A 57,295-nucleotide genomic window follows, 5' to 3' on the forward strand; every position below is an offset into this window, starting at 1 on the left:
GGTCTGGGCGGCTCGGCCTGGGACAACTCGCTTGCTTCCGACAAGCCGCAATATAATGACGATTTCACCCAGATGACGGTGAAACTGCGCAAGGGCCTCTATTGGAGTGACGGCGTCGAATTCACCGCCGATGACGTTGTCTACACCGTCAAGACCCAGATGGACCATCCGGGCATGAACTGGAGCGCGGCCTTCTCGGTTCAGGTTGCCAGCGTCGAGGCGCCGGATCCCTATACGGTCGTCTTCAAGCTGAAGAAGCCGAATTCGCGTTTCCACGCCATCTTCACTGTTCGCTGGAACGGCGCGTGGATCATGCCCAAGCATGTCTTCGAGAAGGTCGCCGATCCCGTTCGTTATGATAATGCCAATCCCGTCTCGCTCGGCGCCTATAAGCTAAAGGCCTACGATCCGCAGGGCAAATGGTACACCTGGGAGAAGCGCGACGACTGGCAGCGCACATCGCTTGGCCGTTTCGGTGAGCCGGCCCCGAAATATGTCACCTATGTCGATCCAGGCCCGCCGGATAAGCGCACGATCGCGCAGCTCGAGCACAATCTCGATATCATTCACGACAATACGCCGGAAGGCATGTTCACGCTGAAGGAAAAGTCGAAGACCGTCGAAAGCTGGTTCCCAGGATTCCCCTTCGCGCATCCGGATCCGACGCTGCCCGCCGTGATCTTCAACAATCAGGACCCGCTGTTCCAGAATCCCGATGTCCGTTGGGCTCTTGCATTGCTCATCGATATCAAGGCCGTCGATATGGCGAGCTATCGCGGCGCCGCCACGCTCTCCGCACTCGGCGTTCCGCCGACGGCGGTCGCCATGACGGATTATCAGGCGCCGATGCAGGATTGGCTGAAGAATTTCGAGATCGATACCGGCAAGCGCAAGATCAAGCCATACGATCCGACGATCGGTCAGCAGATTGCCGATATCCTGCGCAAGCAGCCGAAATACAAGGATCAGATCCCGACCGATCCGGCCGCGATCAGCAGTGCCTTCGGCTATGGCTGGTGGAAGCCCGATCCGCAGGCCGCCGGCGAGCTATTGGAAAAGGCCGGCTTCAAGAAGGTCGGCGGCAAATGGATGACGCCTGACGGGCAGCCGTTCAAGATCCGTCTGACGGTCGAAGGCGACACTCGCTCCGTCTTTACCCGTGCGGGCACTCTCATCGCTCAGCAATGGGCAGCCTTCGGGATCGATTCCAAAGCTGCTCCATCCACCAGCGTCTGGCAGGCGGGATTGCAGCCCGGCAACTATCAGGTCGCGATTGCGTGGAGTGTCGAGACCTGGGGCGGCGATCCCGATCTGTCCTTCTTCCTCGACAGCTGGCATTCGCAGTTTGTCGCCAAGAAGGGTGAGAACCAGGCGCCGCGCAATTGGCAGCGCTGGTCCAATCCGGATCTCGACAAGATCATCGAAAACATCCGCCGCATCAGCGCCGATGATCCGAAGGGCATCGAACTTGGCAAGGACTATCTGAAGCTGGTCGCCCAGCAGATGCCGACCATTCCGCTGATGTCCTATAACGTCTTCACTTCGATGGATACCACCTATTGGAAAGGCTATCCGACCATTGCCGACCCCTATACGGACCCCGTTCCCAATTGGGCGAACTCCCGGTTGATGATGGTCAAGCTGAAGCCGGCACAGCCCTGATTTCTCCCGACCCTGATGCGGCAATCGCCGCATCAGGCACCTTTCGCCGGACACTAGGCACGTCCGGCGAATCTTTTGAATTGATGATGAAGCGCAAGCAGCGAGGAAGACGGCGGCATGACGTCCTATCCAGTTTTCGTATTGAGACGATTTGGCCAATTCCTGCTCGTTGTCTTCCTCGGCATTTCCGCGACGTTCTTCATCACTCACATGACGCCGATCGATCCTGTCGAGGAAAGCATCGGGACCATCCAGCAGATGGGCCAATCCGATCCCCGCGCTGTCGAGTTGATGCGTCAGTCGTTACGTGAGCTCTATGGCCTCGAGGGCTCTATCTGGCAGCAATATCTACATTTCTGGGGGCGTCTTGCGACCGGTGATCTCGGGCCGTCGCTGTCGGCATTCCCTACGCCGGTTTCCGCCATCATCGCGAGGGCGCTGCCCTGGACGATTGGTCTGATGACGGTTTCCGTCATCCTCACCTTCATTCTCGGCAACATGATCGGCGCGCTCGCAGGATATTATCGCAAGAGCTCGGTGCTGAAGGCCGTCAGCCTGGTTTTCATCGCCATGCAGCCGATCCCTTATTACATCCTCGCCTTCGTTCTCATCATTCTCTTCGGCTATGTCTGGCCGATTCTGCCCATCAATGGCGGCTATGAGATGAACACCAACCTGCAGCTGTCCTTTACGCTGGTGCTCGATATTCTCCGCCACTCCATCCTGCCGGCGCTGTCGCTGATCCTTGTCGGGACAGGCGGTTGGCTGATCGGCATGCGGGCGCTCGTCTCCAATATCATCACCGAGGATTATGTTGTTTTCGCCGAGCTCGGCGGCGTGCCGAAGCGCAAGATCCTGCGCTCCTACATCGCCCGCAATGCCATGGTGCCGCAATTTACCGGCCTTGCCATGTCCCTTGGCGCCGTCTTCAACGGCACGGTCATCACCGAAATCGTCTTTGGCTATCCCGGTATCGGCAATCTCCTGATTTCGGCCGTGCACGCGGGCGATTACAGTCTCGTCCTCGGGCTTAGCGCACTGTCGATCGTCGGCGTCGCCGCGGCCGTCTTCATCATCGACATATTGGGTCCGCTGATCGACCCGCGCATCAAGGTGGAGTAGGCCATGCTGACGATCGTTCGCGACCTCGCACGCCAGAATATGGAATTCCTTTGCGGCCTTCTGCTGCTTGCCGTCATCGTCGGGCTGGTGATCCTGTCCTATTTCTCGCCCTATGGCCCGGCCGATCTTTATCTGCTGCCGCCCGACATGCCGCCGGATGGGCAATACTGGCTGGGCACGACATCGCGCGGCCAGGATGTTTTCTGGCAGCTGACGACAGCGCTCCGCAACACACTCTATTTCGGCATCGGCGTCGCAATTCTCTCGCGCATCATCTCGCTTGTCGTGGGGCTGGTGGCCGGCTATGCCGGAGGTGCCGTCGATCGCGTGCTGATGGCGATCAATGACAGCATCATGGTCATTCCGCAGTTTCCGCTGCTGATCCTGTTCTACTTCGTACTCAAGGATGAAATGACCTGGACGGTGCTCATCATCGTCATGGCCTCGCTCGGCTGGTCGTACGACGCGCGCCTGATCCGCTCGGTGGCGATCAGCCTGAAGACGCGGCCTTTCACCACGCAGAGCGTCTATTCCGGCATGAGCATGCGCAAGATCCTCGTCGAGGAGCATCTGCCCTATGTACTGCCGATCGTCTTCGCCACCACGATGAACAATATGATCTGGTCGATCGGCATGGAGATTACGCTTGCGGTGCTCGGCTTTACCGATATCGAGACGCCGACCATGGGCATGATGATCTACTGGGCCAATGCGCATTCGGCGCTGATCGCCGGAACATGGTGGTGGGTTGCAGCGCCGGTTGCCGCCATCGTGGTGCTGTTCATGGCGCTCTTCCTGCTGTCGATGTCGATGAATGAATATAACGACCCCCGCAGTCGTTTGAACCGGATGGGAGGCTGAGGCATGGAGGCTGTCGTCGAGGTCAACAACCTCAAGGCCTATTACCGGGCCTTTCTTTACGGCGTCGATCGTGAAGTGCGGGCGGTTGACGATGTCAGCCTGTCGATCGGCCGCGGCGAGATCTATGGCGTTGCAGGTGAATCGAGCAGCGGCAAGACGACGCTGATCAAGACGATCGCCGGCGCCATCCGGCCGCCGCTGCGCGTCGTCTCCGGTGCCGTCAAATTCCATTTCAACAATGGGACGCAGGATATCTACGCCATGACGGCAGAGCAGCGGTCATCGCTTCGCTGGCGGCATCTCTCCTATGTCATGCAGGGATCGATGAATGTGCTCAATCCGGTGCGCCGTATCCGGCATTCGTTCACGGATTTCGCCTTCCGCCATATGAAGGCCGATCGCGCCACCTTCTTCGATCGGGTTGGCGCTCACCTTCAGCGGCTGAAGCTCGATGCGAATCTTCTTGATGCCTATCCGCACGAATTGTCGGGCGGCATGCGTCAGCGCATGACGATCGCGCTGGCGACCATCCTGACGCCGGAGTTCATTATCGCCGATGAGCCGACGACCGCGCTCGATGTCATCGTCCAGCGCGACGTGCTGCAGATGATCCGGGAGATACAGCGCGAGATGGGCTCGTCCTTCCTGTTCGTGACCCACGATATGGGCGTTCACGCCGCTGTCTCCGATCGTATCGGCATCGTCTATGCCGGCCGGCTGGTGGAGGAGGCGCCGACGCGGAAGCTTTTTCACCTGCCGCTTCATCCTTATACGCAGCATCTGGTCGCAAGCCTGCCGCGGATCGGCGATGCCTCGACGCGCCCCTCGCTCGAGGGCAGGCCGCCCAATCTGGCCATGCCGCCGGAGGGATGCCGTTTTCATCCGCGCTGCCCGAAGCGCATGGACATTTGCAGCCGCGAAGTGCCGCCTATGGTGAACGTCGAGCCGGACCGGCGCGTCGCCTGCTTCGCAGTAACGGGAGGGGCGCGATGAGCGATCTTCTTTCACTCTCGCATGTCAGCAAGATCTATCGCCAAGGGGGCATGCTCAGCCGTCGTCATATCACGGCGGTTCGCGATGTCAGTCTGAGCCTCGGAGAGGAGCCGGAAATCCTTTCGATCGTCGGCGAGTCGGGCTCTGGCAAATCCACCATCGCGTCGATGATCCTCGGCCAGACGGCGCCGACATCCGGCAGCCTGAATTTTCGCGGCAGAGCCGTCGCCGTTCATGGCCGGTCCGAGCGGCGCGCCTTCATGCGGGAGGTGCAGCCGGTCCTTCAGAATCCGTTCGAAGCGTTCAACCCACTCAAGAGGGTTGATCGATATCTTTTTGAAACGGCAAGGAATTTCGCGCCGATGGGTCCAAAGCCAAGCCGAGCCGATGTCGAGCGTATTGCCGATGAGGCGCTTGCCCATATCGGACTGACACTTGCCGAGGTGAAGGGACGGTTTCCGCATGAGCTTTCGGGCGGCCAGCTGCAGCGCACCGCCATTGCCCGCGCGCTCATACCGCAGCCCCGCCTGCTGGTGGCCGATGAGCCGGTTTCAATGGTCGATGCTTCGCTGAGAATGGCGATCGTCAATCTTTTCGGTCAGCTGAAGAAGGAGCTAGGGCTGTCGATCATCTACATCACCCATGATCTGGCGACTGCCTATTACATCAGTGATCGCATCATCATCATGAAGAAGGGCGAGATCGTCGAGCAGGGCGGGGCGCGTGCCGTTCTCGACAATCCGCAGCATCCCTATTCGCAGGCTTTGAAGGAAGCGGTCTTGTCCACCACGCCCGAGATGGAGCCGGCGCTTGGCTGAACCTTGTTTTTAGCGCGAGATTCGCGTCGAAAGGATGATGGACGACAATGTGCGTTCGACGCCATCGATTGTGCCGATGCCGTCGATCAGCTGATCCAGTTCGGAGATCGAGGGTGCTGCGATGATGGCGATCAGATCGAATGTGCCGCTGACGGAATGGAGCGTCGTTACCTCGGGGATAGCATTCAGCGAGGCGGTCACGGCTGACAATGCCTTCGGCGCGATCGTGATCAGCACATGCGCCCGAATAAGGCCGGACAGATAGGTCTCGGACAGCCGCACGCCATAGCCCGCAATCACGCCCTCCCGCTCCAGCCGCTCGAGTCTCGCCTGAACGGTGGTGCGCGACAGCGACAGCTTTTTAGCGAGTGTCGCAACAGGCATTCGGGCATTCTGGCCGAGCAAGGCGATCAGTTCGCGGTCCTTATCGGTGACCTGCATGGTGTTTCCTGCATTTTGTAAATTCTATTCGTCAATTTGTATAGTTTTGTACAACGAAATGCATTTTTCGTCGCTATGAATCGTTCAACTCCTACCTACACTTATAAAAATCTTATCAATGAAATGCAGGGGAGTCATATGAAAGACATAGTGGTCATCGGTGCAGGCAAGATCGGTGGGGCGATCGCTCTGATGCTGGCCGAAACGGGCGACTACAAGGTCGTCGTCGCCGACCGCAGCCAGGAGCAGCTCGACAAGATCGATCGTCACCCTGCGATTTCCACCGCCGCCGTCGATATTGCCGACCGCGCCGGGCTCGTCGGCATTCTGAAGGGCAAGTTCGCCGTCCTGTCGGCAGCACCGTTCCATCTCACCGGCTTCGTCGCGGAAGCGGCACTTGAAGCCGGCGTCCATTATCTCGACCTCACCGAAGACGTCGCGACGACCAAGAAGGTCGAGGAACTGGCTCAGGGAGCAAACACCGCCTTCATCCCGCAATGCGGACTTGCGCCGGGCTTCATCTCGATCGTCGCCAACGATCTCGCCAAGCGGTTCGACAGCCTCGACAGCGTGCGCATGCGCGTCGGCGCGCTGCCGCAATATCCCTCCAATGCTCTGAACTACAATCTAACCTGGAGCACGGACGGCCTCATCAACGAATATATCGAGCCCTGCGAAGCGATCGTCGAAGGCAAGCTCGTCACCGTTCCGGCGATGGAAGAGCGTGAGGAATTCTCGCTCGACGGTGTCACCTATGAAGCCTTCAACACGTCAGGTGGCCTCGGCACGCTCGCCAAGACGCTTGCTGGCCGCGTGCGGACGATGAACTACCGCACCATCCGCTATCCCGGCCATCAGGCCATCATCAAGGCGCTGCTCAACGACCTCAACCTCAAGAACCGTCGCGATGTGCTGAAGGATCTCTTCGAAAATGCGCTGCCCGCCACCATGCAGGACGTGGTCGTCGTTTTCGTCACCGTCTGCGGTTGGCGCGAGGGCCGCTACATGCAGGAAACCTATGCCAACAAGGTCTATGCAGGCATTGTTGCCGGCAAGAAGATGAGCGCCATCCAGATCACCACGGCCGCCGGCATTACCACCGTGCTTGATCTTCTCGCTCAAGGCAAGCTGCCCTCCAAGGGCTTCGTTTGCCAGGAAGAAATCGATCTCGGCGATTTCCTCGCCAATCGCTTCGGACAGGTTTACAGCCTTGAGAAAATCAGGATGAAAGAAGCCGTCTAAGCGGCTATTCCTATTGCTGTTTTGAAATGTGGCGCCTTCGGGCGCCACATGCGTTTGGCCCTTGGAAACGGCGCTGCTGAGACTAACCGATCAGTCGTTCGAGGATCTCGACGGGATGCGGGATGGCTTGATGATCAATTTTGGCGACCTGCGAACGACAAGAAAATCCAGTCGCCATGACGACGGCCCGATTGCCGTTCTCGGCGATCCTGTCCTGCCAACTCATCGCGTAAAGCTTTTCCGAGATGGCGCGATTGCGCACTTCATGCCCGAAGGTGCCGGCCATGCCGCAGCAGCCGACCTCGGCCATATCGAGCTTGATTCCCAACTTCCCGAAGAGCACGGACCATTGCTTGAGGGCAGCAGGAGCGTTCGTTTTCTCCGTGCAATGGGCAAGCAGCGTGAAACGCTCTTGCAGTGAAGTCTGCGCCGGCGGCAATCGGTCGAGGTTTGCGGCGAGCCACTCCTGAGGCAGCAGCACCGACGCCTGCAGCTTAGCTGAGGGCAGGGCGGCATATTCGCTGCGATAGGTCAGTGTCATCGATGGGTCGATGCCGACAAGTGGGATGCCCATCCGAGAGATGCAATCGAGATAATCTCGCGATTTCGCCGCCGCCTTCTCGAAGCGACCGAGATAGCCATGCACATACAGGGCTTTGCCGTTGTTCTGTGATCCGGCGAGCCACGGCTTGAAACCCATTTTCAGGGCGAGCTTGAGCGCTGCGATGACGACGGCTGGATCGAAATAGGTGGAGAAGACATCAGCAACGATGACGACCGCCTGGACTCGCTCCTCTGCGGAGAGCTTTCCCAACAGTTCCGGAGTAGCAACCTGCACGCGGAGACGAGCGGCTTCCCGTTCGAGCGATACTGCAGGCATGGCGGGAAGCGCGGTGAGACCAGCGAACCGCATCAAGGCTTGGCCGGCGGCCGATCCGGTGAGCAGATTGTAGCCTGGCTTGAAGCGCGCCATCAGCGGCAGAGTCGTCTCGATAGCAGCGACGATTGGGTCCTTTAGCGGCCTAAGGTATCGACCGTAATAGAGCTCCAGGAATTTCGAACGGAAGGCTGGGACGCTGACCTTGACGGGACATTGGCCGGCGCAGGCCTTGCAGGCGAGGCAGGTGTCCATTGCCGCCCGCACCTCATGGGAAAAGTCGTCGCGATTGGCCGGATTGAGCGAGTTGACCGCTCGCCGCAAGAGATTGCCGAAAGGATTGGCGCGGCGCAGCTCTTGCGCCTCACGTCGCGGATCGACCTGCCGCTCCGCCAGCAGGCGCAGCCATTCGCGCATCAGCGCCGCGCGGCCCTTCGGCGAATAGCGCCGGTCACCCGTCGCCTTGAAGGAGGGGCACATCGGGCTTGTCGCGTCGAAATCGAAACAGGCGCCGTTACCGTTGCAATAGGCTGCATTGTCGAAGGCGGCGCGGATATCATTGCCGATGATACGATCGAAGTCGCCGCGCAGTGACACTTCGTCGATCTTCAGCAACGGGCGGGATGAGCCGGATGCGATCTTGCCGGGATTGAGGCGATCGCCGGGGTCGAATGCGCGCTTAATGTCCTGCAGGCTCGGATAAAGCTCGCCAAAATATTCAGGGACATATTCCGAGCGAACGCCCTTGCCATGTTCGCCCCAGAGCACCCCGCCATATTTGCGGGTGAGGGCAACGACGCCGTCGCTGATCTTGCGGACGAGCGGCTGATGGTCGGTGCGGGTAAGATCAAGCGCCGGGCGGACATGCAGCACGCCGGCATCGACATGGCCGAACATGCCGTAATCCAGCCCCTCGGCATCGAGAAGGGCACGGAATTCCCTTATATAGGCGGCCAGATGTTCGGGTGGAACGGCGGTGTCCTCGACAAAGGGCACCGGCCGCACCGGCCCCTCGACATTGCCCAGCAGGCCGACGGCGCGCTTGCGCATCGACCAGATCGCCTCGACCTCTGCCTTTTTGCGAGCGATCGTATAGCCCTTATGGCGAGCTGAGGAGCCGTCATCAAGGGCGGCGGTCACGTCCGCCAGCTTGCGTTCCAACTCGTCGCTATCGTCGGCCAGCACCTCGACGATATTGATGCCGTTGGCGGCGCCAGATGCATCCTCGGGGAAGAAGCAGGCGATGCCGCTCCAGACGATATCGCCCTTGGCGAGACCCAGCACCTTCTCGTCGACCGTTTCGACCGAGGCCACCTTCAATGCCACTAGCCGCCTGGCATCTTCGAGCGCCGTGTTGAAATCATCGTAGCGGATGTTGATGAGGGCCGATCGCGCCGGGATCGGCAGCACGTTGAGTTCGGCCTCGGCGATCATGGCCAGCGTGCCTTCAGAACCGCACAGCATCGCATTGAGATCGAAGCGGCCGTCATCGCGCCAGATATGGGCGAGATCGTAGCCGGTCATGTAACGGTTGAGCTTGGGGAAGGTCGCCGCGATCAGCTCGCTTTTGTCCCGGGCGATCGCATCAACGACACGATGAATCTCACCGATCCGATCGTCACGCGCCTTGATCTCGTCCAGCTCGCTATTGCCAAGCGGACGCGACCACCAGTCGCTGCCATCGGAAAGCACCACGCGAAGGCCGAGAACGTGGTTGCTGGTCTTGCCGTAAAGACACGAGCCCTGGCCGCAGGCATCAGTGGAGATCATGCCGCCGATAGTGGCGCGGTTGGAGGTGGAAAGCTCAGGCGCGAAGAACAACCCGTATGTTTTCAGCGCCTTGTTCAATTGATCCTTGACGACACCAGCTTCGACACGGGCGATCTTTCGAACCGGATCGATCTCCAGGATTCGGTTCATGTGCCTGGAGCAGTCGACGACGACCCCAGAGGTTAGCGATTGACCGTTCGTTCCGGTGCCACCGCCGCGCGGGGCGATGACAAGATCGGAAAAGGCAGGTTCGGATATGGCTTTGGCGATGATTTTCAGATCATCCGCGCCGCGCGGATAGAGGATTGCCGTCGGCTTGACCTGATAGATGGAATTGTCGGTCGAGGCGACCGTCCTGGCACCGTCGTCCATCTCCACGTCGCCGCCAAAGCCGAGTGCTGACAGCCGACGGGTGAAGGCGCCGGTCTGATGTAGCGAACTGTCTTTCGCCGAAACTAGGCGTGGTATCATGATGCGAAGACTTCCGGCGTTTTACGCGGTGATTGGAGCACTCCCGCTTTTAAACAGAATTACGGGAATGCTCTATCTCTTTGTTTTCACGCAGTTCCGGATGGATAGCCGTTTTGTGCGTCGGCCGCAGTTGCTCTAGCGCCGGAGCGCCGCGCAGGCCCTTTCGATGCGATCAAGGGCTTCGATGAGATCGGCTTCCGATGTCGCATAGGAAATGCGGAAATAGGGCGACAATCCGAAGGCTGAGCCGGGCACGACGGCGACATGCGCTTCGTCGAGGAGATAGGCGCAAAAATCCGCATCCGTCTCGATCTTCTTTCCGGACGGTGTCGTCGTTCCAAGCACGCCGGCGCAGCCCGAGAATGTGTAGAAGGCACCTTCCGGCTTAAGGCAATCCAGGCCATCGATGGCGTTCAGCCTGTTGACCACCAGATCGCGCCGTCGCTGGAAGCTTGCCTTGCGGCCCTCGAGAAAATCCTGCGGGCCATTGAGCGCGGCAACGGCCGCCGCCTGGCTGACGGAGGAAGGGCAGGAGGTCGCCTGGCTCTGGATAACGGCCATGGCCTTGATGAGGTCCCTCGGACCACCGGCATAGCCGATGCGCCAGCCGGTCATGGCATAGGCTTTGGAAACGCCGTTGACCGTCAACGTCCGGCTTTTGAGGCTCGGCTCGAGGGCGACAGGCGTGGTGAAATGAAAGCCCTCATAGACGATATGCTCATACATATCGTCGACCATCAGCCAGACATGCGGATGGCGCTGCAGCACCTCGATCAGCGGCCGATAATCGCCCTCGGAATAAGCCGCACCTGATGGATTGGACGGCGAGTTGAGCAGCAGCCAGCGCGTCTTGGGCGTGATCGCTTGTTCGAGCTGATCGGCCCTCAGGCGAAAACCGGCCTTGGCATCGCAGGGGATCAGAACCGGCACGCCGCCGCAGATCTCGACGATATCGGAATAGGAGGTCCAATAGGGCGTCGGGATGATGACTTCATCGCCCGGATTGATCGACGTCATGAAGGCGTTGAACAGGATCTGCTTGGCACCCGTCGCCACGGTAATTTCATCGAGTGCGTAGTCGATGCCGTTCTCACGCTGAAACTTCCCGGCAATCGCCTTCTTCAGCTCCGGCGTGCCGTCGAGCGCGGTATATTTCGTTTCGCCACGATCGATGGCGGCCTTGGCGGCTTCCTTGACATTGTCGGGCGTGTCGAAATCCGGTTCGCCTGCACCGAGAATGATGACAGGCAAGCCTTCCCGCTTCATCGCATTGGCGCGCGCACCGATCTGAAGAATGGTGGAAACGCCGATGGAGGCGATCCTCGAAGCGGGCTTGAAGCCCGCCTCTTCGATTTTCGTGGCGATCGTCATGGAACTACTCGATGTCGAAGGAGACACCCTGCGCCAGCGGCAGGGCCTTGGAGTAGTTCACCGTGTTGGTCGCCCGGCGCATATAGGCCTTCCAGGCGTCCGAGCCGGATTCGCGGCCGCCGCCGGTTTCCTTCTCGCCGCCGAATGCGCCGCCGATTTCAGCGCCAGAGGTGCCGATATTGACGTTGGCGATGCCGCAATCGGAGCCGTCAGCTGCGAGGAAGCGCTCGGATTCCTGCATGTCGCGCGTGAAGATCGACGACGACAGACCGGCAGCAACGGCATTGTGCTCATCGATGACAGCGTCGAAATCGTCATAGGGCATGACATAGAGGATGGGTGCGAAGGTTTCTTCCATGACCGGGCCTGCCTGCTTCGGCATTTCCACCAGCGCCGGCTTTGCGTAGTAGCCATCGGCATGGCCGACATCGACGCGCTCGCCACCAGTGACGGAGCCGCCATGAGCCTTCGCCTCGGCAATCGCCTTCTGCATGTTGTCGAATGCGGCCTTGTCGATCAGCGGGCCGACGAGAGCGGAGGAGTGTAGAGGATCGCCGACCGAGACACTCTGATAGGCCTTCTTCAACCGCGGAACGAGCTGATCGTAGACGCTTTTGTGGACGAAGAGACGGCGCAGGGTCGTGCAGCGCTGGCCGGCCGTGCCCATGGCGCCGAAAGCGATGGCGCGCAGTGCCATGTCGAGATCGGCCGACGGGCAGACGATGCCGGCATTGTTGCCGCCGAGTTCGAGAATGGCGCGGGCAAAGCGCTTGGCAAGCCGCGGCCCGACTTCACGGCCCATGCGGGTCGAGCCGGTTGCGGAAACGAGCGGCACCTTCGGATGATCGACGAGGACTTCGCCGATCGCGCGATCGCCGATCAGCACTTGCGACAAGCCTTCCGGCGCGTCGCCGAAGCGGGCGAGCGCGTGATCAAGGATCGCCTGCGAGGCAAGAGCGGTCAGCGGCGTCTTTTCCGAGGGTTTCCAGACGACGGCGTCGCCGCAGATCAGTGCCAGCGCCGCGTTCCACGACCAGACCGCGACCGGGAAGTTGAAGGCGGAGATGATGCCGACGACGCCAAGCGGATGCCAGGTTTCCATCATGCGATGGCCCGGACGTTCCGTCGCAATCGTCAGGCCGTACAGCTGGCGGGAAAGGCCGACGGCGAAGTCGCAGATGTCGATCATTTCCTGCACTTCGCCGAGGCCTTCGGAGCGGATCTTGCCGGCTTCGATGGAAACCAGACGACCGAGATCGTCCTTGGCGGCGCGCAGCTCTTCGCCGAGCAGACGCACCAGTTCGCCGCGCTTCGGTGCCGGAACAAGGCGCCAGGCGCGGAATGCGGCATGCGCCTTCTCGATTTTCTTCGCCGCTTCCTCGGCCGAAACGGTCTTGAGGCTGCCGATCTTCTCGCCGGTGACCGGGGAGTAGGAGGGCATGTCGCCCTCAGTATAAAGCGCCTTGTCGACGCCGAGCTTTTCGAGAATGGCGGCAGCTTCGGCTGCAACGGAAGGGGTCTTGGCTGCGATATTCATCTTGTGAAACTCCACTTGTCTTGATCCGGGTGGCGCGCGGCGATATCGCCGCATCACTTCACTCGGCGGCGTCTTGTTTGGAAAGGGCTCGTAGGCAAGCATCGATCGATGCCTGTTCGATGCCGGCGTAATGGTCGAATTCGTTCAGCACCTTCATGCCGAGATCGGCTTCGAAGCGTTGCTGGTTCGGGCTGGCAACGAAGTCCTGCCGCGCGCCATCGCCGAGATTGGACTGGAAGATGCCGGCGGCGCTGACGGGAAGAAAATCCTCATAGACGATCGGATCAAACTGCACGAAGCCCTGGTCGATCAGTGCTTCGATATCCCCGTGGCTCGTTGCGGCGGTCTTGCCCTTGGCCGTCAGCGAATAGGTGAAATAGCCGAGGCCTTCGGCGCGGATTGCCGCCCAGTCATCCGGGAATTCGGCAAAGCTCTCGGCAAGTGCGGCTTCATAATCGCGGGCGTTCGATCCATCGGCTGCCGGACGTACGATCTTGCGGGAGTCGTCTAACAGCTTGTCGTAAAGCGCGCGGCCCTTCGGCGTCAGCGCAATGCCGCGTTGCTCGATCTCTCCGAAGCGGGCGGTGTGCGAGCCTGCTTCCCAGATGCCGTCGGCATTGCGGAATGAGACAGGTTCCTCGAGCGCCTTGAACGAGGTCTGGCGCAGCAGGATCGGGCAGATGCGCGTCGGTGGTCCCTCGACAACGGCTTTCGGTGCAATGTCATAGTCGGGCATCAGCGCCTGCACCCGGTCGATATCCAGCGTGCGGGGGGTCAGATGATTGATGTGCGGGCCTTTGAACGACACGACATCGGCAATCAGACGATGGGCGTCATGAAGCCGATGATACATGCCGGCATCGACATTGGCCTCGTCATGCCAGCGGAAGGTCTCCAAAACCTCGTCGACGAAGCGCCGGGCGTCCTCCTTGTTCAGGCCACCTTCGCGCTCGGCCTTTTCGGTGAGCGCGATGGCGCCTTCCGTGAAGATACGGCGCTTCGCGAGAATGTCTGCGGCCGCCTTGCGAAGATCCTCATCGGCGATGAGATCGAGCCGCAGCAGTGAGGTGAAGACGCGGAAGGGATTGCGCTTCAATTCGGCGTCGCCGATCGGCCGGAAGGCGGTCGAATGAACCGGCACGCCGGCGGTCGACAGATCGTAATAGCCGACCGGATACATGCCCATGACGGCAAAGACGCGCGCCATCATCGCAAGCTCGGCTGCGGTGCCGAGCCGGATGGCGCCGTGACGTTCCTCGGAGATGCGATCGAGATAATCCGTCGCCTCCAGCCGCTCCTTCAGCTTGGGCTGTGTCGCCAACGTTTCGTCGTTGACGCGAGCGACCAGCTCCATGAGCGTGCCGTAGGCGGGAACCTCTTCGCGATACATTGCCGACATGGCGGCCGAAAAAGCGCTGCGAATATCGCTGGTCGAGATGTGATCAGGCTTCATGTGCGATCTCTTCCTGAAAGGCTATGTCATTCCTATCCAGCAGAATATCTCTTGTTCAGCGGCCGGTGTTGTGAGAGTGAATTCTAACTTGATGCGAAAATGGAATGACTATGCGCCGACGCCTCATCCCTGACATCGTCAATCTTCAGGCATTTGAATGCGCGGCGCGCCATCAGAATTTCTCGCGTGCCGCCGAAGAACTCAATCTGACGCAAAGCGCCGTCAGTCGCCAGATCAGCGATCTCGAGCAGCAGACGGGCCTGAAGCTGTTCGAGCGTGTCCGCCAACGCGTCGTGCTGTCCGAGGCCGGACTTCGGCTGTTGCCGGAGGTGAAGGATCTGCTCCTGCGTTCGGAGCGGCTGATGATCGGCGCCGTCGCCGCCGGCCAGATGAAATTATCTCTGAAGGTCGCGACCTTGCCGACCTTCGGCACACGCTGGCTCGTGCCGCGCCTCGGCCGATTTCTTGATAAACATCGCGATGTCGCCGTCACAGTGGAATCGCGCTCCAAGCCCTTCAATTTTGAGGAGGATAATTTCGATCTTGCCATTCACTACGGCCTGCCGGCATGGGCGGGAGCCGTCGCGACTTTTCTTTGCAATGAGACCGTGCTGCCCGTTGCCAGCCGCGAGCTTGCCGGTCGGCTGGGTCTGATCTCGCCGGACGAGTTGGCAGGAGCGCCACTGCTGCACCTGACGACGCGTCCGAAGCTCTGGGCGCAGTGGTTCGACCTGCAGGAGCTGCCGACGGAGAATGCCTATCCCGGTGCGCGCTTTGACCAGTTTTCCATGATCATCGCAGCCGCTATTGCCGGGCTGGGTGTGGCGCTCCTGCCGACCTATCTGATCGAGGACGAGCTCAAGGCCGGCACGCTTCTGCCGCTGTTTAATCTGCCGATGCCGACCGAGAACAGCTATTACGTGGTCATGCCGGAAAAGAAGCAGACGAACGAGACGGCGACATTGTTCCAGGACTGGCTGTTGAGCGAGGTGACGCCGCAATGATCCTCCGAAATTAATCTGCATGGACCACAAGTGCCTATCGCTCTTTTGAGTTCGCATGGCGAACCGGGCCACCTGCTACGGCTTGCAAATGACAGCGCATGCAGACAGCGCTGATACGCTAGCCTTGTCTACATTCGAGGCCGAGAATCGTGCTTAAATACAGGGAGGCAAGGCCATACACCATGGCCGCAAGGTCGTTTCCGGTCGGGTGGGGGCAATGACGACAAGCGAACAGACGGAACTAGAGGATATAGTCTTCAGAAGTCCATTGCTCATCTCGCTTCTCCGGCGCTGGGATGAGATTGCGCTGCCAGATTGCTGGCTGGTGGCGGGAGCCATTGCCCAGACCGTTTGGAATCATGCCTTCGGGCTGCCCCTGTCTCATGGGATCAATGACCTCGACATCGTTTATTTCGATGCCGATGATCTCTCTGAACAAGCGGAGGCCAGTCATGCCGCACGGGTCCGCGCGATGTTTCCCGATTTGCCGGTCTGGATCGATGTGAAGAACGAAGCCCGGGTTCATTGCTGGTACGAAGCGAAGTTCGGATACCGGATCCCGCCTTACAAATCGACCCTGGACGCCATCACCACTTTTCCGACTACGGCAACCGCCGTGGGATTGCGCTCCAATAGTCACGGTCGTCTGGATTATTGTGCTCCGTTCGGTCTTTCCGATCTGCTGAATGGCGTCGTGCGCCCCAATAAGAAGCAGATCACGCAGGCGATCTACGAGCAGAAAGTCAATCGCTGGATTGCAGTCTGGCCGAGGTTGACGATTGTTGGCTGGGACGGCTGAGGCGTTTCGAGGCTCAGCCGCGCGATTTCCGAGCCGATGTCAGATCATGTCGAATATGGCCGATGCTACGACGACTTCCGTGCCCGCGAGGCCGACCGAACAGAAGAGCGTGGTGTCGAGAGGAGATGTTCTGCCGGCAGCATGGCCGGCGACTATGGCTGCAAGGTCGAGCATTCGCTCGTCGTGTATGGTTTCGGAAAGGAAAAATGGGGACGCATAGGCGCGCGTTTGCTCAGGAGAATCCGTGGCGATGATGCTGGCCATGTTCGCGACGTCCAGGCCGAGTTCATGTCCCTTGAGCGTCTTTGGGCCGATCGTATTGATGTGGACGCCGGCTTTTAAATCCGAAGCATCGATCACCGGCATGTCGCTGCTTGTTGCGCATAACACGATATCGGCATCGGCCACCGCTTCTGCGGCACTTGAAACCGGTTCAACGGCAATGCCGAGTTGCAATTGCATCTCCTCAGCGAAGGCGGCGCAGTTTCTTGGGTTTCGGCTAAAGACGCGGGCAGAGCCTATGTCGCGAACGGCGGCAGCGGCAATGAGCTGCGTTCGCGCCTGCGCACCGCTGCCAATGATGCCGACCGTGCGGGCGGTCACAGCGCTGAGGTGACGGATAGCTATGCCTCCTATTGCCCCTGTCCTGATCTCGCCGAGCCGTTCGCCCAGGATGATCCCCTGCAGTTCGGCGGTGTCAGCACGCCAAACAGCGACGATTTGTGAATGCTGTTCGCCGGCAAAGGTCTCGTAGGCGCGAAAGCCGGCAAGCGGCCGCTCGCCATCGATGCCGCCGACGGTAAACACGATGTCTCCACGAGCGGGAAAGGAGACGTGATGGCGGGGTGGGGACACCAGCTTGCCGGCGGCCTTGGCCCGGAAGGCTGCTTCCAGGGCATCGATTGCCCCACGCATGACTGCGGCAGGGCATAAATCCTCGTCTTTCAATATCTTCATTGCGGATGGATCTCGTTAAGACAGCCACTCTGCAACCTCAAGCGCAGTCGAGGTCAATAGCAGATGTGGCCATCCTGGCGTTTCGCATTGCCCAGCTCTTGAGGCGCAGGCCATTGAGTTTGATGAAGCCCTCGGCGTCATGGTGGTCGTACGCTCCGGAGCTTTCCTCGAAGGTGACGAGGTCGGTCGAATAGAGCGAGGCTGGCGAGATGCGCGCGATCACGCTGGCTGAACCCTTGTAGAGCCTGAGTGTCACTTCGCCGCTGACATGGATTTGGCTCCGATCGATCAATGCCTGCAACATTTCCCGCTCGGGCGAATACCAAAAGCCGTTGTAGATCAGCGCGGCGTAGCGGGGCATGATCTCGTCCTTCAAATGTGCAGCGGCGCGGTCGAGCGTGATGGATTCGATCCCGCGATGGGCGGCGAGCAGGATCGTGCCACCCGGAGTTTCGTAAACGCCACGCGATTTCATCCCGACGAAACGGTTTTCGACGAGATCGATCCTGCCGATCCCATGCCTGCCGCCCAATTCATTGAGCTTTGTCAGCAGTGCCGCTGGTGCCATTGCTTCGCCGTTCACGGAGACCGCATCGCCCTTTTCAAAGCCGATGACGACGATTTCCGGCTCGTTTGGTGCCTCCAGAGGATCGACGGTGCGCTGATAGATATAGGATGGCGCGATTTCAGCCGGGTCTTCCAGGACCTTGCCTTCGGTGGAGGTGTGCAGGAGATTCGCGTCGGTCGAAAAAGGAGCCTCGCCGCGCTTATCCTTCGGCACGGGAATTTGATGCGCTTCGGCATATTCGATCAGCTGAGTGCGCGATTGGAAGGCCCACTCGCGCCATGGCGCGATGATCTTGATCGATGGATCGAGCGCATTGGCCGCCAGTTCGAAACGCACCTGATCATTGCCCTTGCCTGTGGAGCCGTGGGCAATGGCATCGGCACCCACCTCGCGTGCGATATTGATGAGATGCTTGGCGATCAGGGGGCGGGCGATGGAGGAGCCGAGGAGATATTGCCCCTCATAAAGCGCGTTTGCCCGGAACATCGGGAAAACGAAATCCCGAACGAATTCCTCGCGGACATCCTCGATCCTGATATCTGTCGCGCCCAATTGCTCGGCCTTTCGGCGGGCGGGCTCAAGCTCCTCGCCCTGGCCAAGGTTGGCGGTAAAGGTCACGACTTCGCAGCCGTAGGTTTGCTGCAGCCATTTCAGGATGATGGATGTGTCCAGTCCTCCCGAATAGGCGAGCACGACTTTCTTGAGCTTTTTCGACATCTGCTTCCGTCTCCATGTTGACGGCTGGAACGATAGGCCAATCCTCGCGCAATGAGCTTGCGAAGAGTTCAATAATACGAGAGAGTTTGGCATATTATGCCACTCAATCGGCAGTAGGAGCTATGTTGTGTCAACGACTTTGGACGAGATCGACCGGCGTATCCTCAGGGTGCTGCAGCGCGACGGACGCATTTCCAATGTGGACCTCGCGAGGGAAGTGGGGCTCTCGCCGTCACCCTGTCTTCGCCGCGTGCGATTGCTGGAGGATGCAGGCATCATCGATCGCTATGTGGCCGTTCTCGACCCGGCAAAGGTGGGTGCGGGCCTCACCGTGTTCGCCCGCGTCTGGTTCAAGACGCAGGATGCGCAAGTCACCCTCCAATTTGCGGAGGCGGTCAGGCGGTTTCCTGAAGTCATGGAATGTTATCTGACGACGGGCGAATGCGATGCCGTCCTGCGCATCGTCACGACTGATCTGCACAGCTATTGGCGGTTTCAGGCTGACCACTTGACGCGCATCCCGAGCGTATTGAACGTCAAGACCGATGTGCCAATGGAAACGCTGAAGCGAAGCTTTGAATTGCCTTTGGCCTCGTAGCATTGCAGCCAACTGTCGGCCAATTATGGCGGCGGCGAAGTGCCGTTCAGCGTGCCTAGCCGGTTCCTGTCTGCTCGCACCCTGGCGGGCATATCGAACCCGCAAGATAATTGATGTTTGGAGAGCGAAATGAGCATATTCGAAACGGCGATGCAGGCGACACGCCCGGTTCTCGCCAGCCGTTTTCCGGGCTATTCCTTTGCCTTTGTCTCAGGGTCGATCATACGAGGCGAGGGAAGAAAGGGCTCCGACATCGATCTGGTCGTGGTCTTTGATCAGCTCGAAACCGCTTGGCGCGAGACCTTTGTCGAGGGCGACTTTCCGTTCGAAGTGTTTGTTCACGACCCGGAGACGCTCAGCTGGTTTTTCGAGAGCGATATTGCGCGTGGCTATCCCGTTATCATTCATATGGTTGCGACAGGCCAGATTCTCGGGCCAAATCCTGACAAGGGACAGGTCTGGAAGGACTATGCTACCGGCATCCTCCATAACGGCCCACCGAAGCTGGAAGGTGAGAAGCTGAATGCTTTGAAATATCAAATCACCGACCTTCTCGATGATCTGCGTGGGGAGCGGGCGGCTCCGGAGGTAGGCGCGATTACCGCGCAACTCTATCAGCCTTTGGCCGACCTTATGCTGCGGGGACGAGGAAGATGGTCGGGCAGGGGCAAATGGATTCCCCGCCTGCTTCGAGAGATGGATCGGGACCTGGCCGATAGGTTCGACGATGTCTTCGGGCGTGCTTCAGCCGGAGAGGTGGAGGCATTGTGCGGTCTCACACGTAGCGAACTGGATCGGCATGGCGGCCCGTTTTTCGCAGGTGACAAGCGCATCGCGTCGCAACAGGCAAGACGCGAGAGCCTTATGCCGCGCGGTTGATTGTTATGCCTGATCCAAAAATTTTAAGCTTGAAATTCTTCATGGCAACGCTAACACATTCCTATCGGGTCGCTGCGGATTTTGCAGGATAGACGCGAGGTGAACTCGGGAGGAAGCCACCATGAAGACCCATCCGCTGAAGGGGCCGAACCGGCTGAAGCTCGGTGTTTTCTCGACCAACGCGGATGGTGGGCTTGCCATCACCGACGTGCCGGAGCGCTGGACGGCAGGCTGGCAGGATAATCTGACCGCAGCACAGATCGCCGATCGGGCGGGGCTCGAATTCTTTCTGCCGATTGCCCGCTGGCGCGGTTTCGGCGGCAAGAACCGCGTGCGTGAATGGTCGTTCGAGACCTTCACCTGGGCTGCTGCGCTCTCGGCCGCGACCGAGCAGATCGGCCTTTTCATGACGGTGCACGTGCCGCTCGTCCATCCCCTTTATGCTGCCAAGTCGCTTGCGACCGTCGATCATATCAGCCAAGGGCGCGCGGGGCTGAACATTGTCTGCGGCTGGAACCCGAAAGAATTCGGCATGTTCGGCGTGCCGCTGGTCGAAAAGGGCTACGACCAGGCCGCTGAATGGCTCGAAATTGTCGAAAGGCTCTATGCCACTGATGAGCCCATCGATTATGCCGGCACCTATTACAATCTGAAAGAAGCTGTCAGCCGCCCTGCTAGCCTGCAGGCGCCACGGCCGGTGACGATGAATGCGGCCTTCGGCGGCCCCGGCCGAGACTTTGCCGCGGCGCATTGCGACTATCTCTTCACCACCTTCACCGATATCGGTGACGCCGGAAAGCATGTGACTGATATCGCTGCACGGGCGGAAGGTAAAGGCAGGCAGGTCGGCGTTTATACGGTTTGTCACGTCGTCTGCCGCGAGACACAGACGGAGGCAGACGACTATTACACCCGTTATGCCGTGACTATGGCCGATCAGGCTGCCGTCGATCAACACATGGCCGGCAAGAAGGAGTTCTCGCAGTCCCATGATCGCGAGTCCTATGACCGCTACCGCCAGCGCTTTGCCGGTGGAGCAGGCAGCTATCCGCTGATCGGCACGCCGCAGCGCATTGCCGAAGAGATGATCGCCATTGCCGAGCAAGGCTATGCCGGTATAGCCTTGTCCTTCGTCAACTATACGCAGGAACTGCCCTATTTCTGCGATCGGGTGCTTCCGATTCTGGCGAAGGCTGGGCTCCGGGCGGGGTGAACCACCGGTTCGATGCTTCGCGCCGCGGCCGCTCGCAAGAATGTGATCATCCTTCAATGATGACTTGGCTATCCGGCAAGGGCTGATTTTCCAGGCCGTTTGCGGTGATGTCGCTTTCATGCTGCGGCGTTGCAGGTGCGACATGTGTGCAACGCAGCAAAAAACGTGACGTCAAGGGGTTTACAAGCGTGGCCCTGGATGGGATTCTTTTAGACGAAGGGTGCTGCTTGATTGGAAGTGGCGTCATTCCCTTCAACCGGATGCCGCTAGTCTTGGCTCCGATGTGCCGCAATTTTGCCGGCGCTTAACCGAACAAAATCAATCTGAAGCCGGAATGCGGGTGTTTCCGTGCCCGGCTGTTGCCTTGGTGCGCCCTGAAAATTACGAGGTCGGGGGCATAGAGAATGCGGGCTTTAACATGGGCTTCAAGTCAAAACGCGTCCTTCGCGGCGTTCTTGGTCTTCTTGCGAGTGTCAGCTTGCCGCAGGTCACTAAAGCCAGCGATCTGATGATCTGGTCGCCGGTCAAGGTCGCACCCAGAACATACAAGACCACTCTCGGTTTCCGGCTGCCGATGGCCTGGGATGTCAGCGCTGGCATGGATCTCGGACTTGGCAGCGCGGCCACCGGCGCCATCCTGCGCAGCAGCAGCCTGGCAACCCTATGGGGTACGGCAATCGACGATCACAAGCGCTTTTCGACCACATGGCGCCGAGAGGTGTCATTGAGGGTCGACGCGCTCAACAGCACCGGAACGCTTTGCCTCGAACGCTCGCGGAGCTGGACGGTGTCGGAAAACCTGGACATGAGCACTTCGAGGTCGCTGAACGTAAATTATGCGGGCACGCGGAATGCGGCAAACTCCATTACCGCGACACAAGCCGTGACTGTTGCGGTTCCGTGGACGGGGACGTCTCTATCTGCGATCGGCAATCTGAAGGACGTCGGCAGCGTCTTTTCCAGCACGGTCTCGTTTCGGCAGCCTTTGGCGCCGAACCTCAATTTCTCGGCCTCCTTCGCCGATGCGCAGACTTTGACGCCGGCTGGTAATGTGCGGCTGGACTACCGTATCAAATGGTAGATTCACGGGTTTCTAATTCGGCCCTTTCCTATCGCGGCAGGGAACAAATGTCTCTCGCGGAAGTTTAGAACGGGCAGGACATCGATCTTGCTCGAGGTGTCATGACCTCGCGAAGCCTGCCGCTGGTTCGACTCCCTGCCGGCGGCAGGCTTAGCGTTCGAGCAGTGACCTCAGTCGGCAGGCCCTGTCGCCTCCGTTGGTGATTTGATCGTTATGTCGGGCTCGGCAAGCCTGGCCTTGAGCTTCGAGACCACATCGTGCCGGACATCGGACCACGACGTGGTGATCGCCCAATATTCGATGTTGAGCACGGCTTGATCGACGGCCAGTTCATCGAGAAAAACCTTCGGTGCCGGTGTGGTCTTGATGCGTTGATCCGCTTTCAGGATGTCGAGGATCGTTTTGCGGGCAAGATTGATGTCAATTTTCTCACCCATGGCAACGGACAATTGCTGGCGGCGGTCCGGCTCGCGGCTGTGGTTGATAATGGGCGTGTTCCAGAGCGTCGAGTTCGGTGCCATCAGATAGAGGCCGTCCGCCGTCCTCATCTCCGTGGCGAAGAGCCCGATTTCCTTGATGTAGCCTTTGACGTTCGCCGCCTCGATATATTCGCCGACCCGGAATGGCCGCAGGATCAGCAGCATGATGCCGGCGGCGATATTTTGAAGCGTGCCTTGCAATGCCAGGCCGATCGCCAGGCCGGCAGCACCGAGAGCGGCAATGATGGAGGCGGTCTGAACGCCGAACTGGCCAAGGACGGTGATGAAGACAAGGATGAGCAAGCTGTAGTGCAGGACATTCTGGAAGAAGCTCGCGAGCGTTTCGTCTATGCCGCGAATACGCGAGATGACGCGGTAGGCCGAGCGGCTGATAATGCCCGCAAGAAGCCAGCCACCGATCAGAAGAATGATCGCGCCGAGTAGCGAAAATCCATATTGAACCGCGAGCGCCGAGGCCTGGTCGAGTGCCGTGCGAGTGGCGACGACGATATTGGTCGTTTGATCGTCCATGTCAAAACTCCATCTTTCCCAGAGAGCCAAATGAGAAGTCGCGTTTTTTGTTCCTGGCAATCGGGCGCATGAAACCCAACGGTTTCAATGGATTATGCGGGTCGGTCTCCATGCGGGAGCGTCAGGCGCCGTGCTTTGCCTGATGCGGACCAATGGTGGCAGCTGCGGCGTAGTGAGCCTTCTTCTGCTCGTACATGCCGAGATCCGCGCGCTTGATCATGGCTTCCATGGTTTCGCCGGGCAGGCTCGTGGCAATGCCGATGGAGACGCTGAGCGGCGCGCTGGAATAGAACTGATTGTTGATCTTCAGCAGTTCGTTGATCGTCTCGACCATCGCGGCAGCCGCGATTTCATCGGCGCCTGGCATGAGAACTGCAAATTCGTCGCCGCCGATGCGGGCGGCGTGGTTCGGCAGGGAGACGACGCTGTTCAGCACCTCGCCCATACGGCGCAGCAGAGCATCGCCAGCATCGTGGCCGCTCTCATCATTGGACTCCTTGAGTCCGTTCAGATCGAGAATGATGGCCGATACTGGCCGAAGCGATTTGCGCTCCAGCCTGTTGAGCTCCTCCATATAGAAGGCGCGGTTGAAAAGCCGGGTGAGCACATCGTGCTTGCCGAGATATTCGAGATAGGCTTCCGCCTTCTTGCGCGCGGTAATGTCGGTGAGTGCCACCTGCACCAGCGACCAGTCTTCCTCGTAACCGGGAAAAACCGAAAACTGCAGGAGGACGTGACGCTCCGATCCGTCGAGCGCATAGTTCAGCACTTCACGCTGATGGAAGAGGCGACCGTTCCACAACTCCACCAATTGCCCGCGAAAATGCTTCTCCATATCATCGCGGAACACTTCGCCGATCCGCTGATGCAGGGTCTGGCGGTCCGGTGCGCAGAATAGATCGAGCGTTGCCTGATTGACGTCGAGCACGCTGATCTCACTCATGCATTGCTGGACGAACTCCGGATGCACGTCGAGAAATACCTGAAAGTCGACGATGCCTCGGTGGCGGATGTCATCGAGCAGGATCTTGATGCGGCTGAAATCCTCGACCCACAGGGAAACCGGCGAATGCTCGAACATGCCCTCGGCATAGCGGCGCTGCCGCTCTTCCTGCCGTCTCGCCTCCTCGCGGGCCGTCACGTCTTCCGTCGTCAGCAGCAGCCGGCTCCACGAGGTCTCGTGGCCCGGCAGGATGACGCCGCGTAGCTGGATGTCGAGCCTTTTGCCGCCGAGGGAATAGTTGATTGCGGTGCCGGAAAACTCGGTCTTGCCTTCCCAGAGCGCCACAAGCTCATTCACATGGCTTTGCAGCATCTCGTCGCGAAAGACCCGCGAAAGGCTTTCGACGAGCGTCTCGAAGGATGGCGCCTCGAAGAGCTCCAGCGTCCTGGCATTGACGGCAAGAAGCTTGATCTTTTGCGAGCAGGATGCGACGCGCTGCACGTCGGCCAACAGATAGGAACGCAGGTCCGTCACGCCCTCCGCACGCCAGACCTCGAACTGCTCCTTGACGCCGCTGAAATCCTCCAGCCACATGGCGACGGGGGCAAGCTCGAAAACGGTGCTGCTGAAGTCCTGGGCGTTCATCATGATTCCCTGCGCCGGCAGTAAAAGTCGGTATGCGAAATAAAAGGCCGGCAGTTCGCCAAGTTCTGCTTAGCGAGCATTGGTAAACCTTGTGTTGATATCAGGTAGCGGGTCAAGCCGGACAATCACTGTCCGCTTCTTTTCAACTCATTCTTGTCAAAACTGTGCCCCAAATGGCTCTCTGGCGCGATTGCTATCGGATTGATTCGATGTATTGGGGGCAGTCATGTCTTCAAAAAACGCTCGAAGGCTTCGAGGGTCTTTTCGCTGACATGGTGTTCGATGCCCTCGGCATCATTCCTTGCCGTATCAGGATCGACGCCGAGGCGGCAAAGAACGGCCTCGACGATCTCATGGCGCCGGCGGGTTGCCACCGCCAGGCGGTGCCCTTCTTCAGTCAGGAACACGCCACGATAGGGGCGCTGCGTGATCAAGTTTTCCTCGGCGAGCCGCTTGAGCATTTTTGCAACCGTCGGCTGCGTTACTCCCAGTCTTTGCGCAATATCGGTCTGGCGCGCTTCGCCAGCATGCTCTATCAGATCGGCGATGAGCTCGACGTAATCCTCCATCAATTCAGTACGTCGATCGTCGCGGCTTTTCTGAAAGGCCTCGGCATGCGTCTCGATCTCGGTCGAAGAAAGACGGCTTTCCGGGGCGGCAGGCAATTTCGTCAAGGCGGCTCATCTCCCTCTTGATTAAGAGTCGTGTAATGATGTTTAGCCTCGACTATAAATAATTCAAAGACGTTATGAAACCCCGGCGGCCGATCCCGGCCAGCCGTGAAATCGAAATTCCCGTGTCTCAATTGGCTCGTCGCGCCACGCCTTCAGGCGCGCAACAGCGGCAGCAGTTGCTCACCTTGCCGCTTTATTTCCGAGAGGTATGGTGTGTCCGAAAGAACGAAATGCGTAATGCCGAGGTCGCGATACTTGCGCAGGGAGCGGGCGACATCCTCTGGCGAGCCGACCAGCCAGGTAGTGCCGGCGCCACCGCCGCCGAACCTGCCCGGCGCGGTATAGAGATTGTCGTCAAGCACGTCGCCGCGCGCGGCGAGATCGAACAGCCGTTTCTGGCCCACTGCGATCGATTGCCGGTGATCATTCCAGCCGACACCCTTATTCTCAGCCATCTCCGCGACTTTCGCCTCGGCGTCGGTCCAGGCCTGCTCCGTCGTGTCGCGCACCAGCGTCGTAATGCGCAGCCCGAATTCCAGTGGCGGCAGATCGCGATCAAGGTCTCTGCTTAATGCCTTAAGCCGGCTTATTCGCTCAGCAATGTCGGCGAGTGGCTCGCCCCAGAAAAGCTGAACATCTGCCTCCGTGGCGGAAACGCGTTCTGCAGCATCCGAAGCGCCGCCGAAATAGAGCCTGGGATGCAGACGTTCACCGCGCGGCTCGATGCGCGGCGCAGCCGTGGATTCGCTGACGCGAAAGTGTTCTCCCTCATAGGTGACATTCTCTTCGGTCCAGAGCCTGCGGCTGAGCCGCATGAATTCCTTGGTGCGACCATAGCGGTGCGCTTGATCGCCCTCGCTGTCGCCATAGGCGGCAAGATTGTCCTTGCCGGAAACGATGTTGATGCGCACCCGGCCGCCGCTCAGCTGATCCAGCGTGGCAGCAGCTGAAGCGAAGTGCGCTGGGCGCCAGTAGCCGGGGCGGATTGCGATGAGCGGCTCGAAGCTGGTGGTGCGCGCCGCAAGTGCGGCCGCGACGGTAAAGGTGTCGGGTCGGCCCCAGCCGGTGCCGATCAATGCGCCCTTCCAGCCGTGATCCTCCAGCGCCTTGGCATGGCTCGTGAGCGTTTCCAGGCTGTTGTGGTTCTCGACGGCGGAGTCGCCGCGGTGACCCGGCTTGACGTCGTTCGGGATGTACCAGAGAAATTCGCTGTTATCGCTCATGCCTGCGCCTGTCGGTCTCTCTGAATTGATTGATACGGGATTTGTGGCGAGGAGAGCCGTGGTGATCCTCGGCTCATCTCCCTTGAGTCTAAAGCTTGCCCTTCCACGGGACGAGCACGGCTTCAAGAATGCGGACGGCGGTCGAGAAGGCAAAGGCGCAGACCGCAATGATGCCGATGCCGACGAAGACGACGTCGGTGGCAAGGAACTGCGACGCCGACATGATCATGAAGCCGATGCCGCGGGTCGAAGCGATGAGTTCGGCCGCCACCAGCGTTCCCCAGCCAATGCCGAGGGCGATCCGGATGCCCGTCAGGATTTCCGGCAGCGCCGAAGGCAGGACGACGTTGAAGAAAAGCTGCAGCCGGTTCGCGCCGAGGGACCGTGCGGCATTGACCCGCTCCAGCGGCAGCGAACGCACGCCGGCTTGGGCGGACAGGCAGATCGGCGCGAACATGGCGAGCACGAGAAGGGTGATCTTCGAGGTCTCGCCGATCCCAAGCCATATGATCATCAGCGGCAGATAGGAAAGGGGCGGCAGCGGCCAATAGAATTCGATCGGCGTATCGAGAATTCCCTTTGCCCAGCGGTTGAGCCCCATCAGCAGACCGACAGGAATGCCGACCCCGATCGCGATGGCTGCGGCGACGACGATGCGGAACAGGCTTGCCAATACATGTTCGGAAAGTGAAGCGCCGGCATAACCATCGCGGTAGACGACGCCGATCTGCGTCAGCACTTCATCGGGGCGAGGCAGGAAGAGGTGTGACACCAGACCGAGCTTTGCGACGAGCCACCACAATGCGAGGCAGACGATCGCAGTCGCGATGCTGATGGCGATGGTGGGTTTCTCGCCAACGCCGAAACTCGGGACGCGAACCAGCTTCGGTTGCGCTTCCCTTTGAGGAACGGTAATCGGGCGCGTTTCGATGATGTCACTCATGCCACGCTCCTGATGTTCTCGGCGCTGTGGAGAATAGCGCGAATTTCTTCCCGAAGGCTGCTGAATTCAGGCGACGAGACGATCGCCTTCGTATCGCCGCTGGCGGCAAAGCGATGTACGAAATCGAGTTCGAAACGCGCAACGACACGCCCGGGCCTCGGAGACATGACGAGAACCTCGGTTCCGAGAAAAAGCGCCTCCTCGATCGAATGGGTGATGAAGAAGATGCGCTTGTCGGTTCTAGCCCAGACGGAAACCAGCAGCTCCTGCATCTGCTCGCGCGTCAGGCTGTCGAGAGCGCCGAATGGTTCGTCCATCAGCAGGATATCGGGATCGGTGGCAAGTGCCCGGGCAATGCCGACGCGCTGGCGCATGCCGCCCGACAACTCATAGGGCAGAGCATTGGCAAAGTCGGTCAAACCGACAAGCCGTAGCAGTTCCGATGCGCGATCCCGGCGTTCCCGTTTACCCAGTCCGGCAAATTGCAGGCCGAGAGCCACATTGTCGATCACGGATTTCCATGGCAGCAGCGAATCCTTCTGGAAGACGACGCCGCGATCGGCGCCGGGACCGGAAACAGGCCTGCCGTCGAGCGTGATCTTTCCCTCTGAAAGCGGCAGGAAACCGGCGATCGCATTGAGCAGGGTGGATTTGCCGCAACCGGATGCGCCGAGTGCGACCACGATGCCGCGTTCGGGAATGTCGAAGGAAACGCGGTCAAGCGCGTGAACGGTTCTGCCGTCACGCGCTGCAAAGAAGACGCTTGCATGGTCGACTTGAAGCATGGGCTCTCTCGATATTGCGACGCCGGCGCGACAAGCGCGCCGACGCCAGGGAGGATCAGTTGCTTGCGCTGACGAGCGCGTCGGCGGTGACGAATGCGCCGTAATTCGGCAGGACTTCGGAGACTTTCCCCTGGCTCTTCAGGAAGGCTGCCGTGTCCTTGAGGATTTTTGCCGCGCCGGATTGATCGCCGCCACCGAGCCAGGCCGCCGATGCCTGCACGTCGGGTGTCAGCAGAGTGAGGTTCTTGAGCGCTGCCGCCTGCTGCTCTGCAGTACCGCCCAGAAGCTTGGCGAGCGCCTTGGCGTTGTCGCTGTCCGGTCCCCAGGCGGCCTTGTCGGCGGCAAACGAGGCGTAGTATTTGTTGATCACCGAGGCATAGGCCTTCAGGAATTGCGGATTGTCTGCTGCGAATTTCGAGGTTGCGACCCAGGCGGAAAATGTTGGAGCGCCCTTGTCGGCGACGTCCTTGGACGTCACCAGCACCTTGCCGTTCTTCTTCAGTTCGGTGAGTGCCGGGTCCCAGACGAAGCCGCCGTCGATATCACCGCGATTGTAGCTTGCGACGATTTCAGGCTGCGGGACAGCAAAGACCTGTACGTCCTTTTCGCTCAGGCCAAGGGACTTGATCAGGGCGAGCAGCTGATAATGGTCAGTGGAAACGGGTGCCGCCGCGAGTTTCTTGCCCTTCAGATCGGCGAGTGTGTTGATGCCGGAGCCATTGCGCACCACCAGAGCTTCATCGACGCCCGAGATGGACGAGAGGTAAAAGGCCTTCACCTCGAGTCCGCGTGAAGCAGCAGCGGCAAACGGGCTCGAGCCGACATAACCGATCTGGACGTCGCCGGATGCGATGGCGGCGAAGATCTCTGCTCCCGAATTGAACTTGCGGAAGTCGATCTCATAGCCCGTCTCCTTTGCGAAATCGCCATTGGCGATCGCGACAGAGGAGGGCAGGGCATCCGTCTGATAGGCGACGACGACCTTCTTGTCGGCAGCGGCCGCGCCGGCCGCCATGGAAATGCTGGCGAGACCCAAGACGGCCACAGCGATCAGTGTGTTGAATTTCATGACTAGTCCCCTTGGCCGGATCAGATTTTCCGGCGGTTCCCTGAATGGAATGCACAGAGCCTAGCGAAATCGGGGGCAGGATCGATAGAAATAGCAAACTATTTTTATAGACTATAATAGGAATTGTTTGTCTAAATGGACGAAGACGACAAGACTAGCATCTTTCCGCCGGAGCGAAGCCGACATGGATATCGACGCTCAGGAACGCGTCAAAATCCTGAACTCTGCTCGAGAGCGGTCATTCCCATAGCAAAGCGAAAGCCTGCCGGCCTAACTGGTGCTTTCGCGCTCGTTGAGATCGATCTGGCCTTTTTCCGCCAGGATCGGCAGGGCGATATTATGCTGCGCCTCATTCATTTCCTGCACCGTGACGAGCGTTCCTCCCCGTTCGAGGGCGGCTGCATAGGCGGCACGTTGCTCCTCGTGAAAGAAGATGCCCGTCAACGCATCCAAAAAGCCCATGTGATCGGTCGGTGAGGTGTCTGGCCGGTTGCCCGGTGTCATGGTGATCGCGTCCTTCGGGATACCGGCTTCCATCAACGCCTGGGCTGCAGCTTCCGCGTCATATTCGTCGTCGAAGAATGCGGTTAATGCAAAGGAGCCGGTTTTACGTTCGCTATTCATGGCGGGTTCTCCGTTCTCGTGGTCTCATTGTCTTAACGAGCACCATGGGAGGGGGTTCCCACGTGATGAGCATCCCGCATGGAACAAACAGAAGGACGATTAGTTGATCGTCATAGAATCTGGAACCATAGCGAGCCCCCAATGCTCGATAGATTTCCTTCGGCCGGCGCAGGCCCGTCGCTCAGCTATGAGCATGCCGATGCAGAGACACTTGATGAGCTGCATGAGGATGCTCGATCCTGCACACGCTGCGATCTCTATCGCAACGCCACTCATCTCGTGTTCGGCGAAGGGCCGGCCCAGGCCGACATCGTGCTGGTCGGTGAACAGCCGGGCGACAAGGAGGATGTGGCCGGCCGGCCTTTTGTCGGACCGGCCGGCCGGCTTCTTGATGAATGCCTTGAGGAAGCGGGCGTGGATCGGGACCGTTGTTATGTCACCAACGCCGTGAAGCATTTCAAATATCAGATGCGCGGCAAGAAACGACTGCATGCCAGGCCCAATGCCGGCGAGGTGCAGCGCTGTGCCTGGTGGCTGGGAGCAGAACTCGAATTGCTAAAGCCGAAGCTGGTCGTCGCACTTGGGGCGACGGCTGTATCCTCGCTACTCGGCTCGAAAGTCAGGGTCATGCGCGACCGCGGCCAGATCCTGCATCCGTCGGGAAAACTCGATGTCCTGGTGACCATTCATCCCTCGGCGCTTCTGCGGATCAGGGAGGCGGAAGAGAGGGAAAAGAACAAGCTCACCTTCATTCGGGATCTCAAAAAGATCCGGAGTTTTGTGCGGCACTGACCATTTTCTCCAGACACAACCCGCAGAACAGCAAGCAAAGGTCATGTTATGGCTGACAATCAACCTAATATTGCGGAAACCAAGCCGGATCGGCTGAAACAGCAACCTGTTGATGACGCCGGCCGCGAAAATGATGCACCGGCTGAAAAGCGCGCATCCTTCATTCGCCGTCATGCCCTCTCCATTCTGCTCGGCATCGTCGTGTTGCTCGCACTGATCGTAGCCGCATGGTTCGTCTGGAAGATCTATTTCTATCCCTATGAGTCGACGGATGATGCCTTTGTCGATGCGCGCAGCTTTTCGGTTGCTGCCAAAGTATCCGGCTATGTTGCCGAGGTTCCGGTGACCGATAACCAGTCCGTCAAAGCCGGCGATGTCATCTTGATGATCGATCCGCGTGACTATCAGATCGCGCTCGATCAGGCGAACGGGCAGGTAGAGGTGGCAAAGGCCTCGGTCGACAGCGCCGGCGCGCAGATCGAGGCGGCGAGCGCCGCCGTCGACGTCGCCAGGGCGCAACAGAATTCCGCCACCGCCGCTCTGCAATTTGCACAGCAGGAATCCAATCGCCAGCAGCAACTGGTCAAGACCGGCTCCGGCAGCGTGCAGGCCGTGCAACAGGCTACGGCAACCCTGCAGCAGGATCAGGCAAGTCTTGCCCAGATGCAGGCGAATATTACCTCGGCGCTGAAGAACAAAGCCGTTGCCGAAGCGCAGAAATCCAGTGCGCTCGCAAGCCTCAAGCAGGCGCAGGCACAGGCCGAAGAAGCGCAGCAGAACCTTAGTTACACGACGATCACGGCGGCTCAGCCGGGGCGCATCGTACGTCTTGCCGGCGCCAAGGGGCAGTATGTGGAGGCAGGGCAGGCAATCTCGACATTCGTTCCCGATGAGGTCTGGATCACGGCGAACTTCAAGGAGACGCAGCTCACCGACATGCGGCCGGGCCAGCCGGTGGACATCACGATCGATGCCTATCCCAATCACACGCTCCACGGAAAGGTGGCCTCGGTTCAGCCGGGCTCTGGCACTGCCTTTTCGCTGTTGCCAGCAGAAAACGCGACCGGCAATTACGTCAAGGTCACGCAGCGCGTGCCGGTCAAGATTATCGTCGACAGATGGCCCGATGATGTTGCAATCGGCCCCGGCATGTCCGTGGTGCCGACAGTGACGGTACACCCGAGGAGCTGAGCGAGATGAGCGGTGCAGGCGCAGCGGCGGGCGGAAGAGAAGCATCATCCGCGCAAGTCACGAATCCCTGGCTGATAGCCATGGTGGTGTCGCTGGCAACCTTCATGGAAGTGCTCGACACCACGATTGCCAACGTGGCGCTGCGCTACATTTCAGGCGGCCTTGCCGTCAGCTCCGACGAAGCCTCCTGGGTGGTCACGACCTATCTCGTTTCCAACGCCATCGTGCTGGTTGCCAGCAGCTATTTCGCCGAACGGTTCGGACGCCGTCGGTTCTATCTCCTATGCCTGGTGACATTCACGATCGCTTCCGTTCTGTGCGGTCTATCGTGGAATCTCCAGGCGCTGTTGATTTTCCGCGTTATACAGGGTTTTGCCGGCGGCGGCATGGTGCCGACCTCACAGGCGATCCTTGCCGATGCCTTCCCGCCGGCAAAACGTGGTCAGGCTTTTGCGCTCTTCGGTGTCGCCGTGGTCGTCGCGCCGGTCATCGGACCGACCTTAGGCGGTTATCTCTCCGACAACCTCTCCTGGCACTGGTGCTTCCTCATCAATGGTCCCGTCGGCATATTCGCCTTCGTGCTCGTCTATGTGCTGTTGAAGGAGACTCCGAAAACGAGGAATATGCGCGAGGAATTCCGCCGGAAGGGCGTGCGTTTCGATCTCATCGGCTTTCTGCTGGTGGCAACCTTTCTCGGCTCTCTGGAACTCATCCTGGATCGGGGGCAGACCGATGACTGGTTCGGCTCCGACTTCATCATCGTCATGGTAGTCATATGCATTCTCGCCTTCCTGGCGGCCATACCGTGGGTTCTGACTAAGGCTAACCCGATCATCGACGGGTGGCTGCTCGGCACCCGGCAATTCGGTTCCTGTTTCATCGTGATGATGGCAACCGGCGCAATCCTGATTGCGACGACGCAGTTCATCCCTGAGGTCGTGCAGCAGAACTACGGATATACGGCGACCTGGGCTGGGCTCGCACTTTCGCCAGGCGGGCTTGTGACCATGGTCATGATGTTCGTTGCCGGCCGGGTGAATTCCTTGGTTCAGCCGAAGTATCTGATCGCCATAGGTGCGGCGATCATTGCGATGTCCATGTGGCAGCTGACGCGGCTCTATCCCGGCCTGAACTTCGGCTTCTTCGTCTGGTCTCGTCTCTATATCGGGCTCGGCCTGCCGCTGATCTTCATCCCCATCACCTCTGCCTCCTACTACGGTTTGAGGCCTGAACAGACCAATCAGGCGTCGGCCATGATCAATGCTGCGCGCAACATCGGCGGCTCCATCGGCGTTTGTATCGCGTCAAATGTCCTGGCGCATCGGGAGCAGTGGCACCAGAGCCGCCTGGTGGAGCATGTCACGCCTCCCTCACCGGCCTATCAGGAGACACTGCGAACCATGACGCGTTATTTTGCCGAGAAAGGTGCAACCATGGCGGATGCCCAGGCGCAGGCGACGGCCTGGATAGGGCAGCAGGTGCAGACCCAGGCGAGCTTCCTCGCCTATATCGATGTATTCCATGTGCTGATGCTGGTCGTGCTCTGCGCCATTCCGCTTGCGCTGATCCTGAGCAATGTCGATCTCAAGGAGGGTGGCGGCGGCGGCATACATTGAGTACTGTAACGATCGATCCTCCCGCAGGTGGACGGTTGGCTCATTAGGTCATTCGCCGCAACAATGCGATGAGGGCGTCAGTGTTGTCATGGGTCTCAAGCGAGAGCAAATGCTTGTCCGCGAGCTCAGCAATCGCCAAGGCGACTTCACGCTCCGACCATCCCGCCAGGATCGCGGCACTCAGCAACTCTCGAAAAGCGGCTTGCAGCGCGTCCTGGCAGCGGATGTCCCGGTCGGGATCATCATCGGTCACGAATGGTCGTGCGATATCGGGCATAGGTAAAAGGTGAACTGATTTGCGGGTTTTGGCAATCTATTGCGTTCAATCGCTCTCGATTGCGCCCTCTTTGCGTCGTGAGAGGCGTAACAGCCGGTCAAAATGAACGGTGATCCGCGGGGTTTAACGGCTCGACGCTGTGCTCTCCTCTGAGCAGGCGTAGTCTCAACAGGCGTTCGATCTCGTCATTGGAACCTGCATCTGCACCCATCCACCGATTTTGGTCGCTGCTGATTTTTTCCGCATCCGGGGAAAGAAAAAGAAAGCTGTTTCTTAAATAACTTAAAATCTATGTTTTTTATAGACTATAGCGCTCCATGATCGGCATTGGGCGCAAACATGGATGAACGGCATGACTTATCTTCTCAGTCTTCTTGACAAGAGCCCGATCGAACAGGGGCTTAGCGCCACCGATGCGCTCGGCGCCACGGCTCGCTTGGCCATCCGGGCCGAGGAACTCGGCTATCATCGCTTCTGGGTTGCCGAGCATCACAATATGGCGAATCTCGCAAGTTCGGCTCCGGAAGTCCTGATCGCTCATCTTCTTGCCCGGACTTCGAGGATCCGTGTCGGTTCCGGCGGCGTCATGCTGCAGCATTACAGCGCCTATAAGGTCGCAGAAACTTTCAATCTCCTGGCGTCGCTGGCGCCGGGACGCGTCGATCTGGGTGTAGGCAAGGCGCCGGGCGGTTTCCCGCTCTCCACCCGCGCATTGCAGCGTGCCTTCGATCCTGAGAAGAAGCCGGACTTCGCCGAGCAGCTTTCCGACATCAACACCTATCTCGCGGCCGACCCTCATTCCGTTGGCGCGCTGGCGACGCCTTTTCCGCCGCGTGCGCCGGAGCGCTTCCTCCTTGGCGCCAGCGTGGAGAGCGCGAAGCTCGCCGCGGAGAAGGGCTGGCGGCTGGTGTTTGCCGGCCATCTGAACGGCGATCCGGAAAATCTGCGCAATACCTTCGAGGCCTACGGGAATGCGACGGGCGGCAAGGTGCCGATCCTGGCGCTCGCAGCCTTTGCTGCCGAAAGCGAAGCCCATGCCCGTGAGCGCGTTGGGCAACTGCGCATCGTCAAGCTCTTCCTGCCCAACGGCCAGAGCGTCAATGTCGGCACGCAGGAGCAGGCGGCGGAATTTGCGCGGCAGGCCGGCTTCTCGGAGTTCCGGACCGAAGAGAAGGTGCCGAGCGTGTTGCATGGCACGGCGGCGCAGATCCGCGGCGAGCTCGACGCGCTTCATCGCCGCTACGGCGTCGAGGAGTTCGTGCTCGACACGCCGGCGCTGACGGCGGCCGAACGCCTCAACTCCATAGAATTGCTCGCCAAAGAGCGCCTTTCCCTTGTTGCCTGAACGGCCTGTCCCAGGAGGATCATCATGGCTCAAAAACACGTTACCTTCGGTATCATGCTGCAAGGCCCTGGCGGCCACATGAATGCCTGGAAGCATCCGAGCGTTCCGGCCGATGCCAGCACCAATCTGAACTTCTTCGTCAAGACAGCCCGCAAGGCCGAAGAGGCCGGTATCGCCTTCGCTTTCGTCGCGGACGGACTCTATATCAACGAGCAGTCGATCCCGCATTTCCTCAATCGCTTCGAGCCGCTGACCATCCTGTCGGCACTTGCCGCCTTTACGACGAAGCTCGGCCTCGTGGGCACGGTTTCGACATCCTATAGCGATCCCTTCACCATCGCCCGGCAATTTGCCTCGCTCGATCTCATCAGCGGGGGCCGCGCCGGCTGGAATGCCGTGACGTCTCCGCTCGAAGGCTCTGGCCGCAACTATAGCCGCGAACATCCCGAGCACGAGCTGCGATACGAGATTGCCGACGAGTATCTCGATGCGATCAAGGGGTTATGGGATTCCTGGGATGACGATGCCTTCGTGCGCGACCGTGAAAGCGGTGTTTATGCCGACAAATCCAAGCTACACCGCCTGAATCACAAAGGCCGGTTCTTCCGCATCGAAGGCCCTCTCAATATCGGCCGCTCCAAGCAGGGGCAGCCGGTGGTGTTCCAGGCCGGTGCCTCCGATTCCGGTATCCGGCTAGCGGGCAAGCACGCCGATGCCGTCTTCACCAATGGCGGACCGCTGGAAGACGCGAAGACCTTCTATAAGCAGGTGAAGCAGAGCGCGATCGCACATGGCCGCAGTGCCGCGGATGTCGGCATCTTCCCGGGCATCGGGCCGATCGTCGGCGCGACGCAGGAGGAGGCGGAGGCCAAGTACCAGGCGATCCGCAATCTCGTCACCATCGAGGAGGCACTGGCCTATCTCGGCCGCTTCTTCGATCACCACGATTTCAGCGCCCATCCTCTGGATGAGCCGTTCCCCGATCTCGGCGATATCGGCCGCAACAACTTCCGTGCCACGACCGACCGCATCAAGAAGACCGCGCGGGAGAAGGGGCTCACCTTGCGTGAGGTGGCGCTCGATGCTGCCACGCCGCGAACCTCCTTCATCGGCACGGCCGAGCACATCGCCAATGAGATCATCCGCTGGGTGGATGAAGAAGGCGCGGATGGCTTCATCCTCGGTTTCCCGGTGATCGGTGAAGGCTTCGACGACTTCTCCAGGCATGTCCTGCCGATCCTGACCGAGCGCGGCTATTTCGACCCGGCGTTGAAGGGGGAGACGCTGCGAGATCATCTGGGCTTGCCGTATCGCGAGAGCCGTTACGCGACAGAGGCTTCGAACATTACACCCGCAAAGGCCGTCGGCGCCTGAGCCAGGACGATCATCATGAACGCTATCATCAAGCCCGCTTTGGTCACCGATCAAATCGAAACAGGGATTGCCGCCTACCTCGACGAGATCATCGCGCTGAGACATGACCTGCATCAATATCCCGAACTCGCCTTTCAGGAGCACCGCACATCCAAGAAGGTCGCTTCGTTGCTTGCCGACTGGGGTTACGAGGTAGCAACGGGCATAGCCGGGACCGGCGTCGTCGCAACCCTTAAGCGGGGCGATGGGCAGCGCAGCCTGGGCATCCGTGCCGATATGGATGCGCTGCCCATTGAAGAAGCAACCGGGCTTGACTATGCCAGCAGCAATCCCGGCGTCATGCACGCCTGCGGCCACGACGGACATACATCGATCCTGCTCGCTGCTGCTCGTTACCTTGCAGAAAGCGCCAATTTCAGCGGCACGCTGCGGTTGATCTTCCAGCCGGCCGAGGAAATTGGCGCCGGCGCGCGCAAGATGCTCTCGGAAGGACTTTTCGATCGGTTTCCGGTCGATGCGGTCTTCGGACTGCACAATTGGCCCGGCGTGCCGACGGGGCAGTTCGGTTTTGTTGCCGGCCCGGCGATGGCTTCCGTCGACAAGGCGGTCATCAACATCGTCGGAAAGGGCGGACATGGTGCCGAGCCGCATCGTGCCGTCGATCCGGTGTTGGCTTCGGCTTCATTCATTACTGCTCTGCAAAGCGTCGTCTCGCGCAATATCGATCCTCAGGAAATGGCGGTCGCAACGGTCGGCTCCATTCATGCCGGTTCGGCTTCGAACGTCATCCCGGAAAGCGTGGAGATGAAGCTGACCATGCGCGCCTACAATGAGACCGTCCGAGCCAGATTGCAGGAGCGAATTCCCGCACTGGCGCGCGCGCAGGCGGAGAGCTTCGGCGCTGTGGCTGAAGTCGATTACCGTCTCGGTTTTCCTGCACTCGTCAATCATGCCGAAGAGACAGAATTCGCCCGCAATGTTGCCATGCAGGCGCTTGGAAGTGCTGCCGTCGAGGCGGATTTCCGGCCGCGGACGGCGAGCGAAGACTTTGCTTTCCTGCTGCAGGCCAAGCCCGGGAGCTACCTCTTTGTCGGCAATGGCGACAGCGCACCGCTGCATAGCGCCCGCTACGATTTCAACGACGCCATCATCGCGCCGGCAGCCCGCTACTGGGTGCGGCTCGCCGAAGCTTTCCTCGCGAATGACAACGGGTGACGAACGACATGAGCGACACGTTTCTTTATACGACCACATTGGACCCGCGCGCCAAGCCGCTGATCGACGAGCTGATCCATGAGTACGACAGCCGGTACGGCAACTATTTCAATGCTGAAGGGGCGATTGCCGAACTCAACCGCTATCCGCCGGAGGCCTTCGCGCCGCCGCAGGGCAATTTTCTGCTCTTGCTCCGAAACGGGGAGACGATCGGCGGTGGCGCTTTCAAGCACTATGACGACCAAACCGCCGAATTCAAACGGATTTGGACGCGGCGCGATCTTCGTCGTCAGGGATTGGCGCGTAGGCTTCTGGTCGAACTGGAGGCCCAGGCGGCGCGACAGGGCTATCGTCGCATCTACCTGACGACAGGCTTTCGCCAACCCGAGGCGGTCGGTCTTTATCTCAACAACGGCTACACAGCCCTGTTCGATACCTCCGTCGATCCGGAAGTCTACAAGAGCCTGCCTTTCGAGAAGGATATCAGCCATTTGGCTCTGGCCTATATCGCCGAAACCTCGGGCTCGCAGCAACGCTTGGCGGCCGCCGGCCGGTAACGCATGGCGGATCAACGACAATCATAAGGGGTAAGCATCATGGCGCTGACGACGGATTTTGCGGGTGTCGATCGAGATACTGGAGCCGCCGAGACGAAGACTGACTATTCGCGTTACCGCATCGTGCCCGCGAGGCACCCTGGACGTACGGCGGGCACGATATTTGCCGCACTCGTCATAGCGGTCGTCCTTTATTCCACCTTCACCAATCCGCGCTGGGGCTGGGGTGTATTCGCCGAGTGGTTCTTTGCGGAGCCGGTGCTGGTTGGTCTTGGCAGGACGTTGCTGCTGACGGCGCTTGCGGCGGTGTCGGGGTCCATTCTGGGAACGGCCTTGGCGTTGGCGCGCGTATCGAAGTCGCCGCTGCTTGCAAGCCTCTCCTGGGGCTATATCTGGCTGTTGCGTTCGATCCCGATGATCGTGCTGCTGCTGGTTCTCAACAATCTCGGCTATCTCTATGAAACCATTAGCATCGGCGTTCCGTTCACCGACAAGGTTCTGTTCGATTATCCGACCACACAGCTGCTGACGCCGTTTGCCGCGGCCTTTCTCGGACTGACGCTGAACCAATCTGCTTTCTTTGCTGAAATCGTGCGTGGCGGCATTCTGTCGGTCGATCAAGGCCAGTTGGAAGCGGCTGCATCCCTCGGCCTGTCTCGTCGCCGCCAGGCGTTCCGCATCGTCCTGCCGCAGGCGATGCGCTCCATCCTGCCCACTGGTTTCAACGAGATCATCGGCCTCGCGAAGAGCACCTCCATGGTCTATGTGCTCGCCCTGCCGGAACTCTTCTACACGGTGCAGGTCATCTATCGCCGCAATCTGGAAGTCATTCCGCTCCTGATGGTGGCGACCGTCTGGTATCTCGTCATCATGACGGTGCTGTCGATCGCGCAGCATTATATCGAGCGCTATTTCTCCAAGGGTGCGGTGCGCAATCCGACGCCCTTGCCATTCCAGGCATTCTTCCGCCGCTTCCAGCGGCCACTGCCTGCTGCCGCGGCAGACACCAGATCGGACACCGCGACACTCGCCGCTTTTCGGAGCGTGACGGATCTTCGTGCTAAGGGTGGTGCTGTGCGCATCCACGGCATTTCGAAGAGCTTCGGCACGCTGAAGGTCCTGGACGATATCGAGCTCAACCTGCCGGCCGGCAGCGTCACAGCCATTATCGGCCCGTCGGGCTCGGGAAAATCGACGCTGCTGCGCGCCATCAATCATCTGGAACGCGTCGACAGCGGCTTCATTTCCGTCGACGGCGAGCTTGTCGGTTACACACAGAAGGGCGAGGTGCTCTATGAGCTCAAGGAAAAGGACATTCTGAAGCGCCGGACCGACATCGGTATGGTCTTTCAAAACTTTAACTTGTTCCCGCATCTCACTGTTTTAGAAAACATTATCGAGGCACCGATCCAGGTGCGCGGGGTGAGTCGCGACGAAGCGACTGTCTTTGCGCAGGAGCTTCTCGCCCGCGTGGGTCTCAGCGACAAGATCGACGCCTATCCCCGCCAGCTCTCCGGTGGCCAGCAGCAGCGTGTCGCCATCGCTCGCGCGCTGGCACTGCGGCCGAAGGTTCTTCTCTTCGATGAGCCAACCTCCGCACTCGATCCTGAGCTCGTCGGCGAAGTGCTCGATGTGATCAAGGAGCTTGCCCGCACCGGCACGACGCTCGTCATCGTCACCCACGAGATTGGCTTTGCCCGCGAGGTCGCCGATAGCATCGTCTTTATGGAGGGCGGCCACGTTATCGAAGCCGGCTCGCCAACGCAGATCCTCAACGATGCGAGACATCCGCGTACGCGCGCTTTTCTCGCCAAGGTTCTCTAGCAGTCGCAGGTAGGCATTTGACGCTCTGACGCAACGGGCGTCCTGATCATTGTAACAACAATAACAACTTAGAATTGAAAAAGGAGAAGGGAAATGGCATTCATTAAGAGAGCAAAATATATCGTTGCCGGCGTGCTGACGGTGGCAGCGATGAGTGGGACGCCGACGATTGCGGCCGAAAAGTTCAACCTGAGCCCGGATACCTCCAATCGCGTTCGCGCCCAGAAGGACGAGGCAGCAATCAAGGCGATTGCGCCGGGCTTCAAGTTCGTCAATCCCGGCAAGTTCACGGTCGCGATCAACCCATGGGATCCGCCGATCGCCACCTATGCGACTGACGCCAAGACCGTCGTAGGCGCTGATCCGGATATCGCGCAACTGCTTGCAGACTCCCTCGGCCTGCAGCTCGAGCTGGTGCCGGTCGCCTGGGAGGATTGGCCGCTCGGCGTCTCCTCCGGGAAATATGATGCCGTCATTTCCAACGTGACGGTCACGGAAGAGCGCAAGCTGAAGTTCGATTTCTCGACTTATCGCAGGGACGTGCTCGGCTTCTATGTGAAGGCCGACAGCAAGATCACCTCGATCAAGGAGCCCAAGGATGTCGCTGGCCTGAAGGTCATTACCGGCGCCGGTACCAACCAGGAGAAGATCATTCTGGAATGGGACCGGCAGAATGTGGCAGCCGGCCTGAAACCTATCGAGGTACAGTATTACGATGATCGCGCCGCCGCCGATCTTGCTTTGCAGTCCGGCCGTGCCGATGTCGAGTTCAATCCGAATGCGACACAGGCCTATAAGGCCGCCATCAACGGCACAAGGAAGCTTGTCGGCACCGTCTCCGGCGGTTGGCCGCTGACGGCCGAAATCGCCGTGACGACGAAAAAAGGCGCTGGCCTTGCCGATGCCGTCACGCTCGCGCTCAACGATCTGATCAAGAACGGCAAGTATGGCGAAGTGCTGAAGCGCTGGAGCCTCACTGCCGAAGCGGTCGATCAATCCAAGACCAACCCTGCGGGCCTGCCGAAGAGCGGCTCGTAATGTTGGTCGGGCGGACCGGCGTCAGTGGGGCTCACGCCGGTCCGCTCCCATCCATCTCAAATGGAGAGACAGGTTCCGTGACTATCCGCATTACGTTCAAAACTGTGATAGCAGCCGCCATGGCGCTTACCTTGACCGGTCTTACTCCGGCAATGGCAGCCGAAGATTTCGATCTGAGCCCGGAACAGCCGGGACGTCTTCACGCGGCGAAAAACGAAGCGGCGATTGCCGCTATCCCAAAGGATTTCAAGTTCGTCACACCAGGCACATTCACCGTGGCGGTCGCGCCAGGCGGCCCGCCGCTGGCGACCTACGCGACGGATGCCAAGACTGTCGTCGGTGCCGATCCCGATTATGCCTATGCCGTCGCCGATGCGCTCGGACTGAAGCTCGAGCTTGTCCCGGTCGCCTGGATTGACTGGCCGCTTGGGCTGACCTCAGGCAAATATGATGCCGTCATCTCCAACGTCGGTGTCACCGAGCAGCGCAAGGAGAAGTTCGATTTCTCCACCTATCGACAGGGCCTGCACGGTTTCTTCGTCAAGAGCGACAGCAAGATCAGTGGTATCAAGGAGCCGAAGGATGCTGCCGGGCTGCGCATCATCGTCGGGGCCGGCACGAACCAGGAGCGCATCCTGCTGAAATGGAGCGATGAGGATGTCAAAGCCGGTCTGAAGCCGATCGAGCTGCAATATTACGACGACGAGGCGGCGAGCCTTCTGGCCCTCCGCTCGGGGCGCGCCGATGTCATCGTGCAGCCGCACGCCCAGCTGGTCTACATCGCCGCTCGCGACAAGAACATCAAGCGCGTGGGCACACTGAGCGCCGGCTGGCCGGATCGCTCGGATGTCGCGATCACCACGCGCAAGGGCAGCGGTCTCGCGGCGCCACTCACCATCGCAACGAATGGACTGATCAAGGATGGCACCTACGCCAAAATCCTCGACCATTGGCACCTTGCCGAAGAAGCCTTGCCGAAGTCGGAAACCAATCCGCCGGGCCTGCCGAAATTTTGAGGAGACAGCATGAGCCGCCAAGCCCCATCGATCAGCCATATCGGCTTTCTGACGCCGGGAAACTATCCGGATGAGGATCCGCTCGCCGGCCTGGAACAGACCCTGCAATTGCTTGAATACGGAGAGCAGAAGGGTTTCAACAGCGCCTGGGTTCGCCAGCGGCATTTGGAGCCCGGTATCTCCTCAGCGAGTGCCTTTCTGGCGGCTGCAACGCAGCGCACGCGCCACATCGAGCTTGGCACCGCCGTCATTCCCATCGGCTACGAAAGTCCGTATCGGCTTGCCGAGGATCTGGCGACTGTGGATGTGCTGTCGCGCGGACGATTGAATATCGGCTTGAGCGCTGGTCGGCCGCTGCATGCGGATCTGATCGGGCCGCTTGCTTTCGATGGCGATTGGGAGAGCCACGATTTCTCCCATCAGAGGGTGCTGCGCTTTGCCGACAATCTGAGGGGCGCCTATCTCGGCAATCAGGATACGGTCATCAAGACGCCGTTCGGCCCGCAGCGTCCGCGGCTTCAGCCCTATGCGAAGGGTCTGATCGATCGCATCTGGTATGGCGGCGGCTCATTGCGGTCTGCCGAATGGGCTGGCCGCAACGGCTTCAATCTGCTGATCGGCAATGTCACCACGGGGGAGCAGACAGACGATTTCTTCGTAGCGCAATCGCGCCAGCTGGAAACCTATCGCGCGTCTGGAGGTGATTCGAGGCGGGTGGCGCTCGGCCGGGTCATTGTGCCTTTCGACAGCGCAGATGCGATTACCCGCAAACGCTACACCGACTATGCGGCTGGCCGCTATGAGCGCACGCTTACGCCTCAGGGCGAACGACGCACGCTTTTCGCCCGCGATGTCGTCGGCTCATCGGATGAGATACTGGAGCGCCTGCGCAAGGACCCGATCCTGCCCCATGTGAGCGAGTTCCGGCTGGAGCTGCCCTACGAATTTCATGATGAGGAATATCGGCAGATCATCCATGACTTCGTGACGCTGGTCGCTCCGGAGCTTGGCTGGAAGGAGACCGCGCTTCTGCGTCGATCCGCATCCTGAGGGCTACGGCCACCCCACATCCGTAATGCCCGGATCGACGGGTTCTACGCCCGTCCGATCCGGTTCGCTTCTGTCCTGAAGAGCTTGGGCTACAGCCTCTGTCAGCAGGCGAGAGAGGTCGCGGCGTCCGTTCCTTCGAGAATTCGCTCAGCAAGAAGCAGGGCTTCCTTCTGAGACGCAACGATTTCCATTCTTATGCCGAATGCCTTCGTTGCAAGGTTCGTCTGCAGCTGCATGGCGGCGCGCTTGATTGCGCTTGCCTCAATGCCAATGACTGCCTTGCAAACGGCAGCAAGCGCCGTCTTGTTCTTCTTCAGCCAAATGCCGCGGGCCTTGCGATCCTCGTGCTCTTCGGTGTGTTCGTCGCCTTCCATGATCACGACGAAAGGCATCGAGAGAGCGAGCAGGGCGTCCATCTCCCGCTCCCATTGTTTCGAATAACCTGGCTGGATAGCCACAGCGGATTGGCGCACGATCGGCCAAAGGGAAACGTCGTGAAAGGTGAAGTTGGTTGTATCGATTGTCATATCGGTCTCAGGCGATCTTATCGGTCACGGCGGCAAACAGCATCTCGGCGCCGTGTTGCGACGAGGCGATGGCGTAAGCCGCTCGCTCGCGCATATCGGTCTCGTAGTCCAGCAGGGCTGTGCAGGTGGTCTTAATCTCCTTTCCGGCTTCGGCCAGGATCTGCGCCAGCATGCGGGCATCTTCGAGAGCCGTATTGGCGCCGAGGCCACCGGCAGGGCTCATCGCGTGGATTGCATCGCCCAGAAGCGTGATGGCACCGAACGGCCAAAGGGCGTCGGGGCGTCCGCTTCTGACGGGAAGCGCTGCTACCGCTTCGGCCTTGCTCCGGCTGATGATCCGCTTCAATTCAGGATGCCAGCCGCGCATGGCGGTTCTGAGCAAGACAGGCAGATCCTGGGTATGGTCGTACGTTTCCAGTCCCAGCCTTTGGCGGGGGCCGATCAGTGCCCAGTAGAGGTAATCGGCGACCGGCGTAAGCTTGCAATCGGGCGCGAGACTGGCGGCAAGCTTCGGGAAGTGATCGCCGAACCGCATGAGATCGAAGATTGCCGTGCACCCATCGGCAAAGATCACGGTCGTTCCGTCTCCAAGCAGATCGGCGGCATCGCTCAGCGGTATTTCGCTCTTGCCGTAGACACAAATGGAGCCCGTGTCCACCGGCTCGGCATAGGGTGCCAACTGGCGTCGCACCTGCGAGTTCACACCATCTGAACCGACGAGTAGGCCGCAGGAAACCGAGGCGGCACCTTCGAAATGCACTTCGACACGCCCATCATCCATGCGGCGATACCGCGTAAGGGCATGGCCGAAATGAACGTGATCCTCAATCCCCGACAACAGGATTTCGCGAAGGGTGAGGCGATTGACACTCAGATCGCCGTCATCATCATTTTCGCCGGTATCCCAGCTCGTCGGCGTGCGGCCGGTAACGGGCAGAAGCTGAGGCGTCAGGAAGCACGCGGATCGAGGGCTCGTCGAGGCGGTCGCTCGAAAGAGGTCGAATTGAGTCTTTAGAAGGCAGGCTTCCAGCGCCTGTTGTCCATTCTGATCGATTCGGATGCGATAGCCCTGCAAGCGGCTATCAGCTGCCGGATCGCGCTCGTAGACATCAAAACGGATGCCGGCGCGCTTCAATCCCTGGGCAAGGCACAGGCCTCCAAGGCCTGCGCCGATGATGACGACATGAAAGTCCTGCATAGGCCTTCTATTCCGTTCACTATTCGACTTCGATTTTGTCAGGGAAGAATAGCGTGCCACGACCGGGACGTGGTAACGACATTCGGTCTTTAAATGTTGCAAAGCGGCCAAACGGAACATGGGCATCGAAGATATTGGCGAGCGTCTCGACGGGCCACCGCTCATCGCCTTCTGGGGATCGGATGAACCGGGCAGCGCGTTCCGCTTAGGCACTCAGGAATATGATTGGCACGCGCATGGCCGCGGGCAGCTTTTCTGCATCGAAAGCGGGCTTGTCCGTGTCGATACACCTGGTGGTTCCTGGCTATTGCCGCCGCAGCGTGCGGGCTGGATTCCGCCAGGTGTCATGCACAAAGCGGGGATCAACGGCGTGCTGAGCGGCTGGGGTATCCTGCTGACACCGGACGCCAGCGCCGGATTGCCATCGACACCCTGCGTCCTGAGCGTGAGTGAGGTTTTGCGGGCATTGGTGCGTCGCGCGGCGACATGGCACTGGGAGGAAAAGCTCTCGCCGCAGCAGCGTCGTCTGGCAGCCGTTTTGCTGGACGAGGTTCGGGCCGCACCGCGCGAAAGCCTGCATTTGCCTATGCCGGCGGACCGGCGCGCTTTGCGCATCGCGGAAGCCGTACTGCGGGAACCGGCCAGCGAGGAGACCCTTCATGCGCTGGCGCTGCGGGTGGGAGTATCCGAGCGATCGGCCAGGCGGCTGTTCAATGCCGAAACTGGCATGTCGTTTGCCAATTGGCGGCAGCAGGCGCGCTTGCTGCTTGCGCTTGAATATCTGAGTGCGGGCAAGCCGATCGCCGAGGTGGCGGACAGCCTGGGATATGCGAGCGCCAGCAGTTTCATCGCCATGTTCAGAAGGGCATTCGGCCTATCGCCGCGTCGTTACCTCTCCGTCCGGAAAACTTGATTCGCGCTTGAACGACAACAGGAAAAGGCGCCGACCTGTCGATCGGCGCCCATAGATGGCCTACGCGGCTATCCGGCGAGGCCGGAGGGCGAGCAGGCGCAGCGCATTCATGGTCACCAGTACGGTTGCGCCGGTATCGGCGAGGATCGCCGGCCAAAGTCCGGTGATGCCGACGATCGTGGTGACCAGGAACACGCCCTTCAGGCCGAGCGCGATGGTGATGTTCTGGCCGATATTGCTCATCGTCCGCTTGGAAAGATCGATCATCTCGATGACATCTCCGACGCGGCCATGCAGCACGGCGGCATCCGCCGTCTCCAGCGCAACGTCGGTGCCGCCACCCATGGCAATCCCGACATCGGCTGCTGCGAGTGCAGGCGCGTCGTTGATGCCGTCGCCAACTTTAGCGACGTGAAAGCCTTGCCGCTTCAGATCGCCGACGATCCGCTGCTTGTCTTCGGGCAGCAATTGCGCGCGAACCTCTATGCCGAGCGTCTTGCCGATCGCCTCAGCCGTGCGCTGATTGTCGCCCGTCAGCATGATCGTCTTGATGCCCGCATCGGCGAGAGCCTTGAGGCCTGCTGCCGTATCGGCGCGCGGTTCGTCGCGCATGGCGAGCAGGCCGGCTGCCGCACCCTTGGCAACGATGATGGAAACCGTCTTTCCTTCATCGTTGAGTGCGGCGATCCGGGCAGAGTGCTCCGAGGTCAATGAAGCGCGGTCAGCGGCCGCCTGCGGCGATCCGAGGAACACGTCCAAACCATCGACCGTGCCGCTGACACCCTTGCCGCCGATCGCCCTGGCGTCGATGACCTGAGGGATATCCGTTCCGGCTTCAGCCGCGCGGTCGAGGATGGCGCGGGCGAGCGGGTGGCTGGAGCCGGTTTCGAGCGCGGCTGCCAGCCGCAGCACGTCCGTATCGCTCATGCCGAGGCCGACGATATCGGTGACCTTGGGTTTGCCTTCAGTCAGCGTGCCGGTCTTGTCGAAGGCAATAGCGGTGACCTTGCCGATGTTCTCAAGCACGGCACCGCCCTTCAGAAGCAGGCCGCGGCGGGCACCGGAGGAGAGCGAAGCGGCAATTGCCGCCGGCGTTGAAATGACGAGGGCGCAGGGGCAGCCGATCAGCAGGATCGCAAGGCCCTTATAGACCCACTCGCTCCAGCTGCCGCCCAGAAGTAACGGCGGAAGAATTGCGACGAGCGCGCCGACAACGACGACCCCAGGCGTGTAGTAGCGAGAGAAGCGATCGATGAAACGCTCCGTCGGAGCCTTCGACTCCTGCGCTTCCTCAACAAGTTTGACGACGCGGGCGATGGTATTGTCCGATGCTGCCGCCGTTACCCGAACACGCAGCGCTGCATCGCCGTTGACCGTGCCCGCAAAGACGGTTGCATCCACGCCCTTGCGCACAGGCGTGCTTTCGCCTGTGACCGGCGCCTCATCGATAGCGCTTTCGCCGGAAAGAATTACGCCGTCGGCCGGAATACGGTCGCCCGGGCGAACCAGGATGATGGCACCGACGGCAAGGCTTTCGGCTTGCACTTCGCGGGCTTTGCCATTCTCTTCAAGGAGAGCGGTCTCAGGCACCAGATCGGTCAGAGACTGAATGCTGGCGCGCGCCTTGCCGGCAGCGACACCTTCCAGCAATTCACCGATCAGGAAGAGGAAGACGACGGCAGCGGCTTCTTCGCTGGCACCGATGATGACGGCGCCGATGGCCGCGATCGTCATCAGCATCTCGATCGAGAACGGTGTTCCCATCCTTGCGGCCATGAAGGCGCGCCGAGCGATCGGTACTAAGCCGACAAGCATGGCGGCAGTGAAGATCCACATATCCCAGGCCGGTATCAGCTTGCCGGCACCCCAGGCGGCGGCGAGTGCCACGCCGCTTGCGATCGTCAGGCGACCCTTGGCGGATTTCCACCATGGCCCCGTGGTCGATCCATGATCGTGACCGTGAAGACCGGCGACCGAGGCATCGTGCTCATCCGAAGCGCGGCTGTGATCGGCGTGATCAAGTCGATGCCCGGCGGCGCCATGATCATGTTTGCCGTGATCGTGGTCATGATCATGCCCCGCATGGTCGTGGCGATCGGACGTGTGCGTATGATGATCGTGCCCGCAGCCGCAGGCATGGTCGCTCTCTTCGGCCTTTGGTGCGGCGACATTGCTTTGCGGCAGCGGGAAAACTTTGTAGCCCAGTCCCGTGACCCGCTTTGCGATGTTGGGCAGCAAGTCCGGATCGCTCTGATGCTTGACCGTCATGATACCTGCGGTGACCGAGACGGAAACATCCTCGACACCCTGCAACCGGCGAACGGCCGTGTCGATTTTCGCAGCGCATGAAGCGCAATCCATGCCCTCTACGCGATAGCGGCTGTGTTGTGTTGTCGACGTCATGTTTCGGTTCCAGATTTTCTGCTGGAACCATCGGTACATCCTCTAGCAACTAGAGGGACAAGAGCAATTCTGCGAATTTTTGCGCAATCATTCGCAGGCGCTGCAATCGGTCTAGTCATATACCGTGAAGCCGCCCAGCTCCCTGCGGCGGCTGCTTACGGCATGGCGCAGGGAGACCTATAGTAGTTTCAGCAGGACCTTGCCGGTCTTGCCGGGCGCCAGCGAGGATTTCACAGCTTCCGCGATCTCCGCGATGTCATAGGCTGCTTCCACCGGCAGCTTGACCTCGCCTGAGGCGACGCGTGTGATCAATTCGCTGATCAGCCGCCGCCGCTCTTCCGCCGGCATGGCGGCGCTGACCTTGATGCCCCAGAAGCCCTTGATCGTGAGCTGCTTGAAGATGACGGCCCTAGAAGCGATCTGCATCGGCTTGCCGGCAGCGGTGCCGAAGGAAACCAACAGGCCGTTTTCGCCCAGCAGGTCTGCCAGGTCATTGCTCGCAACACCACCGACGGAATCGACTGCCGCGCGGATCGGTGCATCGCCGACCATGGCGCGCACCTTCGCCTTCCAATCTGGCGCGGCGGTCGAGACGGCATTGCCGATGCCGAATGCAGATAGTTCATCGATACCGCCGTCGCGCCGAACGAGATTGATCATGTGTATGCCGCGGCTGTGTGCCAGCATGGCCAGGGTCTTGCCGACAGCACCATTCGCTGCATTCTGGATGATCCAGTCGCCGCGCTCGACATTGAGGGATTCCAGAAGCGAAATGGCGCTGAACGGCATGGCGATCAGTTGTGCTGCGGCTTCGTCGGAGATCACGTCCGGTACCGGAACGAGGCTTGCCGCAGGTGCCGTGAATTGCTCTGCCCAGGTGCCATGGACGCCGGCTGCAACGACCCGTTTGCCGATCAGTGTCTTGTCGACACCTGCTCCCACGGCATCGACGAAGCCAACCGCTTCGCTGCCGCCGATGGCAGGCAAAACCGGCTTGTAGCCATAGGCGCCGCGCACGGTCCAGAGGTCGTGATTGTGGATGGGGGAGAGAATGGTGCGAATGCGCACGTCTCCTGCGGCGGGCTCCGGCATGGGCATGTCGGCCAGATAAAGGACCGCAGCCGGATCGCCGAAGACATCGTGGATGGCACTGCGCATTGTATTTTCCTTGCGTGTTGACATGCTGGTCCTGCTTTGGATCAAAGGCTGCCGGGGGCCGAAAGGGCTTGTTCGGTGGCAAGCATGGCCTGGTCGAGCGGTGTCCTGTCTTTTCCGAGCTTGGCGAGGATCGCTGCCCCGAGCCAAAGGCTATAGAGCGAACGAGCCGTCTTTTCCGGGGTGCAGGATGGTGAAATCGAACCGTCCTCGCGCCCCTCGGTGATTGTTTTGGTGAGGCGGCGAATGAGATCCTCGACACCGCCGAGCAGGATCACGCGCATGTTGTCTGAGAGATCGGAGATCTCGGCAGCAAGCTTTACCACCAGGCACCGATCGGCGAGGCTGGTATTGCCATCGGAAAGCCAGGCATCCCAATAGTGCATCAGGCGTTGGCGGCCATTGCCCTTCCAGCCGAAGAGCGCGTCGAGCCGCTCGGCATAATCGGAGCAATATTGCTTTAGCAGGGCGCAGCCGAAGGCCTCCTTGGATGCGAAATAATAATAGAATGAGCCTTTCGGCACGGCGCTCTGTTCGAGCAGCTCCTTCAGGCCTACGCCTCCGAAACCCTTGCGCAGCACCAGTTCCCGCCCGATTGCGAGAATATGGCTCCGAGTCAGCTCTGATTTCTTCTTCGTCATCATGAGCGGTCCGTAACAAATAATCGACCGGTCGTCTATAAACCCGATGTTGTTCGCGGTCAGATCAGTGCGAGGGCCGCAAGCGAGAGGATCAAAGCCGGAAACATCACGAGAGCGCCGATCCTCAGGAAAGCCAGTGCTCCCATGTGGAGCCCTTCGCGGCGAAGAGCGGCAAGCCAGAGGATGGTGGCGAGCGACCCGGTGACGGAGAGGTTGGGTCCAAGATCGACGCCGATCAGCACCGCGCCGGCAATGGAATCAGGAACATGGGCGGCCTGCACGGCGCTACCGGCGAAAAGACCGGCCGGCAGATTGTTGACGAGGTTGGAGACGATGGCAACGGAAAGCCCGGCAGCCCCGACCGCCTGTGTCTGCGACTGAGCCGCCAGAAGTGCCAGCTTTTCAGAGAGAAGAGCGGTGAGGCCCGTGTGATTAACTGCCTCGACGATCACGAAAAGGCCCGCAACCAGAGGTATCACGCTCCAGCTTATGCCACGAACCGTTTCCAGCGGATTTTGCCGGGTGAGGGCGAGAACGATGACGGTCGTAAGCAGGCCCGCGACAAATGTCGGGATGCCGAGATCGAAATTCATCGCCGACGCCGCGATCAGAATGAGGGCGGTGACCACGAGACCCCATCCTGCCAGCTTGGCGCTGTGGGAAAGGGCGGGTTGTCCGACATCGCGGGCGATCGTGTCTTCCGCCAATGCATGCCGCTGCGTCCAATAGAGGCAGGCGAAGGTGACGATGATCGAGACGATTGATGGCAGCAGGAAGGTCTGCATCCAGCGCGACAGGGGTGGCATCTCCCCGCCGGCGAAGATGACCAGATTGGCCGGATTGGAGATCGGCAGCACGAAGCTCGCGGCATTGGCGATGAAGGCGCAGACCAGCAGATATGGCATGGGGTCCTTCACACGCGCCGCACGGCAGGCTGCGTAAACGGCCGGCGTAAGCACAACGGCGGTTGCGTCGTTCGACAGGAATACCGTCACGACCACGCCGACGACATAGACGAGCACGAACAGCCGGCGGGGAGAGCCCCTGGCATGCGAAGTGGCGATCGCCGCCACCCAATCGAAGAGCCCTTCGCGCCGTGCGAGCTCCGACAACAGCATCATGCCGATCAGGAAGAGATAGACATCAAACCCTTTGGAAATGCCTGTCCATACATCGCTTGGGCCGATGAGCCGCAGCGTAACGAGAAGTGCTGCGCCGAGCACCGCCCAGATCGCTTCCGGCCATCGGAATGGGCGTGTGACAACACCGAGGGCCGTCAGGCCGGCGATGCTCCAGGTTATGGCGGATTCGGTCATTCAGCTCGTCTTGGATTTGAGGTCGGAGCGGCTATGTAGCATCCCTGCCGAGCCGCGCAAACCGTAACCACGCCATGTTTCGATAGAATCCGGCATGATGGACCGCTCTAAGAGAGCGCTATGCCTTCCTTGCTATATCGTCATGCGATTTGTCAGCTCGCTCGACAAGGACGGAACATTCCGCATGGCGGATGACATATTCGACCGTCGAACCGAAGATGCGATCGATAATATCGGAGGTATGCGTCGCAAGAATGATCAGGTCGGCCTTCTTCTCCTTGGCGACGGTCAGCAGCGTCTTCGATGCCGTGCCCATGCGTACGTCGACGGAGGCGGTAATGCCGAGACGCCTGCACAGAGCATCGAGCTTTTCCTCAGCCTCCGTGATCACCGAAACAGCCCAATCGTCCGGGCTTTCGCGTCCGGAGGGAAAACGCTCGATAACATGCGCGACGGTCAATTCGCCGCCTGGAGATAAAAGTGCCTGAGACGTCCGCAACAGGCGTTCGGCGCGCTCGCGCGAGCCCAGCCCAATTGCGCAAATGATCTTGTCGTACATTGCATTCTCCCAAAACGTCCCGGCCGGAAGCAGTTCTTCGGCCTCGCTTGCAATCTTTCCGGTTAAACTTGCCCGGACAAGCAAACGCGTACCCAGCACATCGATAATGAGAGCATCCGTCAAGTCTCGTTGCCGGCATGATGCAAACCATACATATCTGTGGGCCCTCGGCCGATGACTGCTCGTCTCGCAGTCGGCGCAGTCCTTTCGAGCAGGTGATTCGCCAGCCTGGCGTGAAGTTTAGCGCAATAGAGGTCAAATGGTCGCGGTTTTCATCTCCGATCGCATAGCGAGCGGCCGTGGATTCGCGCTTCCCGAAATAGACGTCAGAATCGGGAAAATTGCTGCATTGCAAACAGTTTAGCCGCCGGACGATGGAGTGCCGCTATCGCAACAATCTAGAAATATCATGGGCTTCTGCGTCAATCTGACATGGCTGTGGCGAAGCCCTGCGACATCCTGCACGCTTTTGCGCAGTGCACAAATTATCTTAGAACCATGTCGCGAACAGCTTGCCATGAGATCAACCCATCGGCGAGACGGGTGCTGCTATTCTTGTCGCTGACAAGAGGCAGAAAGCCAGTCATATTGGGGCTCCGATATCGTCGATTGCGGCAAGTGCGTTCTGGGTTCGACGAAAGATTGATGGTCTGCAATGCAGTTCATTCGATCTTTATTGGTCCGCGAACCCTCCTCGATGACACTGACTGGAAAGGACGGGCTCACGTGACAGCCTCCTCCGCCACCGATGGAATGTTGGAAAGACGCAAGGTTGCGAACCCTGCGTCGCAGAGTTCGATTAACGACAAGGCGGCGAGTGAGCCGATGGCCGCAAAGTGTCCTGGCCTCCGCCTTGCATCGGTGCTGCTCTGCCTGTCTTCTCTCGGATGGATCGGTCAGGCGGCGATGCTTGCTGTAGGTGTCGGCGCGATCAGCGATGGTGGCGGTGTCGGCGAGGTCGCGGTTCCGGCCGCCGTAGTTGCGGGTATCGGCGTCCTGCGGGCATTCCTGGATGCGGTGGGCGGGCGCCTCGCATTTGTCGCTGCGCGCCGGGAACTGAGCGCGCAGCGTGCGGCGGCAACTGCAGCTCTTGCGGCATGTTCCCCCCTCGACAGCGGCAGGCCGGCCTCCGGTTTGGCGGCAAGTGTGCTGGGCGAGCAGGCGGAAGCGGTCGTTCCTTATCTCGCGCGCTTCCGTCCGATCCGCATGAGAGCAAGCCTGGTGCCGCTGGTCATGCTCCTCTGTATCCTGCCGATTTCCTGGCTGGCGGCGCTGATCCTCACGCTTTGCGCGCCGCTCATTCCGATTTTCATGGCGTTGATCGGCTGGCGCGCCAAGGCCGCCAGCGAGAGGCAGCTCGCCGAAACCGGCGGCATCAATGCCTTCCTGCTCGATCGTCTTCGCGGCCTCGCGACCATTCGCGCGCTCGATGCCGTCGACCTCACGGCCGGGCGCCTGCGCGCCGATGCGGACTCATTGCGGCTGCGTACCATGGCTGTGTTGAGGATCGCATTTCTGTCTTCGGCGGTGCTCGAATTCTTCGCCGCGCTCGGCGTTGCTGCGACGGCCGTTTATGTCGGCTTCAGCCTTTTGGGCTCGATTGAAATCGGGACCTGGGATGGTCGTCTCACATTGACACAGGGCCTCTTCATTCTGCTGCTCGCGCCTGCGTTCTTCGAGCCGTTGCGGGAGCTGTCAGCCGTTTGGCACGATCGCGCCGATGGCGAGGCAGCACTTTCGGCATTGAAAGAGCTGGCACCATCGCGCCAAACCATTCTCGGCGGCGCCGAATTGCAATCGTCCACGCCGACAAGCCAAGCCTCCGTCGAGATCGAAGCGCTGGTCTTCCGCCATACGCCGGGACGAGACGCCGCAATCGATCATTTCGATCTCTCCATCGGGGCCGGGGAGCATGTGGCACTCTGGGGTGCCAGCGGCTCGGGCAAGACCACACTTCTGTCGCTGATTGCTGGCCTTGCGCGACACGAGGGCGGCGTCATCAGGATCGGCGGCATCCCGCTGCGTGACGATACCGCAGATGCATTGCGGCATCGAATGGCGTGGATCGGGCAATCGCCTCATATCTTTGCGGGCAGCGTCATGCGCAATATTGCCTTGGGGCGCGGTGGTATCGATGCTCCCGCCGTTGCTTCGGCTCTGGAAGGTGCGGCTCTCGATCGGGTCTTTACCTCGGAGCGGATAGCTGCGGTCGGCGAGGGAGGGCTCGGTCTTTCCGGCGGCGAGGCGCTGAGGCTGATGCTTGCGCGGATGATGGTTGATGAGCGAGCCGATATCATCCTGGCGGACGAGCCAACAGCCCATCTTGACGCGCGGACTGCGGCCGCAGTCACGGATACCCTGCTCGCGCTCGCCAAGAGCCGCATCCTGATCGTCGCCACGCACGATCCCGTGCTTGCCGCGCGAATGGATCGCATCGTCCGGCTCGATGAGCGGGCGCGGAGGGTAACGGCATGAGGACGTCCCTCAAGATCCTCCTGCCGTTGGTCAAGCTGTTCTGGGTCGAGCGTGGCGCGCGCCTCGCTCTCGGCGCAGGCTTGTCCGCGCTGGCCATGCTTGCCGGCGGTGGGTTGCTGGGGTTGTCCGGCTGGTTCATCACCGCCTCGGCCTTTGCAGGCATGACGGTCGCGAGTGCCGCGGTTTTCGACGTGTTTATGCCGTCAGCCGGCATACGCCTGCTCGCCATCGGCCGGACGGCTGCCCGATACGGCGAGCGGCTTGTCACGCATGATGCGACCCTCAGGGTTCTTGCCGCCTTGCGCGAGAGGTTGTTTCGCGGCTGGGCGGAGCCTTCCGCGGCTGCGGTCATGATCCGCCGGCCGGCAAAGCTGTTGTTCCGCCTGACGAATGATGTCGATGCGCTCGATTCCCTCTATCTGCGCGTGCTTGTGCCGGCCGTTGTCGCCATTCTTGCCGCTATTGCGGTAACGATAGCGCTCTGTTTCATCGGTCCATCGTTCGGCGCCATGGCGGGGCTTTGGCTTGTCGCGCTCTGTCTTGGTCTTTCTATTGTCGCGGCGCGTCTGGCGCTGAAGCCAGGACGTCGCCGCGCCCACGCGATGGAAGCGTTGCGTGCTCGGGTTGTCGATCTTGTCGCCGGTCAGACCGATCTGGCGATGGCTGCACAGCTGCAGGCACAACAGGCGGCGATCGTCGAAGCGGATCAGCGATTGGCGAAGGCTGACAGCGCCTTGAATAGGATCGACAGTGGCGTCGCAGCCGGCTTTTCACTTGGCTCGACATTCCTGTTGACGATGACACTGCTTGTGGTTGCCCTCTTTGCCAAGCAGGGCGCGATTGGTGCGCCTGCCGCAGCCTTCGCGCTGCTCATCGCCTTCGCTGCCACGGAACCTTTTGCGGCTCTTAGACGAGGGGCGCTCGAACTCGGACGAACCCTGCTGGCTGCAAGGCGCATTGCACCTCGATTGAACTCGGCCGCCGCTTCCATGCCGCGGGTTGAACCGGTTGCCGGCTACGCCTTTCAGCTCAGCGCCGCCGCCGCCGGACACGGGGGAGCTCTTAGCCCGGTCCTGAACGATCTGTCTCTGTCGCTGCCGGTCGGCGAGCGGCTGGCGGTCGTGGGTGAAAGCGGCGTCGGCAAGTCGACATTGCTGGCCCTGCTGGCAGGCGAGATCGCTGCGACGAGCGGCGCGGTGGCTTGTCAAGCTGCTGCGACGCTAACGCAGCGCAGCGACGTGTTTCGAGACACGGTGCGAGGCAACCTGAAGCTGGCAGCGCCTCATGCGAACGACGAACGGCTGCGCGATGCTCTCGCAACCGCCGGCTTGGTCGACGACATCGATGCACTCCCTCATGGCCTTTCCACGCACCTCGGCGAAGGCGGCAGCGGCCTCTCCGGCGGCCAGCTTCGCCGGCTGGCGCTCGCAAGGCTCCTGTTGCGCGATACGCCGCTCTGGCTTCTCGATGAGCCGACGGAAGGCCTCGATGCCGCAACGGCCCGTGCCGTGCTTGCTCGGCTGGCCTCGGTGGCCGATGGGCGCAGTCTCGTCATTGCTACACATATTCGTCGTGAGGCTGCCTTGGCAGATCGGATCGTCGCTCTGAACGACGGCCGCATCGTCGCCATGGCTGTGCGCGGCACGCCGGAATTCGAAATGCTTCTCGATCGGCTGCGGCCGGACTGAGGGGCAACCAACATGCCCGCGGCGTGTCGAATGACGCCGCATTCCTGTCAGACACACCGTAGGGGGTGGGGGAAAGACTATGGAACTCGATATCGTGGCGCTGTCGCGCCTGCAGTTCGCCATGACGGCGCTGTATCACTTTCTGTTCGTGCCATTGACGCTCGGCCTTTCCGTGCTGCTTGCCATCATGGAGACGACCTATGTCATGACCGGCCGCCAGATCTGGCGGCAAATGACGAAGTTCTGGGGGACGCTCTTCGGCATCAACTTCGTGCTCGGCGTTGCAACCGGCATCGTGATGGAATTCCAGTTCGGCATGAACTGGAGCTACTACAGCTATTATGTCGGCGATATTTTTGGCGCGCCGCTGGCGATCGAAGGATTGATGGCCTTCTTCCTGGAGGCGACTTTCGTCGGTCTGTTCTTTTTCGGCTGGGACAAGCTGTCGAAGGTTGGCCACCTGGTCGCGACCTGGGCGGTGGCGCTGGGATCGAACTTCTCGGCGCTGTGGATCCTGATTGCCAATGGCTGGATGCAGAACCCGGCTGGCTCGGCGCTCAATCCACAGACCATGCGCATGGAGATCGTCAGCTTCTTCGATGTCGTCTTCAATCCGGTGGCGCAGGCGAAGTTCGTGCACACCGTCTCGGCCGGCTATGTCTGTGCCTCGGTCTTCGTGCTTGGTGTCTCGGCCTGGTATCTCCTGAAGGGCCGCAGCGTCGAGCTCGCGAAGCGTTCGATGACGGTTGCCGCATCCTTCGGCCTGGCTTCGGCG

Annotated in this window: 50 protein-coding genes (2 of these 50 only partly in view); 27 read left to right on the forward strand and 23 right to left on the reverse strand. The window is 60.1% G+C overall.

All coding sequences use genetic code 11. The annotated features are described in order from the left end of the window. The 5 genes from FBZ99_RS17085 to FBZ99_RS17105 all read left to right on the forward strand — a co-directional run. A protein-coding gene (locus FBZ99_RS17085) for an ABC transporter substrate-binding protein (RefSeq protein WP_113353689.1) crosses the window boundary here: on the forward strand, positions 1-1,662 show its 3' portion. Its footprint begins 240 nt before the window's first position; 1,662 of the gene's 1,902 nt are visible here — the last part of the coding sequence; its start codon lies beyond the left edge, outside the window; the stop codon is at positions 1,660-1,662. Between the two features lie 117 nt (positions 1,663-1,779). Then, a complete protein-coding gene (locus FBZ99_RS17090; RefSeq protein WP_113390417.1) occupies positions 1,780-2,784 on the forward strand; it encodes an ABC transporter permease in 1,005 nt (334 codons plus the stop codon). 3 nt (positions 2,785-2,787) lie between these two features. After that, positions 2,788-3,645 carry an ABC transporter permease gene (locus FBZ99_RS17095; protein WP_113353691.1) on the forward strand — a complete coding sequence of 286 codons (858 nt, stop codon included), beginning with the start codon at positions 2,788-2,790 and terminating at the stop codon, positions 3,643-3,645. A 3-nt stretch (positions 3,646-3,648) separates the two neighbouring features. Further along, a complete protein-coding gene (locus FBZ99_RS17100; RefSeq protein ID WP_113353692.1) occupies positions 3,649-4,638 on the forward strand; it encodes an ABC transporter ATP-binding protein in 990 nt (329 codons plus the stop codon). Next, entirely contained in the window at positions 4,635-5,456 is an 822-nt protein-coding gene (locus FBZ99_RS17105; protein ID WP_113353693.1) for an ABC transporter ATP-binding protein, read from the forward strand. Before FBZ99_RS17100 ends, FBZ99_RS17105 begins: the two co-directional genes overlap by 4 nt. A 9-nt stretch (positions 5,457-5,465) precedes the next feature. Here FBZ99_RS17105 and FBZ99_RS17110 read toward each other — a convergent pair whose 3' ends face one another. Continuing rightward, positions 5,466-5,897, reverse strand: a complete 432-nt coding sequence (locus tag FBZ99_RS17110; RefSeq protein ID WP_041678395.1) for an Lrp/AsnC family transcriptional regulator — start codon at positions 5,895-5,897, stop codon at positions 5,466-5,468. 138 nt (positions 5,898-6,035) lie between these two features. Between FBZ99_RS17110 and FBZ99_RS17115 the strand changes: the two genes are divergently transcribed. Continuing rightward, entirely contained in the window at positions 6,036-7,139 is a 1,104-nt protein-coding gene (locus FBZ99_RS17115; RefSeq protein WP_113353694.1) for a saccharopine dehydrogenase family protein, read from the forward strand. A gap of 82 nt (positions 7,140-7,221) precedes the next feature. Here FBZ99_RS17115 and ydiJ read toward each other — a convergent pair whose 3' ends face one another. The 4 genes from ydiJ to hglS form a co-directional block, all read right to left on the reverse strand. Next, positions 7,222-10,257, reverse strand: a complete 3,036-nt coding sequence (gene ydiJ / locus FBZ99_RS17120; RefSeq protein WP_145634100.1) for a D-2-hydroxyglutarate dehydrogenase YdiJ — start codon at positions 10,255-10,257, stop codon at positions 7,222-7,224. A 135-nt stretch (positions 10,258-10,392) separates the two neighbouring features. Continuing rightward, positions 10,393-11,628, reverse strand: a complete 1,236-nt coding sequence (locus FBZ99_RS17125; RefSeq protein ID WP_113353696.1) for a pyridoxal phosphate-dependent aminotransferase — start codon at positions 11,626-11,628, stop codon at positions 10,393-10,395. A gap of 4 nt (positions 11,629-11,632) precedes the next feature. Continuing rightward, a complete protein-coding gene (gene amaB, locus FBZ99_RS17130) occupies positions 11,633-13,165 on the reverse strand; it encodes an L-piperidine-6-carboxylate dehydrogenase (protein ID WP_113353697.1) in 1,533 nt (510 codons plus the stop codon). A gap of 58 nt (positions 13,166-13,223) precedes the next feature. Beyond that, on the reverse strand, positions 13,224-14,618 hold the full coding sequence (hglS, locus tag FBZ99_RS17135; RefSeq protein WP_113353698.1) for a 2-oxoadipate dioxygenase/decarboxylase HglS: 1,395 nt from the start codon (positions 14,616-14,618) through the stop codon (positions 13,224-13,226). Positions 14,619-14,722: 104 nt separating this feature from the next. On the opposite strand from hglS, the gene FBZ99_RS17140 reads away from it, so the two are divergent. Together FBZ99_RS17140 and FBZ99_RS17145 are read left to right on the forward strand one after the other, a co-directional pair. After that, positions 14,723-15,622, forward strand: a complete 900-nt coding sequence (locus tag FBZ99_RS17140) for a LysR family transcriptional regulator (protein WP_113353699.1) — start codon at positions 14,723-14,725, stop codon at positions 15,620-15,622. A gap of 217 nt (positions 15,623-15,839) precedes the next feature. Continuing rightward, the gene (locus tag FBZ99_RS17145; protein WP_113353700.1) at positions 15,840-16,421 is read left to right on the forward strand and encodes a nucleotidyltransferase family protein; all 582 of its coding nucleotides are present in this window, start codon (positions 15,840-15,842) and stop codon (positions 16,419-16,421) included. A gap of 39 nt (positions 16,422-16,460) precedes the next feature. On the opposite strand, the gene FBZ99_RS17150 is transcribed toward FBZ99_RS17145, so the two are convergent. Together FBZ99_RS17150 and FBZ99_RS17155 are read right to left on the reverse strand one after the other, a co-directional pair. Next, entirely contained in the window at positions 16,461-17,378 is a 918-nt protein-coding gene (locus tag FBZ99_RS17150) for an ornithine cyclodeaminase family protein (RefSeq protein WP_145634102.1), read from the reverse strand. A gap of 37 nt (positions 17,379-17,415) precedes the next feature. Further along, positions 17,416-18,663 (reverse strand): argininosuccinate synthase, encoded by a 1,248-nt coding sequence (locus FBZ99_RS17155; RefSeq protein WP_113353702.1) that lies wholly within the window; start codon positions 18,661-18,663, stop codon positions 17,416-17,418. Positions 18,664-18,790: 127 nt separating this feature from the next. Here FBZ99_RS17155 and FBZ99_RS17160 point away from each other — a divergent pair, with 127 nt between their 5' ends. The 4 genes from FBZ99_RS17160 (at position 18,791) to FBZ99_RS17175 (ending at position 22,434) form a co-directional block, all read left to right on the forward strand. Next, positions 18,791-19,261: an Lrp/AsnC family transcriptional regulator gene (locus FBZ99_RS17160; protein ID WP_113353703.1), complete on the forward strand. Its 471-nt coding sequence runs from the start codon at positions 18,791-18,793 to the stop codon at positions 19,259-19,261. 129 nt (positions 19,262-19,390) lie between these two features. Further along, positions 19,391-20,140: a nucleotidyltransferase domain-containing protein gene (locus FBZ99_RS17165; RefSeq protein WP_113353704.1), complete on the forward strand. Its 750-nt coding sequence runs from the start codon at positions 19,391-19,393 to the stop codon at positions 20,138-20,140. A 121-nt stretch (positions 20,141-20,261) separates the two neighbouring features. Beyond that, positions 20,262-21,353 carry an LLM class flavin-dependent oxidoreductase gene (locus FBZ99_RS17170; protein WP_113353705.1) on the forward strand — a complete coding sequence of 364 codons (1,092 nt, stop codon included), beginning with the start codon at positions 20,262-20,264 and terminating at the stop codon, positions 21,351-21,353. 334 nt (positions 21,354-21,687) lie between these two features. After that, the gene (locus tag FBZ99_RS17175) at positions 21,688-22,434 is read left to right on the forward strand and encodes a hypothetical protein (protein WP_233788584.1); all 747 of its coding nucleotides are present in this window, start codon (positions 21,688-21,690) and stop codon (positions 22,432-22,434) included. A gap of 170 nt (positions 22,435-22,604) precedes the next feature. Here the strand turns inward: FBZ99_RS17175 and FBZ99_RS17180 are convergent, their stop codons facing one another. From FBZ99_RS17180 to FBZ99_RS17215, 8 genes are all read right to left on the reverse strand, one after another. Next, entirely contained in the window at positions 22,605-23,444 is an 840-nt protein-coding gene (locus FBZ99_RS17180; protein ID WP_145634105.1) for a mechanosensitive ion channel family protein, read from the reverse strand. Positions 23,445-23,565: 121 nt separating this feature from the next. Beyond that, positions 23,566-25,035 (reverse strand): sensor domain-containing diguanylate cyclase, encoded by a 1,470-nt coding sequence (locus tag FBZ99_RS17185; RefSeq protein WP_246661127.1) that lies wholly within the window; start codon positions 25,033-25,035, stop codon positions 23,566-23,568. Between the two features lie 221 nt (positions 25,036-25,256). Beyond that, positions 25,257-25,706 (reverse strand): manganese-binding transcriptional regulator MntR, encoded by a 450-nt coding sequence (mntR, locus tag FBZ99_RS17190; RefSeq protein WP_069614474.1) that lies wholly within the window; start codon positions 25,704-25,706, stop codon positions 25,257-25,259. 152 nt (positions 25,707-25,858) lie between these two features. Then, on the reverse strand, positions 25,859-26,929 hold the full coding sequence (locus tag FBZ99_RS17195; protein ID WP_113353709.1) for an LLM class flavin-dependent oxidoreductase: 1,071 nt from the start codon (positions 26,927-26,929) through the stop codon (positions 25,859-25,861). An 88-nt stretch (positions 26,930-27,017) separates the two neighbouring features. Then, positions 27,018-27,872, reverse strand: a complete 855-nt coding sequence (locus FBZ99_RS17200; RefSeq protein WP_113353710.1) for an ABC transporter permease subunit — start codon at positions 27,870-27,872, stop codon at positions 27,018-27,020. Continuing rightward, positions 27,869-28,657: a taurine ABC transporter ATP-binding protein gene (locus FBZ99_RS17205; RefSeq protein WP_113353711.1), complete on the reverse strand. Its 789-nt coding sequence runs from the start codon at positions 28,655-28,657 to the stop codon at positions 27,869-27,871. The genes FBZ99_RS17200 and FBZ99_RS17205 overlap by 4 nt, the downstream gene beginning before the upstream one ends. 55 nt (positions 28,658-28,712) lie before the next feature. Beyond that, positions 28,713-29,672 carry a taurine ABC transporter substrate-binding protein gene (tauA, locus tag FBZ99_RS17210; RefSeq protein ID WP_442966488.1) on the reverse strand — a complete coding sequence of 320 codons (960 nt, stop codon included), beginning with the start codon at positions 29,670-29,672 and terminating at the stop codon, positions 28,713-28,715. A gap of 324 nt (positions 29,673-29,996) precedes the next feature. Next, positions 29,997-30,350 carry a hypothetical protein gene (locus tag FBZ99_RS17215; RefSeq protein ID WP_113332394.1) on the reverse strand — a complete coding sequence of 118 codons (354 nt, stop codon included), beginning with the start codon at positions 30,348-30,350 and terminating at the stop codon, positions 29,997-29,999. A gap of 141 nt (positions 30,351-30,491) precedes the next feature. Here FBZ99_RS17215 and FBZ99_RS17220 point away from each other — a divergent pair, with 141 nt between their 5' ends. Genes FBZ99_RS17220 through FBZ99_RS17230 form a run of 3 tightly spaced genes read left to right on the forward strand, consistent with a single transcriptional unit; the run spans position 30,492 to position 33,949 of the window. Continuing rightward, a complete protein-coding gene (locus FBZ99_RS17220) occupies positions 30,492-31,142 on the forward strand; it encodes a UdgX family uracil-DNA binding protein (protein ID WP_113353714.1) in 651 nt (216 codons plus the stop codon). Positions 31,143-31,190: 48 nt separating this feature from the next. Beyond that, complete coding sequence (locus tag FBZ99_RS17225; RefSeq protein ID WP_113353715.1) at positions 31,191-32,333, forward strand: HlyD family secretion protein; 1,143 nt, start codon at positions 31,191-31,193, stop codon at positions 32,331-32,333. Between the two features lie 5 nt (positions 32,334-32,338). After that, complete coding sequence (locus tag FBZ99_RS17230) at positions 32,339-33,949, forward strand: DHA2 family efflux MFS transporter permease subunit (RefSeq protein ID WP_113353716.1); 1,611 nt, start codon at positions 32,339-32,341, stop codon at positions 33,947-33,949. Positions 33,950-33,992: 43 nt separating this feature from the next. On the opposite strand, the gene FBZ99_RS17235 is transcribed toward FBZ99_RS17230, so the two are convergent. Next, positions 33,993-34,202 (reverse strand): hypothetical protein, encoded by a 210-nt coding sequence (locus tag FBZ99_RS17235; protein ID WP_233789861.1) that lies wholly within the window; start codon positions 34,200-34,202, stop codon positions 33,993-33,995. Positions 34,203-34,578: 376 nt separating this feature from the next. Here FBZ99_RS17235 and FBZ99_RS17240 point away from each other — a divergent pair, with 376 nt between their 5' ends. From FBZ99_RS17240 to FBZ99_RS17275, 8 genes are all read left to right on the forward strand, one after another. Next, the gene (locus tag FBZ99_RS17240; RefSeq protein ID WP_113353734.1) at positions 34,579-35,571 is read left to right on the forward strand and encodes an LLM class flavin-dependent oxidoreductase; all 993 of its coding nucleotides are present in this window, start codon (positions 34,579-34,581) and stop codon (positions 35,569-35,571) included. A gap of 24 nt (positions 35,572-35,595) precedes the next feature. Beyond that, positions 35,596-36,945: an LLM class flavin-dependent oxidoreductase gene (locus tag FBZ99_RS17245; RefSeq protein ID WP_145634107.1), complete on the forward strand. Its 1,350-nt coding sequence runs from the start codon at positions 35,596-35,598 to the stop codon at positions 36,943-36,945. Between the two features lie 15 nt (positions 36,946-36,960). After that, a complete protein-coding gene (locus tag FBZ99_RS17250; protein WP_113353719.1) occupies positions 36,961-38,160 on the forward strand; it encodes a M20 aminoacylase family protein in 1,200 nt (399 codons plus the stop codon). A gap of 8 nt (positions 38,161-38,168) precedes the next feature. Further along, positions 38,169-38,717 carry a GNAT family N-acetyltransferase gene (locus tag FBZ99_RS17255; RefSeq protein ID WP_113353720.1) on the forward strand — a complete coding sequence of 183 codons (549 nt, stop codon included), beginning with the start codon at positions 38,169-38,171 and terminating at the stop codon, positions 38,715-38,717. A gap of 39 nt (positions 38,718-38,756) precedes the next feature. Then, complete coding sequence (locus FBZ99_RS33785) at positions 38,757-40,541, forward strand: amino acid ABC transporter permease/ATP-binding protein (protein WP_113353721.1); 1,785 nt, start codon at positions 38,757-38,759, stop codon at positions 40,539-40,541. A gap of 93 nt (positions 40,542-40,634) precedes the next feature. Then, complete coding sequence (locus tag FBZ99_RS17265; RefSeq protein ID WP_145634109.1) at positions 40,635-41,579, forward strand: ABC transporter substrate-binding protein; 945 nt, start codon at positions 40,635-40,637, stop codon at positions 41,577-41,579. A gap of 119 nt (positions 41,580-41,698) precedes the next feature. Further along, positions 41,699-42,595: an ABC transporter substrate-binding protein gene (locus FBZ99_RS17270; protein ID WP_113353723.1), complete on the forward strand. Its 897-nt coding sequence runs from the start codon at positions 41,699-41,701 to the stop codon at positions 42,593-42,595. Between the two features lie 9 nt (positions 42,596-42,604). Further along, on the forward strand, positions 42,605-43,645 hold the full coding sequence (locus FBZ99_RS17275; protein ID WP_113353724.1) for an LLM class flavin-dependent oxidoreductase: 1,041 nt from the start codon (positions 42,605-42,607) through the stop codon (positions 43,643-43,645). A gap of 101 nt (positions 43,646-43,746) precedes the next feature. Here FBZ99_RS17275 and FBZ99_RS17280 read toward each other — a convergent pair whose 3' ends face one another. Both FBZ99_RS17280 and FBZ99_RS17285 read right to left on the reverse strand, forming a co-directional pair. Then, positions 43,747-44,172 carry a hypothetical protein gene (locus tag FBZ99_RS17280; RefSeq protein ID WP_113353725.1) on the reverse strand — a complete coding sequence of 142 codons (426 nt, stop codon included), beginning with the start codon at positions 44,170-44,172 and terminating at the stop codon, positions 43,747-43,749. A gap of 7 nt (positions 44,173-44,179) precedes the next feature. Next, complete coding sequence (locus FBZ99_RS17285; RefSeq protein WP_113353726.1) at positions 44,180-45,370, reverse strand: FAD-dependent oxidoreductase; 1,191 nt, start codon at positions 45,368-45,370, stop codon at positions 44,180-44,182. A 118-nt stretch (positions 45,371-45,488) separates the two neighbouring features. Here FBZ99_RS17285 and FBZ99_RS17290 point away from each other — a divergent pair, with 118 nt between their 5' ends. Further along, on the forward strand, positions 45,489-46,283 hold the full coding sequence (locus tag FBZ99_RS17290) for an AraC family transcriptional regulator (protein ID WP_113353727.1): 795 nt from the start codon (positions 45,489-45,491) through the stop codon (positions 46,281-46,283). A gap of 60 nt (positions 46,284-46,343) precedes the next feature. Here FBZ99_RS17290 and FBZ99_RS17295 read toward each other — a convergent pair whose 3' ends face one another. The 5 genes from FBZ99_RS17295 to FBZ99_RS17315 form a co-directional block, all read right to left on the reverse strand. Continuing rightward, a complete protein-coding gene (locus FBZ99_RS17295; RefSeq protein ID WP_145634111.1) occupies positions 46,344-48,686 on the reverse strand; it encodes a heavy metal translocating P-type ATPase in 2,343 nt (780 codons plus the stop codon). Positions 48,687-48,863: 177 nt separating this feature from the next. After that, on the reverse strand, positions 48,864-49,844 hold the full coding sequence (locus FBZ99_RS17300) for a zinc-binding dehydrogenase (protein ID WP_113353729.1): 981 nt from the start codon (positions 49,842-49,844) through the stop codon (positions 48,864-48,866). A 41-nt stretch (positions 49,845-49,885) separates the two neighbouring features. Then, on the reverse strand, positions 49,886-50,485 hold the full coding sequence (locus FBZ99_RS17305) for a TetR/AcrR family transcriptional regulator (RefSeq protein WP_145634113.1): 600 nt from the start codon (positions 50,483-50,485) through the stop codon (positions 49,886-49,888). 56 nt (positions 50,486-50,541) lie between these two features. Next, positions 50,542-51,798, reverse strand: a complete 1,257-nt coding sequence (locus FBZ99_RS17310) for an arsenic transporter (RefSeq protein ID WP_113353730.1) — start codon at positions 51,796-51,798, stop codon at positions 50,542-50,544. A 118-nt stretch (positions 51,799-51,916) separates the two neighbouring features. Then, entirely contained in the window at positions 51,917-52,357 is a 441-nt protein-coding gene (locus FBZ99_RS17315; protein ID WP_113353735.1) for a universal stress protein, read from the reverse strand. 825 nt (positions 52,358-53,182) lie between these two features. Here FBZ99_RS17315 and cydD point away from each other — a divergent pair. From cydD to FBZ99_RS17330, 3 genes are all read left to right on the forward strand, one after another. Further along, positions 53,183-54,832 (forward strand): thiol reductant ABC exporter subunit CydD, encoded by a 1,650-nt coding sequence (gene cydD / locus FBZ99_RS17320; RefSeq protein WP_371864858.1) that lies wholly within the window; start codon positions 53,183-53,185, stop codon positions 54,830-54,832. Further along, positions 54,829-56,520, forward strand: a complete 1,692-nt coding sequence (gene cydC, locus FBZ99_RS17325) for a thiol reductant ABC exporter subunit CydC (RefSeq protein WP_145634115.1) — start codon at positions 54,829-54,831, stop codon at positions 56,518-56,520. Before cydD ends, cydC begins: the two co-directional genes overlap by 4 nt. Positions 56,521-56,599: 79 nt before the next feature. Next, positions 56,600-57,295, forward strand: the start of a protein-coding gene (locus FBZ99_RS17330) for a cytochrome ubiquinol oxidase subunit I (RefSeq protein WP_145634118.1). 900 nt of this gene lie beyond the right edge of the window; the window shows 696 of its 1,596 coding nt (coding positions 1-696); it begins with the start codon at positions 56,600-56,602; its stop codon lies off the right edge, out of view.

It is taken from the genome of Rhizobium sp. ERR 1071 (assembly GCF_007828675.1).
Lineage (GTDB): Bacteria > Pseudomonadota > Alphaproteobacteria > Rhizobiales > Rhizobiaceae > Rhizobium > Rhizobium dioscoreae.

Excerpts from the sequence above, each read along its gene's own strand:
- FBZ99_RS33785 (WP_113353721.1), top strand. The coding sequence starts at position 38,757 with ATGGCGCTGACGACGGATTTTGCGGGTGTCGATCGAGATACTGGAGCC.
- FBZ99_RS17145 (WP_113353700.1), top strand. The coding sequence starts at position 15,840 with ATGACGACAAGCGAACAGACGGAACTAGAGGATATAGTCTTCAGAAGT.
- FBZ99_RS17255 (WP_113353720.1), top strand. The coding sequence starts at position 38,169 with ATGAGCGACACGTTTCTTTATACGACCACATTGGACCCGCGCGCCAAG.
- tauA (WP_442966488.1), bottom strand. The coding sequence starts at position 29,672 with ATGGCGGCCGGCGCGGCCGCTGCCGACAAGAAGGTCGTCGTCGCCTAT.
- FBZ99_RS17225 (WP_113353715.1), top strand. The coding sequence starts at position 31,191 with ATGGCTGACAATCAACCTAATATTGCGGAAACCAAGCCGGATCGGCTG.
- FBZ99_RS17165 (WP_113353704.1), top strand. The coding sequence starts at position 19,391 with ATGAGCATATTCGAAACGGCGATGCAGGCGACACGCCCGGTTCTCGCC.
- amaB (WP_113353697.1), bottom strand. The coding sequence starts at position 13,165 with ATGAATATCGCAGCCAAGACCCCTTCCGTTGCAGCCGAAGCTGCCGCC.
- FBZ99_RS17300 (WP_113353729.1), bottom strand. The coding sequence starts at position 49,844 with ATGCGCAGTGCCATCCACGATGTCTTCGGCGATCCGGCTGCGGTCCTT.
- FBZ99_RS17250 (WP_113353719.1), top strand. The coding sequence starts at position 36,961 with ATGAACGCTATCATCAAGCCCGCTTTGGTCACCGATCAAATCGAAACA.
- FBZ99_RS17100 (WP_113353692.1), top strand. The coding sequence starts at position 3,649 with ATGGAGGCTGTCGTCGAGGTCAACAACCTCAAGGCCTATTACCGGGCC.
- FBZ99_RS17095 (WP_113353691.1), top strand. The coding sequence starts at position 2,788 with ATGCTGACGATCGTTCGCGACCTCGCACGCCAGAATATGGAATTCCTT.
- FBZ99_RS17195 (WP_113353709.1), bottom strand. The coding sequence starts at position 26,929 with ATGAGCGATAACAGCGAATTTCTCTGGTACATCCCGAACGACGTCAAG.
- ydiJ (WP_145634100.1), bottom strand. The coding sequence starts at position 10,257 with ATGATACCACGCCTAGTTTCGGCGAAAGACAGTTCGCTACATCAGACC.
- FBZ99_RS17230 (WP_113353716.1), top strand. The coding sequence starts at position 32,339 with ATGAGCGGTGCAGGCGCAGCGGCGGGCGGAAGAGAAGCATCATCCGCG.
- FBZ99_RS17280 (WP_113353725.1), bottom strand. The coding sequence starts at position 44,172 with ATGACAATCGATACAACCAACTTCACCTTTCACGACGTTTCCCTTTGG.
- FBZ99_RS17125 (WP_113353696.1), bottom strand. The coding sequence starts at position 11,628 with ATGACGATCGCCACGAAAATCGAAGAGGCGGGCTTCAAGCCCGCTTCG.
- FBZ99_RS17090 (WP_113390417.1), top strand. The coding sequence starts at position 1,780 with ATGACGTCCTATCCAGTTTTCGTATTGAGACGATTTGGCCAATTCCTG.
- FBZ99_RS17115 (WP_113353694.1), top strand. The coding sequence starts at position 6,036 with ATGAAAGACATAGTGGTCATCGGTGCAGGCAAGATCGGTGGGGCGATC.
- FBZ99_RS17305 (WP_145634113.1), bottom strand. The coding sequence starts at position 50,485 with ATGATGACGAAGAAGAAATCAGAGCTGACTCGGAGCCATATTCTCGCA.
- hglS (WP_113353698.1), bottom strand. The coding sequence starts at position 14,618 with ATGAAGCCTGATCACATCTCGACCAGCGATATTCGCAGCGCTTTTTCG.
- FBZ99_RS17265 (WP_145634109.1), top strand. The coding sequence starts at position 40,635 with ATGGCATTCATTAAGAGAGCAAAATATATCGTTGCCGGCGTGCTGACG.
- FBZ99_RS17185 (WP_246661127.1), bottom strand. The coding sequence starts at position 25,035 with ATGATGAACGCCCAGGACTTCAGCAGCACCGTTTTCGAGCTTGCCCCC.
- FBZ99_RS17315 (WP_113353735.1), bottom strand. The coding sequence starts at position 52,357 with ATGTACGACAAGATCATTTGCGCAATTGGGCTGGGCTCGCGCGAGCGC.
- FBZ99_RS17200 (WP_113353710.1), bottom strand. The coding sequence starts at position 27,872 with ATGAGTGACATCATCGAAACGCGCCCGATTACCGTTCCTCAAAGGGAA.
- FBZ99_RS17105 (WP_113353693.1), top strand. The coding sequence starts at position 4,635 with ATGAGCGATCTTCTTTCACTCTCGCATGTCAGCAAGATCTATCGCCAA.
- FBZ99_RS17215 (WP_113332394.1), bottom strand. The coding sequence starts at position 30,350 with ATGAATAGCGAACGTAAAACCGGCTCCTTTGCATTAACCGCATTCTTC.
- cydC (WP_145634115.1), top strand. The coding sequence starts at position 54,829 with ATGAGGACGTCCCTCAAGATCCTCCTGCCGTTGGTCAAGCTGTTCTGG.
- FBZ99_RS17240 (WP_113353734.1), top strand. The coding sequence starts at position 34,579 with ATGACTTATCTTCTCAGTCTTCTTGACAAGAGCCCGATCGAACAGGGG.
- FBZ99_RS17155 (WP_113353702.1), bottom strand. The coding sequence starts at position 18,663 with ATGTCGAAAAAGCTCAAGAAAGTCGTGCTCGCCTATTCGGGAGGACTG.
- FBZ99_RS17170 (WP_113353705.1), top strand. The coding sequence starts at position 20,262 with ATGAAGACCCATCCGCTGAAGGGGCCGAACCGGCTGAAGCTCGGTGTT.
- FBZ99_RS17150 (WP_145634102.1), bottom strand. The coding sequence starts at position 17,378 with ATGAAGATATTGAAAGACGAGGATTTATGCCCTGCCGCAGTCATGCGT.
- cydD (WP_371864858.1), top strand. The coding sequence starts at position 53,183 with ATGGCCGCAAAGTGTCCTGGCCTCCGCCTTGCATCGGTGCTGCTCTGC.
- FBZ99_RS17285 (WP_113353726.1), bottom strand. The coding sequence starts at position 45,370 with ATGCAGGACTTTCATGTCGTCATCATCGGCGCAGGCCTTGGAGGCCTG.
- FBZ99_RS17245 (WP_145634107.1), top strand. The coding sequence starts at position 35,596 with ATGGCTCAAAAACACGTTACCTTCGGTATCATGCTGCAAGGCCCTGGC.
- FBZ99_RS17310 (WP_113353730.1), bottom strand. The coding sequence starts at position 51,798 with ATGACCGAATCCGCCATAACCTGGAGCATCGCCGGCCTGACGGCCCTC.
- FBZ99_RS17140 (WP_113353699.1), top strand. The coding sequence starts at position 14,723 with ATGACTATGCGCCGACGCCTCATCCCTGACATCGTCAATCTTCAGGCA.
- FBZ99_RS17205 (WP_113353711.1), bottom strand. The coding sequence starts at position 28,657 with ATGCTTCAAGTCGACCATGCAAGCGTCTTCTTTGCAGCGCGTGACGGC.
- FBZ99_RS17175 (WP_233788584.1), top strand. The coding sequence starts at position 21,688 with ATGCGGGTGTTTCCGTGCCCGGCTGTTGCCTTGGTGCGCCCTGAAAAT.
- FBZ99_RS17295 (WP_145634111.1), bottom strand. The coding sequence starts at position 48,686 with ATGACGTCGACAACACAACACAGCCGCTATCGCGTAGAGGGCATGGAT.
- FBZ99_RS17110 (WP_041678395.1), bottom strand. The coding sequence starts at position 5,897 with ATGCAGGTCACCGATAAGGACCGCGAACTGATCGCCTTGCTCGGCCAG.
- FBZ99_RS17275 (WP_113353724.1), top strand. The coding sequence starts at position 42,605 with ATGAGCCGCCAAGCCCCATCGATCAGCCATATCGGCTTTCTGACGCCG.
- FBZ99_RS17290 (WP_113353727.1), top strand. The coding sequence starts at position 45,489 with ATGGGCATCGAAGATATTGGCGAGCGTCTCGACGGGCCACCGCTCATC.
- FBZ99_RS17220 (WP_113353714.1), top strand. The coding sequence starts at position 30,492 with ATGCTCGATAGATTTCCTTCGGCCGGCGCAGGCCCGTCGCTCAGCTAT.
- FBZ99_RS17270 (WP_113353723.1), top strand. The coding sequence starts at position 41,699 with ATGGCGCTTACCTTGACCGGTCTTACTCCGGCAATGGCAGCCGAAGAT.
- FBZ99_RS17180 (WP_145634105.1), bottom strand. The coding sequence starts at position 23,444 with ATGGACGATCAAACGACCAATATCGTCGTCGCCACTCGCACGGCACTC.